At 39.5% G+C, this 57,671-nt stretch carries 61 protein-coding genes, 1 tRNA gene and 1 riboswitch (1 of these 63 running past the window's edge); of the genes, 23 read left to right on the top strand and 39 right to left on the bottom strand.

Annotation, left to right across the window (positions count from 1 at the left end):
* Positions 1-781: the 3' portion of a C39 family peptidase gene (locus PBF_RS06435; protein ID WP_035328553.1), read on the top strand. 2 nt of this gene lie to the left of the window's left edge; only the last 781 of its 783 coding nucleotides appear in the window; only part of the start codon is in view: it crosses the left edge, with 1 base visible at position 1; the stop codon is at positions 779-781.
* 45 nt (positions 782-826) lie between these two features.
* Here the strand turns inward: PBF_RS06435 and fadH are convergent, their stop codons facing one another.
* The gene (gene fadH, locus PBF_RS06430) at positions 827-1,591 is read right to left on the bottom strand and encodes a 2,4-dienoyl-CoA reductase (protein WP_035328551.1); all 765 of its coding nucleotides are present in this window, start codon (positions 1,589-1,591) and stop codon (positions 827-829) included.
* Between the two features lie 532 nt (positions 1,592-2,123).
* Here fadH and PBF_RS06420 point away from each other — a divergent pair.
* From PBF_RS06420 to PBF_RS06400, 5 genes are all read left to right on the top strand, one after another.
* Positions 2,124-2,999: a metallophosphoesterase gene (locus PBF_RS06420; protein WP_035328546.1), complete on the top strand. Its 876-nt coding sequence runs from the start codon at positions 2,124-2,126 to the stop codon at positions 2,997-2,999.
* A gap of 128 nt (positions 3,000-3,127) precedes the next feature.
* A complete protein-coding gene (locus PBF_RS06415) occupies positions 3,128-3,625 on the top strand; it encodes a L,D-transpeptidase family protein (protein WP_035329104.1) in 498 nt (165 codons plus the stop codon).
* 130 nt (positions 3,626-3,755) lie between these two features.
* A complete protein-coding gene (locus tag PBF_RS06410; protein WP_035328544.1) occupies positions 3,756-4,364 on the top strand; it encodes a PadR family transcriptional regulator in 609 nt (202 codons plus the stop codon).
* The gene (locus tag PBF_RS06405) at positions 4,361-5,641 is read left to right on the top strand and encodes an MFS transporter (RefSeq protein ID WP_035328542.1); all 1,281 of its coding nucleotides are present in this window, start codon (positions 4,361-4,363) and stop codon (positions 5,639-5,641) included. The genes PBF_RS06410 and PBF_RS06405 overlap by 4 nt, the downstream gene beginning before the upstream one ends.
* 96 nt (positions 5,642-5,737) lie before the next feature.
* Positions 5,738-6,205: a YkyB family protein gene (locus tag PBF_RS06400; protein ID WP_035328539.1), complete on the top strand. Its 468-nt coding sequence runs from the start codon at positions 5,738-5,740 to the stop codon at positions 6,203-6,205.
* 227 nt (positions 6,206-6,432) lie between these two features.
* On the opposite strand, the gene PBF_RS06395 is transcribed toward PBF_RS06400, so the two are convergent.
* The 4 genes from PBF_RS06395 to PBF_RS06375 all read right to left on the bottom strand — a co-directional run bounded on the left by PBF_RS06395 (position 6,433) and on the right by PBF_RS06375 (position 10,069).
* Positions 6,433-7,338, bottom strand: coding sequence for a chemotaxis protein (locus PBF_RS06395; RefSeq protein ID WP_035328536.1), 906 nt, complete (start codon positions 7,336-7,338; stop codon positions 6,433-6,435).
* A 261-nt stretch (positions 7,339-7,599) separates the two neighbouring features.
* Complete coding sequence (locus tag PBF_RS06385) at positions 7,600-8,919, bottom strand: MFS transporter (RefSeq protein ID WP_035328531.1); 1,320 nt, start codon at positions 8,917-8,919, stop codon at positions 7,600-7,602.
* 46 nt (positions 8,920-8,965) lie between these two features.
* Positions 8,966-9,430, bottom strand: coding sequence for a DinB family protein (locus PBF_RS06380; protein WP_035328529.1), 465 nt, complete (start codon positions 9,428-9,430; stop codon positions 8,966-8,968).
* 108 nt (positions 9,431-9,538) lie between these two features.
* Entirely contained in the window at positions 9,539-10,069 is a 531-nt protein-coding gene (locus PBF_RS06375; RefSeq protein WP_035328527.1) for an RDD family protein, read from the bottom strand.
* A 278-nt stretch (positions 10,070-10,347) separates the two neighbouring features.
* Between PBF_RS06375 and PBF_RS06370 the strand changes: the two genes are divergently transcribed.
* Together PBF_RS06370 and PBF_RS06365 are read left to right on the top strand one after the other, a co-directional pair.
* Entirely contained in the window at positions 10,348-10,551 is a 204-nt protein-coding gene (locus PBF_RS06370) for a hypothetical protein (protein ID WP_035328525.1), read from the top strand.
* 109 nt (positions 10,552-10,660) lie between these two features.
* Positions 10,661-11,812 carry an aminotransferase A gene (locus PBF_RS06365; protein ID WP_035328523.1) on the top strand — a complete coding sequence of 384 codons (1,152 nt, stop codon included), beginning with the start codon at positions 10,661-10,663 and terminating at the stop codon, positions 11,810-11,812.
* 114 nt (positions 11,813-11,926) lie between these two features.
* Here PBF_RS06365 and PBF_RS06360 read toward each other — a convergent pair whose 3' ends face one another.
* From PBF_RS06360 to PBF_RS06310, 11 genes are all read right to left on the bottom strand, one after another.
* Positions 11,927-12,106 (bottom strand): hypothetical protein, encoded by a 180-nt coding sequence (locus PBF_RS06360; protein WP_035328519.1) that lies wholly within the window; start codon positions 12,104-12,106, stop codon positions 11,927-11,929.
* A gap of 74 nt (positions 12,107-12,180) precedes the next feature.
* Entirely contained in the window at positions 12,181-13,059 is an 879-nt protein-coding gene (locus PBF_RS06355; protein ID WP_035328517.1) for an NAD(P)-dependent oxidoreductase, read from the bottom strand.
* 193 nt (positions 13,060-13,252) lie between these two features.
* Positions 13,253-13,714, bottom strand: a complete 462-nt coding sequence (locus PBF_RS06350; protein ID WP_035328515.1) for a hypothetical protein — start codon at positions 13,712-13,714, stop codon at positions 13,253-13,255.
* 499 nt (positions 13,715-14,213) lie between these two features.
* Positions 14,214-15,929, bottom strand: coding sequence for a phosphoenolpyruvate--protein phosphotransferase (ptsP, locus tag PBF_RS06345; protein ID WP_035328514.1), 1,716 nt, complete (start codon positions 15,927-15,929; stop codon positions 14,214-14,216).
* Positions 15,929-16,195, bottom strand: coding sequence for a phosphocarrier protein HPr (locus tag PBF_RS06340; RefSeq protein ID WP_035328512.1), 267 nt, complete (start codon positions 16,193-16,195; stop codon positions 15,929-15,931). Before PBF_RS06340 ends, ptsP begins: the two co-directional genes overlap by 1 nt.
* A 448-nt stretch (positions 16,196-16,643) precedes the next feature.
* Entirely contained in the window at positions 16,644-16,934 is a 291-nt protein-coding gene (locus tag PBF_RS06335; protein ID WP_035328510.1) for a hypothetical protein, read from the bottom strand.
* Between the two features lie 83 nt (positions 16,935-17,017).
* Positions 17,018-17,815: an ABC transporter permease gene (locus PBF_RS06330; RefSeq protein ID WP_035328508.1), complete on the bottom strand. Its 798-nt coding sequence runs from the start codon at positions 17,813-17,815 to the stop codon at positions 17,018-17,020.
* A gap of 37 nt (positions 17,816-17,852) precedes the next feature.
* Complete coding sequence (locus PBF_RS06325) at positions 17,853-18,500, bottom strand: ABC transporter ATP-binding protein (RefSeq protein ID WP_235192211.1); 648 nt, start codon at positions 18,498-18,500, stop codon at positions 17,853-17,855.
* Positions 18,501-18,846: 346 nt separating this feature from the next.
* Positions 18,847-19,218: a cbb3-type cytochrome c oxidase subunit I gene (locus PBF_RS06320; protein ID WP_035328506.1), complete on the bottom strand. Its 372-nt coding sequence runs from the start codon at positions 19,216-19,218 to the stop codon at positions 18,847-18,849.
* 264 nt (positions 19,219-19,482) lie between these two features.
* Positions 19,483-20,226, bottom strand: coding sequence for an SDR family NAD(P)-dependent oxidoreductase (locus PBF_RS06315; RefSeq protein WP_035328504.1), 744 nt, complete (start codon positions 20,224-20,226; stop codon positions 19,483-19,485).
* 147 nt (positions 20,227-20,373) lie between these two features.
* Positions 20,374-20,568, bottom strand: coding sequence for a hypothetical protein (locus PBF_RS06310; protein WP_035328503.1), 195 nt, complete (start codon positions 20,566-20,568; stop codon positions 20,374-20,376).
* Between the two features lie 274 nt (positions 20,569-20,842).
* Between PBF_RS06310 and PBF_RS06305 the strand changes: the two genes are divergently transcribed.
* Positions 20,843-21,031, top strand: a complete 189-nt coding sequence (locus PBF_RS06305) for a YkvS family protein (RefSeq protein WP_035328500.1) — start codon at positions 20,843-20,845, stop codon at positions 21,029-21,031.
* 160 nt (positions 21,032-21,191) lie between these two features.
* Here the strand turns inward: PBF_RS06305 and PBF_RS26725 are convergent, their stop codons facing one another.
* Positions 21,192-21,302, bottom strand: a complete 111-nt coding sequence (locus PBF_RS26725; protein WP_235192210.1) for a DUF6254 family protein — start codon at positions 21,300-21,302, stop codon at positions 21,192-21,194.
* Positions 21,303-21,658: 356 nt separating this feature from the next.
* Here PBF_RS26725 and PBF_RS06300 point away from each other — a divergent pair, with 356 nt between their 5' ends.
* Positions 21,659-22,270 carry a CPBP family intramembrane glutamic endopeptidase gene (locus tag PBF_RS06300; RefSeq protein ID WP_035328498.1) on the top strand — a complete coding sequence of 204 codons (612 nt, stop codon included), beginning with the start codon at positions 21,659-21,661 and terminating at the stop codon, positions 22,268-22,270.
* 193 nt (positions 22,271-22,463) lie between these two features.
* Positions 22,464-23,147, top strand: coding sequence for a hypothetical protein (locus PBF_RS06295; protein ID WP_035328496.1), 684 nt, complete (start codon positions 22,464-22,466; stop codon positions 23,145-23,147).
* Between the two features lie 49 nt (positions 23,148-23,196).
* Here the strand turns inward: PBF_RS06295 and PBF_RS06290 are convergent, their stop codons facing one another.
* Positions 23,197-24,255 (bottom strand): YkvI family membrane protein, encoded by a 1,059-nt coding sequence (locus tag PBF_RS06290; protein WP_035328494.1) that lies wholly within the window; start codon positions 24,253-24,255, stop codon positions 23,197-23,199.
* A 198-nt stretch (positions 24,256-24,453) separates the two neighbouring features.
* Between PBF_RS06290 and PBF_RS06285 the strand changes: the two genes are divergently transcribed.
* Positions 24,454-26,610: an ATP-dependent Clp protease ATP-binding subunit gene (locus PBF_RS06285; RefSeq protein WP_035328492.1), complete on the top strand. Its 2,157-nt coding sequence runs from the start codon at positions 24,454-24,456 to the stop codon at positions 26,608-26,610.
* A gap of 43 nt (positions 26,611-26,653) precedes the next feature.
* Here the strand turns inward: PBF_RS06285 and PBF_RS06280 are convergent, their stop codons facing one another.
* The 3 genes from PBF_RS06280 to PBF_RS06270 all read right to left on the bottom strand — a co-directional run bounded on the left by PBF_RS06280 (position 26,654) and on the right by PBF_RS06270 (position 30,682).
* Entirely contained in the window at positions 26,654-28,348 is a 1,695-nt protein-coding gene (locus tag PBF_RS06280; protein WP_035328490.1) for a M3 family oligoendopeptidase, read from the bottom strand.
* A gap of 193 nt (positions 28,349-28,541) precedes the next feature.
* Entirely contained in the window at positions 28,542-28,997 is a 456-nt protein-coding gene (locus PBF_RS06275) for a MarR family winged helix-turn-helix transcriptional regulator (RefSeq protein ID WP_035328488.1), read from the bottom strand.
* A gap of 101 nt (positions 28,998-29,098) precedes the next feature.
* The gene (locus tag PBF_RS06270; protein WP_035328485.1) at positions 29,099-30,682 is read right to left on the bottom strand and encodes a bifunctional metallophosphatase/5'-nucleotidase; all 1,584 of its coding nucleotides are present in this window, start codon (positions 30,680-30,682) and stop codon (positions 29,099-29,101) included.
* Between the two features lie 130 nt (positions 30,683-30,812).
* Here PBF_RS06270 and PBF_RS06265 point away from each other — a divergent pair, with 130 nt between their 5' ends.
* Positions 30,813-32,312 carry a PAS domain-containing sensor histidine kinase gene (locus PBF_RS06265; RefSeq protein ID WP_035328482.1) on the top strand — a complete coding sequence of 500 codons (1,500 nt, stop codon included), beginning with the start codon at positions 30,813-30,815 and terminating at the stop codon, positions 32,310-32,312.
* Between the two features lie 35 nt (positions 32,313-32,347).
* On the opposite strand, the gene PBF_RS06260 is transcribed toward PBF_RS06265, so the two are convergent.
* Positions 32,348-33,340: a phosphotransferase enzyme family protein gene (locus PBF_RS06260; RefSeq protein WP_035328481.1), complete on the bottom strand. Its 993-nt coding sequence runs from the start codon at positions 33,338-33,340 to the stop codon at positions 32,348-32,350.
* Between the two features lie 146 nt (positions 33,341-33,486).
* Here PBF_RS06260 and PBF_RS06255 point away from each other — a divergent pair, with 146 nt between their 5' ends.
* Positions 33,487-34,722 carry an MFS transporter gene (locus PBF_RS06255; protein ID WP_035328479.1) on the top strand — a complete coding sequence of 412 codons (1,236 nt, stop codon included), beginning with the start codon at positions 33,487-33,489 and terminating at the stop codon, positions 34,720-34,722.
* A 310-nt stretch (positions 34,723-35,032) separates the two neighbouring features.
* Here the strand turns inward: PBF_RS06255 and PBF_RS06250 are convergent, their stop codons facing one another.
* Positions 35,033-35,554, bottom strand: a complete 522-nt coding sequence (locus PBF_RS06250; protein WP_051488824.1) for a hemerythrin domain-containing protein — start codon at positions 35,552-35,554, stop codon at positions 35,033-35,035.
* A 204-nt stretch (positions 35,555-35,758) separates the two neighbouring features.
* On the opposite strand from PBF_RS06250, the gene PBF_RS06245 reads away from it, so the two are divergent.
* Complete coding sequence (locus tag PBF_RS06245; protein WP_035328477.1) at positions 35,759-36,079, top strand: hypothetical protein; 321 nt, start codon at positions 35,759-35,761, stop codon at positions 36,077-36,079.
* Between the two features lie 426 nt (positions 36,080-36,505).
* Here the strand turns inward: PBF_RS06245 and PBF_RS06240 are convergent, their stop codons facing one another.
* From PBF_RS06240 to PBF_RS06195, 10 genes are all read right to left on the bottom strand, one after another.
* Entirely contained in the window at positions 36,506-36,790 is a 285-nt protein-coding gene (locus PBF_RS06240) for a ferredoxin family protein (RefSeq protein ID WP_019381639.1), read from the bottom strand.
* The gene (locus PBF_RS06235) at positions 36,790-38,085 is read right to left on the bottom strand and encodes an FAD-dependent oxidoreductase (RefSeq protein WP_035328474.1); all 1,296 of its coding nucleotides are present in this window, start codon (positions 38,083-38,085) and stop codon (positions 36,790-36,792) included. The genes PBF_RS06240 and PBF_RS06235 overlap by 1 nt, the downstream gene beginning before the upstream one ends.
* Positions 38,078-39,103, bottom strand: a complete 1,026-nt coding sequence (locus tag PBF_RS06230) for an electron transfer flavoprotein subunit alpha/FixB family protein (protein ID WP_035328472.1) — start codon at positions 39,101-39,103, stop codon at positions 38,078-38,080. The genes PBF_RS06235 and PBF_RS06230 overlap by 8 nt, the downstream gene beginning before the upstream one ends.
* Positions 39,104-39,126: 23 nt before the next feature.
* Complete coding sequence (locus PBF_RS06225; protein WP_035328470.1) at positions 39,127-39,945, bottom strand: electron transfer flavoprotein subunit beta/FixA family protein; 819 nt, start codon at positions 39,943-39,945, stop codon at positions 39,127-39,129.
* A gap of 396 nt (positions 39,946-40,341) precedes the next feature.
* Positions 40,342-40,575 (bottom strand): aspartyl-phosphate phosphatase Spo0E family protein, encoded by a 234-nt coding sequence (locus PBF_RS06220; RefSeq protein WP_035328468.1) that lies wholly within the window; start codon positions 40,573-40,575, stop codon positions 40,342-40,344.
* 299 nt (positions 40,576-40,874) lie between these two features.
* A complete protein-coding gene (locus PBF_RS06215) occupies positions 40,875-41,408 on the bottom strand; it encodes a 1,2-dihydroxy-3-keto-5-methylthiopentene dioxygenase (protein WP_051488823.1) in 534 nt (177 codons plus the stop codon).
* 55 nt (positions 41,409-41,463) lie between these two features.
* Positions 41,464-42,099 (bottom strand): methylthioribulose 1-phosphate dehydratase, encoded by a 636-nt coding sequence (locus PBF_RS06210; RefSeq protein ID WP_035328467.1) that lies wholly within the window; start codon positions 42,097-42,099, stop codon positions 41,464-41,466.
* The gene (locus PBF_RS06205) at positions 42,096-42,758 is read right to left on the bottom strand and encodes a 2-hydroxy-3-keto-5-methylthiopentenyl-1-phosphate phosphatase (protein ID WP_035328465.1); all 663 of its coding nucleotides are present in this window, start codon (positions 42,756-42,758) and stop codon (positions 42,096-42,098) included. The genes PBF_RS06210 and PBF_RS06205 overlap by 4 nt, the downstream gene beginning before the upstream one ends.
* On the bottom strand, positions 42,751-43,983 hold the full coding sequence (locus tag PBF_RS06200; RefSeq protein WP_035328463.1) for a 2,3-diketo-5-methylthiopentyl-1-phosphate enolase: 1,233 nt from the start codon (positions 43,981-43,983) through the stop codon (positions 42,751-42,753). Before PBF_RS06200 ends, PBF_RS06205 begins: the two co-directional genes overlap by 8 nt.
* Before the next feature lie 85 nt (positions 43,984-44,068).
* A riboswitch (SAM riboswitch) is annotated at positions 44,069-44,172 on the bottom strand.
* An 87-nt stretch (positions 44,173-44,259) separates the two neighbouring features.
* On the bottom strand, positions 44,260-45,432 hold the full coding sequence (locus PBF_RS06195; protein ID WP_035328461.1) for a pyridoxal phosphate-dependent aminotransferase: 1,173 nt from the start codon (positions 45,430-45,432) through the stop codon (positions 44,260-44,262).
* 143 nt (positions 45,433-45,575) lie between these two features.
* Here PBF_RS06195 and PBF_RS06190 point away from each other — a divergent pair, with 143 nt between their 5' ends.
* The gene (locus tag PBF_RS06190; protein WP_035328459.1) at positions 45,576-46,361 is read left to right on the top strand and encodes a carbon-nitrogen family hydrolase; all 786 of its coding nucleotides are present in this window, start codon (positions 45,576-45,578) and stop codon (positions 46,359-46,361) included.
* 33 nt (positions 46,362-46,394) lie between these two features.
* Here the strand turns inward: PBF_RS06190 and PBF_RS06185 are convergent, their stop codons facing one another.
* From PBF_RS06185 to PBF_RS06170, 4 genes are all read right to left on the bottom strand, one after another.
* The gene (locus PBF_RS06185; protein WP_035328457.1) at positions 46,395-46,976 is read right to left on the bottom strand and encodes a metalloregulator ArsR/SmtB family transcription factor; all 582 of its coding nucleotides are present in this window, start codon (positions 46,974-46,976) and stop codon (positions 46,395-46,397) included.
* Between the two features lie 117 nt (positions 46,977-47,093).
* Positions 47,094-47,594, bottom strand: coding sequence for a methylated-DNA--[protein]-cysteine S-methyltransferase (locus PBF_RS06180; protein ID WP_035328455.1), 501 nt, complete (start codon positions 47,592-47,594; stop codon positions 47,094-47,096).
* Positions 47,595-47,608: 14 nt separating this feature from the next.
* Positions 47,609-49,438 (bottom strand): PAS domain-containing sensor histidine kinase, encoded by a 1,830-nt coding sequence (locus tag PBF_RS06175; RefSeq protein WP_035328453.1) that lies wholly within the window; start codon positions 49,436-49,438, stop codon positions 47,609-47,611.
* 157 nt (positions 49,439-49,595) lie between these two features.
* Positions 49,596-51,398: a methyl-accepting chemotaxis protein gene (locus PBF_RS06170; protein ID WP_035328451.1), complete on the bottom strand. Its 1,803-nt coding sequence runs from the start codon at positions 51,396-51,398 to the stop codon at positions 49,596-49,598.
* Positions 51,399-51,895: 497 nt separating this feature from the next.
* Here PBF_RS06170 and PBF_RS06165 point away from each other — a divergent pair, with 497 nt between their 5' ends.
* From PBF_RS06165 to PBF_RS06135, 7 genes are all read left to right on the top strand, one after another.
* Positions 51,896-52,936, top strand: coding sequence for an acyltransferase family protein (locus PBF_RS06165; protein ID WP_035328449.1), 1,041 nt, complete (start codon positions 51,896-51,898; stop codon positions 52,934-52,936).
* A gap of 270 nt (positions 52,937-53,206) precedes the next feature.
* A tRNA-Arg gene (locus PBF_RS06160) sits at positions 53,207-53,280 on the top strand.
* A 302-nt stretch (positions 53,281-53,582) separates the two neighbouring features.
* On the top strand, positions 53,583-53,846 hold the full coding sequence (locus PBF_RS06155; protein ID WP_035328446.1) for a hypothetical protein: 264 nt from the start codon (positions 53,583-53,585) through the stop codon (positions 53,844-53,846).
* A 106-nt stretch (positions 53,847-53,952) separates the two neighbouring features.
* Positions 53,953-54,777: a HipA family kinase gene (locus PBF_RS24880; RefSeq protein WP_152539668.1), complete on the top strand. Its 825-nt coding sequence runs from the start codon at positions 53,953-53,955 to the stop codon at positions 54,775-54,777.
* Positions 54,767-55,579, top strand: coding sequence for a DUF3037 domain-containing protein (locus PBF_RS06145; RefSeq protein WP_035328444.1), 813 nt, complete (start codon positions 54,767-54,769; stop codon positions 55,577-55,579). Before PBF_RS24880 ends, PBF_RS06145 begins: the two co-directional genes overlap by 11 nt.
* Positions 55,580-55,685: 106 nt before the next feature.
* The gene (locus PBF_RS06140; RefSeq protein ID WP_035328441.1) at positions 55,686-55,904 is read left to right on the top strand and encodes a hypothetical protein; all 219 of its coding nucleotides are present in this window, start codon (positions 55,686-55,688) and stop codon (positions 55,902-55,904) included.
* Complete coding sequence (locus tag PBF_RS06135; RefSeq protein ID WP_035328439.1) at positions 55,905-56,297, top strand: hypothetical protein; 393 nt, start codon at positions 55,905-55,907, stop codon at positions 56,295-56,297. It abuts the gene before it with no gap.
* A 28-nt stretch (positions 56,298-56,325) separates the two neighbouring features.
* On the opposite strand, the gene PBF_RS24875 is transcribed toward PBF_RS06135, so the two are convergent.
* Complete coding sequence (locus PBF_RS24875) at positions 56,326-57,105, bottom strand: N-acetylmuramoyl-L-alanine amidase (protein ID WP_081757235.1); 780 nt, start codon at positions 57,103-57,105, stop codon at positions 56,326-56,328.
* 37 nt (positions 57,106-57,142) lie between these two features.
* Positions 57,143-57,559 (bottom strand): phage holin family protein, encoded by a 417-nt coding sequence (locus PBF_RS06125; RefSeq protein WP_035328437.1) that lies wholly within the window; start codon positions 57,557-57,559, stop codon positions 57,143-57,145.
* Between the last annotated feature and the right edge of the window lie 112 nt (positions 57,560-57,671).

Here is a 57,671-nt window from a genome sequence, read left to right as displayed (position 1 = left end):
GAGGAAGCTCCTATTTATATCCCTTCTTATTCCTTTGCTTGGCTGCGGACATTCAGAACCGGCCAGTCCTGTACAAGAGACTGACATGAATTCAAAAGAGCTGACTGCCCAAATACCAGTCAAAGCAAAGAAGGATCAGCAGAAAGTAACAGCCCGACATACGGAAGACGCTGAGGCTGTTAAAAAAACATCTGTCATCATTGATGTTCCACTAATCAGACAAAATCCTGAATTGAAGTATGGATGTGAAGTAACCAGCCTGACAATGGTTCTGCAGCATGCAGGTGTCCAAGTCGGGAAAATGGAATTGTACAATGAAGTAAAAAAAGATAATGATCCGCTGATACTCTCAAAAGGTGATATTTTAAAATGGGGTAATCCTGAAGAAGGATTTGTGGGAGATATGACAGGGAGAAATGCCGGATACGCAGTTTTTGATAAGCCAATTGAAGAATTGGTGAATAAATACCTGCCTGGAAGAGCCGTTAATTTAACCGGCCGGGATTTTAATGAAGTTCTCATGCATGTTTCCAAAGGATATCCTGCTGTCGTCTGGACCACAGGAGATTACAGGCTTCCTGACCGCTGGGAATCCTGGACTCACTCCGGCAAAACCATTAAAACTCCATTGGATCTTCATGCAGTCGTATTGGCAGGGTATGATGATCAGTTTGTTTTTCTTAACGACCCACTATCAGGGAAAAAAAAGGTGAAGGTTTCAAAAGAACGATTTATCTCATCATGGAAAGCTTTGCAGTCGAGAGCTGTAAGCTATCAATAGTCTATGTCAGCCGGCTGAAAACCATTCAGCCGGCTTTTTCATGCATTAAAACGGAAACTGGTTCAGCCACTGGCCGCCATCCATTGTGATGCACTCCCCATTAATATAACCTGCATGCTCTGAGAAAAGAAAGAAGGCTAATTCAGCAATTTCCTCAGGCTTTCCGAGCCTGCCAAGCGGTACACTTTGAAGAGTCCTTTTTGCAGCTTCCTCCGATTCCCAAAGCCTGTCAGCCCCTCCTGTCCTTTCAATCGGGCCTGGAGCTATAGCATTTACCCTTATGCCGTATTTTCTTCCCCATTCGACAGCCAATGTTCTTGTCATGGATAATACCCCTGCTTTTGCGGCAGCCGAGTGTATGACTCCCGCTCCGGCGTCCCATGCATATGTAGCCACCATATTGATTATGCTTCCCTTAATCCCCTTTTCAATCCAGTATTTACCTACTTCGCTCGAACAATAAAAGGTTCCATTCAGGACAATATTAATAACAGAATTCCATCCATTTGCACTCAAGTGCTCTGCAGGACATATAAAATTACCTGCAGCATTATTAACAAGGAAATCAACCTGCCCAAATGTACTCAGTGTTTCATTAAGCATATGTTTAACATGTTCAATCTCACGGACATCCATTTGAATGGTCAAAACTTGTCCTTTAGATGTTTCAATTTCAGCTTTGGCTGTCTCGAGGCGTTCCGGGTTTCTTCCTGTTATCACCACATTGGCACCAGCTTCAGCAAACCGCTTTGCCATATACTTCCCCATGCCGCTGGAACCGCCAGTAACAATGACTGTTTTATTCTTCATCCTAATTCCCCTCTCAAAAATGAATAGTCATTCATTTACATTTTACCATTAAATATAGAATTTTCGAATTATTATTTATAAATAAATTAATTTGGCTTTTTTCGTATATATTATTGGTTTCCATCTTTCAATGCTGTCCGTGGATTTCCACTCCAGGGTGCTCGCTTTCCGCGGGGCAGGCGGTGAGCATCCCCGACGCTCCGCGTCTGCGGGGTCTCACCTGTCCCGCTACTCCCGCAGTACTTGAATAAGTATCCTCGAATAAACACCGCACGAAGGAAATGCGGCAGCATTTTCGAGGATCTCTCACCTTCCGTTCCAATCAACTCAGTAAATAAGATACTAAAAAGCAGCAAGCCTTGCGAAAACAGCCATTTCTTTAAAGGAAAATGAAGGATAAAAAACAAGCATAGTTAATTCTTCTTTTTAATAGGATAGTTTGATAGTATTAAAGATACTGTAATGAGAAGGCTATTATCTCTCTTCTCATGCGGACCCAGAAAAAATTTTTAAAGATAGGTTGGTATGCCCAATGCCGGAAAAAGTGTCCAGAAGATCTTTTTTAAAAAGAACTCTCGGCTTTTTTGCTGCTGTGTTTGGTATTAGTGCAGGCGGCTATTATTATGCACGGGATATAGAGCCTAGGCTCCTGGAAATCACAAACTTCAAAATATCTGACAGCGCAATTCCCCTAGCGTTCAATAATAAAAAAATAATCCAATTCAGCGACACCCATTTAGGATTTCATTATGACCTGAAACAGCTGGAAGAATTGATTGAAAAGATAAACAGCCAGAAGCCTGACATTGTTTTCTTTACAGGTGACCTGATGGATGAACCTAATAAATTTCAGGAAGCAGACCAAATTGCACCGCTCCTGAAAAGAATTCAGGCACCGCTCGGAAGATTTGCTATTTATGGGAATCATGATCACGGGGGCTATGGTTCAGATATCTATAAATCTATTATGGAAGATTCAGGCTTTACTCTTTTGCTGAATGAAAATCGAAAACTCGAACTATCCGGAAGCAGCATCGGGATTATCGGCATTGACGATGCCATGCTCGGAAGGCCGGACATAAAGCTGGCCAGCGAAAACATGGACGGGGCATCATATAACATTTTATTGTCCCACGCACCGGATTTAGCAGATGCAGCCTCAGCCTTCAGCATAAATCTGCAGTTGAGCGGCCATAGTCATGGCGGCCAAATAAAAATCCCGTTCTTTGGAGCCTTAGTTAAACCTCCACATGCTGAAAGATACCATGAAGGCTTCTATGAAATTGGCAGTCAAAATCCTTTAACTCTTTATGTAAACAGAGGGCTTGGTACAACCCGGCTGCCCTTCCGCTTTTTATCCAGACCTGAACTCACGGTGTTTACCCTGCAATCAGACAGCGGCAAGTAAAGGGAAAGCAAATCATTGCAGAATTCACTTTTTTTTGCAGCTTTCAGGACATAATTTAAGCAATGAGTTACAAGATAATTTTCTCAGGCATATATTTGAATATACCTTTTCAGAAAGAGGTGGCTGCTATTTACCATACAGTAAAGCCTGGAGAAACAATGTCTGTTATCTCGCAAAATTACCGGCGGCCTTTAAACGAGCTTCTGGAGGCAAATCCAGCCATAGTAAATCCAGGACTGATTTATCCCGGCCAGCGAATAGTCATACCAGGACTTCCCGAACCGGATTCGATTCCATATACAATCATAGTTTCAAGAGGCAAAAAAACCTTAACTCTTTTATCTAACGGTGCCGTACAAAGAGTCTACCCCATTGCGGTCGGAAAATTGCTGACGCAGACGCCAATTGGAGAGTTTGTAATTGTGAACAGAGAACCTAATCCCGGCGGTCCATATGGGGTTATGTGGCTTTCCCTGTCAAAGTACGGCTACGGAATTCACGGAACCAACAACCCTTCCTCAATTGGCCAATCTGTTTCCAAAGGCTGTATACGAATGTATAACCAGGATGTCCTCAAATTGGCACGCATAGTACCAAATGGAACAAGGGTAATAATACAGCCATAGAGAATATCGTCCCTTAACAAACTTTCGCTAAAAAAATAGCGAAAGTTTTTTATTTTTTTGTTGATTTATTTGTTCATACAACATATCATATTGATATATCATCATGATACATTGAAAGGAGTGATATTATTTGTCAATAGAACATACCATCCTAGCTGTACTAAGCTTCTGGCCCAGCACGGGATATAATATCAAATCTGAATTTGAACACAAAGCTGCTGGCCTATATTGGGGAATGAGCTATGGGAGCATATACCCGAAATTAAAAAAGCTTGAGGCAGAAGGATTTATCTATGCAATCGAACAGGAAGATGATGGAAGAAGAAAAAAAATGTATGAGCTTACTGCTAAAGGCTGGAAAGAGTTTGAAAATTGGCTGAAGACACCTCCTTCTTTCCCCGTTATTAAAGATGAACTGCTTATGAAAATGTCAACCTGGCATGAAGATATGGATAATGAAGTGTTAATCAGCCATTTATTAAAAAGAAAAGAAGAAGCTTCTGATATTCTTAAATTCGTAAAAGAGTGGCCGAGAAATGGATATTCATATGTCAGCAAGCTTGGCACCCTCTCGATCCGTTATGCAGAAATGAAGCTGGAAACAGAAATTAAATGGATCGATGAATCAATCGAAGCGCTGCAAAAAGATAATTTGCCAGTCGGCCAGGATCCTCATGGCAATACCGAAAAGCTGCTGAACAGGCGAAGGATGGCCATTGGAAAGGATGAAGGGAATTGACAGCGAAACCAGGGATTTTTAAACCGCTCAAGCTAAAATCATTTCGCGCACTTTTTGGCGCCCAGTTATTTTCCGACTTGGGGAACTGGCTTGATCTTATTGCATTGCAGGTTATTGTCGTTTATCACTGGGGTCTGGATGAAACGGCAATTGCCTCTGTCATTATAGTTCTCGGTCTTCCCTGGGTCATCATTGGCCCATTTGCAAGTGTGTTTGTGGACAGATTGCCCAAGAAAGCAGTTATGATCGTTTGCCTCCTTTTAAAAATGGTCTTTGTAGCAGGCTTATTTTACGCTCCTAACTTATACATTCTGCTATTATTTGTGTTTTTAAAAGGAACCGTATCGGCACTATATGATCCGGCAAGGCAGAGTACCATCCGGTTGATTGTACCTGAAAGCATGCTGCCTGAAGCAGTAACTTTAAGCCAGCTTTCAGTCAACACGATGAAAATTGCCGGGCCGGCATTAGGAGGAGGAATTATAGCTGTTTTTGGACCTAAGACCCCATTTCTGTTTGAAGCAGCAGGATTCTTTATAGCTCTTATTTTCCTGCTGTATCTTCCCAGCTTAAAGTCCTTTGAAGAGTCAGATAAAATAATGGCTGACGGCCAAGCAGTCAAAAGGGATTTTTGGAAAGATTTTTCTGATGGCATCAACCATATTTTTCATACTCCCCTGTTAAAGATCTCGATTATTCTTTCTTCTGCAGCGTTTTTCATTATCTTCCTTTATGATGGGTTATTTGTTTTTATTGCAAAGCAGATTGGATTTAATGAGGGGAATTTTGGACTGCTGATCAGTGCAGTGGGAGCAGGCAGTGTTGCGGGTTCACTTTTGCTGGGCCAATGGACAGGATGGAACCGAAAACCCATCCATTTTATGAGTTCGTCAGCCATATTAAGCGGCATTTTTATTGCAGCTGTTGGGCTAGGAGGCTTAGGTTTTCTAAATTTACCACAATTGGCCTGGATAATCGGTGCATGTCTTTTAGGCATCTTAGGGGCGGGAGAATCTGTTCCTTACGGCTATGTTCTTCAATCTGAAACACCAAAGCAAATGATGGGCAGAGTTTCTGCTGCCGCCATGTCCCTGCAGACTTTTTCTATGCTTATAGCACCTGCAGCTGGAGCTCTTCTTGCAAAACAGCTGGGTGCCTCTTTTGTTATGATTGGCGCAGGTATAGCAACAACATTATTAGGTTCAACAATGCTGATGGTTATATGGAAAAAATCAAGATCCTTCCAACCTATAAGCAGAAAGCAGCTGGATGGATAAGTCTTTGTAATAAAAGCCCTATCCTAAGTTGGTTTTATTGACTAAAAAGGGTATAATATGTTTATACCCCTTTATAATTTGAAAGGAGATTGGAAATTGAATTCTGATAAGAAACAATATCCCCATCTGCAGCCAACGGTTGAAAACCTCTCTCAAGCCATCTTCACCGTTAACCGCCATGCAAAGACAGCACCAAGCCCTAAATTTTTGTATAAATTGAAGCACGATGCCCTTCAAAAGTTAATTAAAGAAGGAAAAGCCCAGAAAGCAGGCCTTCACTATTCCGGCAATCCAAAAAACAGCCAGCAGCAGTCAGATGTTCTTGTAAAGTGCGGGAAATATTCTTTCCATCTCCCGCCCTCTAAAGAGGATTTTTCTGAGCTTCCCCATTTAGGCAAGCTGGATTCCTTCGTCAGAAATCCTAAGTCCTCCTTATCACTTAATGCAGCGAAAAAATTGCTAATGTCATATACAGGACTAAAAGAGCTTAATAGCCCGCCGGAAGAAAAAAAACAGCGTTATCAAAAGCCTGTATTTAAGAAATTAGGAGAAAGTTACTTTTAATCCAGGAAAAGTGCATGTGCCTGCTTACCCTTGACAAGCTTAAAACGTGACTCACAGAAAGGCGTCCTTATCCTTTTTTGAAGGACTGCCCAGGAGCGGAAACCAGACAAGCTTGTGACCTCTAAGCGGCAGGCGCATGAGCTGGCAAGTTATCAATGTTTAAAGTTATACTTTCACTCTTAATACCAAAAAGCTGGAATGAAAATTCCAGCTTTTTTGGTTATGCCCTATAACGCATGCTGATCAATTAATAGCACTAATTCTGCAATTTCAGGCTTGCTCACCTGCGCATCTGCTCCAACCATCTGTCCTTTATGGCGAAGATCTTCGGTAATCAATGAAGAAAAAATGATTACCGGGATTTCTGCAAGCATCGGATGATCTTTCACCTTTTTTGTGAGATGGTGCCCGTCCATTTGCGGCATTTCGATATCAGTGATCATGAGTTGCACTTCATCAGTGACATTCCCTCCGGACTCTGCTAAAGAGTGCAGATATTCATAAGCCTCATATCCGTTCTCAAAAAATTCAATCCGGGAAAAGCCAGCTTCATTCAATGTATCGTTCAAAAGCTTTCTTAATAAAGGAGAATCCTCTGCAATAATCAGCTTCTTATCAGATCTTTCACGCTTTCCAAGTTTTTTCACCTTCTGGATGCTGATTCCTGAATCAGGATTAATTTCAGTGACCATTTTTTCAAAATCAAGGAGGAGTACCATTTCTTCACCAAGCTTAATGATTCCGATAATCTGGCTTTCCTGTCCCTGGTACATTTCAGATGGTTTTTCAATTTGGTTCCAGGAAATACGGTGGATTTTCGAAACATTATGAACATGAAAAACAATTTTCTGCTGATTAAACTCTGTCACAATAAACTTATCCTGCTGGGGGGTTTCTGATGGAGCCATATTCAATGAAGAAGCTACATCAACTACAGGAAGCACTTCACCCCTCAGTTCGATGATTCCTTCAATATTTCTATGAGAATGAGGGATAGGAGTGACCTGTACAGGGTTTATAATTTCCTTCACTTTAATCACATTAATCCCGAATTTATTCCTGCCTATCGAAAATTCAACAATTTCAAGTTCATTTGTTCCGCTTTCAAGTAAAATGCCTTTTTTCTGATCCACTTTTTTTCGCCCTTCCTTTTTCATCTGCCTATAACTAAATTCTATTTCTAAATTTGGTGCTTCAAATTATGACTCTTCCAGAAGAGTACATGTCATCTGATTCTTTTTCTCTATTAATATACCATGAATGGGTAAAATTTCTTATGAAAAATGAATATTTTATGTAAAAAGCCCCCACTTCTGCAACAGCAGCAATTAATGCTAGTACAATAAAAAGCAGGCCGATAGCGGCCTGCTTCTGGTTGCTATACAAATGTACGGTTATTCAGGAATGCTGTCTTCTTTAATTTTTGAATGAACGAGCAGTCCGATTACAGTCAAAATCATTAATGAGCCTAAAGCCAGTCTGCTGGCCAGGTTTCCGTAGCTTGCAAAAATCAGGGTAATACTTCCGTAAATGAGCGGACCAATAATGGAAGATACTTTTCCTGAAAATGCAAACAAACCAAAAAACTGTCCTCTTTTATTTTCTGGAGTCAATTCCACAATATACGTCCTTGTGGTTACCCACATGGAACCCAGGGCAACGCCAAACATGCTGCCTGCAATCCAGAACATGGCTTCATTGACAGCGCCAACTGCAATTGCCAATGCAACAAGAAGAAGGATACCAACATACTTAACCGCTTTGTTGGCCCCTTTAGCCTTGGTTACATAGCCAAATACAAAAGACCCGATTATACTGGAAACCGTGGAAACCAGATATAACAAAATGAATTTGCCAGTTGTAAAACCGACAATCGTTTTTGCATACACGGCCATCATCGCAATCGTGGTGGCTATTGCATCATTTAAGAAAAAATAAGCAATCATGAAAGTGAAAATTGATTTGTAATGTTTCATTTCTTTAAAAGTCTGCCAAACTTCCTTATAGCCTGATAAAAATGTCTGTTTTTCTTTTGCCTGGCAGGGCTTATCTTTTACAAAAATAAACAGTGGCAATGAAAACACCAGAAATAAAATAGCAGTTGGTATGAAAGATTCGTGAAAGCCGTCATCACCTACAAATATATAAACAGTCAGGCCTACAAGGGTTCCAATATAGCCCACAGCTACTCCAAAACCCGATATCAGCGGAATATCCTGCTTTGTTCCCAAGTCTGAAATCATTGCATCGTAAAACACCAGACTGGAATGGAAAAAAAACTTTGCAATTATAAAACAAATAATAACAAGTGCAAGGTAAACAGGCAGCCCCAATATTTTCCCGCTAATCTGGCTGGATGCAAAAACTCCCATTAATATCGTTGCCATGACAGTAATAAGCGTGAAGATTACTATATATTTCTTTTTTCTTCCTGTCCTGTCTATCATAACCCCGAATAATGGTGAAAAAAGGACAAGGAAAAAGCTTGCCAATGCATTAGAATAAGATATAAAAGTACTTGCAATCTGATTTAACACTTCATTCTCCCCTATTACTTCCTGCAGGTAAAAAGGAAAGAATATCGTATTAATATTGGATGAAAAAATGGTATTCGCAAAATCATAAAGTGCCCATGATACGATCGGCAGGGTCATATACAGGCGCAGGGAATTGAATTTCCCCGGTTTCTTGAGCTCCGTTTTTTCTATTTCCATGCCATCAGCTCCTTCATGTAAAAAACAGTGAGACTGTCACCGCATATTAAACCCTGATGCCGGCAGCCTGGATAATTTGCTTTTTATGGTGAATGTCATGTTCAATAAAATCAGCAAAATAATCACGCACAGTTAAGGCAGTACTTCCAATTGTAAAAGCTGTATCCAGGTTTTCTTCTGTCATCCCTTCTAGTATATGAATGAACTGTTTTCTCACTGTTAATAGTTCTTCAATAATTTCTATTTGTGCATGCTTTTGAGCATATTCTGCTGCAGCATCATTCACATATTGAAAATCAGGATAGCTCTCAAGTTCTGCGCCCTCTTTAAAAAATGGAAAACGCTTCTCAAGAGAATACCTATCCCAAAATAACAGATGGGCAACTACTGCGGCAACCGGCCATTTTCCGTCTTTAACAGGCTTTAGCCAGATTTCCTGGTCAAGCTCATTTATAGACTCAAGCCACACTGAAAAAGATTCATAGTGAGTAATAATATCTTTCTTTTGCATTTTCATCCTCCCTTTCTAAAATATATTCTGCATGCAATCGATAAATCCTTTTTAGTGCTGATCCTCAAAAAACTGTATAGCAGCTAGGCCATACAGCTTTTATTTTAGTTATTTTTTTACTACAACTGTGCTTGCTATTAAATCGTGCAGTGCCTGTTTTTTCTCTGTAAATGCAGCAATGATATAGCCGATAAGGAAAATTCCTGACAGGATGGCCATGGCCAAATATCTCCCAAGCGCTCTCCAGAAGGAAATTCGATTACCATTTAAGTCAGTCACTTTTAATCCCAGCAGTTTTTTGCCCACAGTACCCTGCCATGCGGATGCATGCAAGCCGGCAAAATAAGCAACCGCAATGACAAGATTGACAAGAACGGTTACTCCAACTGCGGCAAAATAAGATCCCATGAATGCAAGAGCTTCTGCATCAGTCATTTCTGCTTCCATATAAGATGGGTCGCTTATCATCATGTTAAAAGCGTCAGAAGTGCCAAAGAAAATCATAAATATTACGATGCTTAGAATGGTAAGCGGGATTCCAACAATAATAGAATCAATTAAATAGGCCGCAAACCTGAGCCAGAATCCGCCATATTCCTTTGCGCTTTCATAAGGCTGCTTCTCTAAAGATGTCTCCACTTAAAAACCTCCTTAAAATAATTAAGCAGGAAACTTACAAACTAAAAGTATAGTTTCCACTATCTACTAATGTTAATCTCTAAATGAATTATATTCAACTATTTGTAAAATCTTACAAAGATTTATTTTTATTAAATATATGTTAAAAACGTTTTCATCTTGACTATTCTGTGAACACTCTTCTAACACTGTAGACACTCCTTTTTACAAGGCATAAAATAAGTCTGTAAAGCAGAAAGTAAGGTTTTACATAAATAAAAAAAGAGGTGCAATCAGGTATGAAAGGTACAGCAATCCTTTACCATGATGAAAATAAAGTTACGATTCTGGAAAATGTGGAACATTCTGTCTTTGAGGAAATGAAAGATCAATGCGGCGATAAACATTGCCATTGTCATATAGAAAATAAAGTAATCGACTTTGGTGCTGTATCCCCGGTTTTATGGCATGAAGATGAAGTTGATTGGGATTACGGATACTAATTTTATTTTTGCAGGCTCTGAATAGAACTCAGTGCCTGTTTTATTTTTTACTGTTTGCCGCTGTTCCAAAGTGTTAAAATAAACAGTATGATGATGCGAGGTGAATACATTGGAACATTTAATCAACCAAAGAGTAAAGGACATAGAAATTTCCGGAATCAGAAAGTTTTTCAATATGGTTGCCGGCACCAAAGATATGATTTCTCTTACAATTGGACAGCCTGACTTCCCTACGCCGCTGCATATTAAAGAAGCAGCCAAACAGGCAATCGACGAAAACTTTACTTCCTATACACACAATGCGGGCGATATTCGATTACGTGAAGCTGCAGCTTCCTTTGTAAAAACAAAATATAACCTTACATATAACCCTGAATCTGAAGTCATTGTGACATCAGGAGCAAGTGAAGCAATTGATATTGCCTTCAGAACAATTCTGGACGAAGGATCGGAAGTAGTCCTTCCTGGTCCTGTTTATCCCGGATATGAGCCAATCATAAAGCTTTGCGGTGCAGTTCCGGTACATACTGATATCTCGAAAAACAAGTTCAGATTTACTGCTGATATAATCGCGGAACATATGAGTGAAAAAACAAGGTGCATTGTTCTTCCATACCCATCGAATCCGACTGGTGTCAGCCTGACTTTAGAGGAACTTGAGCAAATTGCAGCTCTTGTTAAAGGTAAAGATATTTTTATCCTGGCTGATGAAATTTACAGCGAACTGATCTATGATCAAACCCATCACTCAATCGCCTCCCTATTACGGGAGCAAACAGTCGTAATTAACGGCTTATCAAAATCCCATTCAATGACAGGCTGGCGCATTGGGCTTTTATTCGCTCCGGAAAATCTGACAAAGCATATCTTGAAGGTTCATCAGTATAATGTGACATGTGCAGCTTCTGTCTCCCAAATGGCTGCCCTTGAAGCGCTGACAGCCGGAATCGACGATGCCCTGCCAATGAGAAAGGAATATGCCAAGCGCCGTGACTATGTTTATGAGCGATTAGTACAAATGAATCTGGATGTAGTCAAACCTGATGGCGCTTTTTATTTTTTTATTAAAATCCCTTCTGGTTCAATGAACTCCTTTGAATTTGCCCTTTCACTTGTTGAAAAAGCAGGGGTTGCAGTAGTTCCGGGCAGTGCATTTTCCTCATATGGAGAAGGCTATTTCCGCGTTTCTTTTGCCTATTCCATGGACACATTAAAGGAAGGAATGGATCGGATCGAAAGGTATCTGAAAGTCATTAAGTGAAGCTAAATATAAATCGCTAAAGCGCCCATCCATTTTTTCCAGGATAGGCGCTTTTGTTGTATAATCAATTTCACAAATAGCAAAAAGGCAAGCTCCAGCCTGCCTTTTTTACTATTATTGCCCCTGATATTCCCCGTTGTTTTTTGACGCTTTTTCCTTTTTGGCTTTATCCTTCTGAATTTTATTCGTATCAGCACTTCCAAATTCATGAGAGAATTCAGAATCGATGACCGCAGAATCGAAGCCTTTTTTGTTCTTCTGCTGAGGATCATTTTTCTTGTTTCTTTTAGCCACCTGTCTAACCCCCTTTTTACTTTCTTTATTAGTTTGAAGTGAAAAAAGAGGGTTTATTCATAAAAAGGGGCATATCACCCTTCCCAATATTTATATAATGCCTGGGTACCGCTGTTTTCTTCTCCTTTATCAGCAAGCTCAGCATACATTTTCTTTGCGAGCGAGAGTCCCGGTGTCATCATCCCCATTGCAGCTGCTTCATCTAAGGCAATATTCATGTCTTTAATGAAATGTTTAATATAAAAGCCCGGGTCAAAGTTTCCATCAATCATTCTAGGTGCCAGATTGGATAAAGACCAGCTGCCTGCTGCTCCAGCTGATATGCTTTGAAGCACTGTTTTCGGGTCCAAACCTGCTTTTTCAGCATAAACAACCGCTTCACACACCCCAATCATATTCGATGCAATCGCAATTTGATTGCACATCTTTGTATGCTGTCCGGCTCCTGCATTTCCTTGATAAACGATATTCTTTCCGAGGAGATTGAAAATAGGTTCTACAGCCAGAAATGCGTCCCTGTCTCCTCCTGCCATTATTGAAAGCTTTGCATCCCTAGCGCCGATATCTCCGCCTGAAACAGGGGCATCGATTGCATACATGCCTATTTTGCGTGCTTCTTCATATATCCTTTTGGCCAATGTAGGTGTCGAGGTAGTCATGTCAACTAGATACGTATTTTCCCTGCCATTTGTGATAATGCCATTCTCTCCGAGATACACTTCCTCTACATCTGCCGGATAACCAACAATGGTAATAATAACATTTGCTTTATTTGCAACGGCTGAAGGAGTCGCAGCCCACTCTGCCCCATTCTCTATCAGTTCAGAGGCTTTTTCTTTGGTTCTTGTATACACGACTAATGGATAACCGGCTTTTAAGAGGTGTCCCGCCATGCTCTTGCCCATAACCCCTGTTCCTACAAACCCGATAACTGTATTTTCAGGTGAAATCATGCTACCCTCTCCCTTGAAATATCTGAATTTTTTATATTAATTCTACCATTACTTTTGTTTGAATAAAAATATTAGAATTTCCAAAAACGACAAAAGACCAGGCAAATACCTGGTCCATCCCCAATTTTATGCGCGTATTTTATACTACCCAAATCAGGTAAAAACAAAACACCTTTCATTCCATATGAATTTTTTAAAGCTGAGATGAAAAATTGTTTAAGAATGCTCTCGCTATCACTTCATCTTCATTTAAGATTTCCACGGAAACTGCATCTTCATTCACAATCATTTTTTCTATTTCGAAAACATGCAGGTCCTGTGTAAGAGGAATGGGATTCATAAAAATATAGTTCCCCTTTTCATTATTGACTTCTATATATTCCCCATCAATAATAGTGTCCTCTCCATATACAAACTCATCAGTACCGAGAGCAGCAGCCAGTTTTTCATTATGTATGGAAACTTTTACTTTGTATAATTCTTCTTCTGAAAGAATTTTACCATTGATTTTAAACCGGAACTGAAGCTCATTGTTTTTAGTCAGCAAGGCTTCAGCATGACTATTGACGATTGAATCCTGTGTATCCTGCATGCAGCCTGACAAAAACAATGCCAATATGGCGGTGAGCATTAGGCTAATGATTTTTTTATTCATGAAGAATTCCTCCTTTTTCTTTACCTTTTCCTTTACCGCCTGACAATAAACCCCAATTGTAAAACTTAATCCTGATCCTTGGAAATAACAGAAATAAACATGAAATAAAAGAAGCCCTTCTCAGGCTTCTTTAGTGCAGGACACGGCTTATAAAGGAACTTTGTTTCTCATATAAGTCGTTCAGCTGTTTTTCTTTAATACATCTATATCGATCATGAAAAAGAAAGCTGATTATAATGGCAACCATTTTCCATCTCTCCTTTTTATTGTGTAGCTTAATTATAGGAGAGTTTCTGATTTCGGATAACAATCATAAGATGTGATTTCAGTCATCCTTAAGACCGAGAACCGGTTTAAAGCAAAAAATAAACCGGCCATTATAGGCCGGTTTAAAAGGGGGGAAAATGAGAATGATCAGCTTAATTAAGTCTGACCTAAGTGCTTACTTCTAATTTACCCGGGAGATTATATTTAAAACTCGCAAAATATTACAGTTTGATTACAGATCAGCTATTTCTTTTACAGCTTGGACTACTTCTTCAGCTGTATTCATATGAAGCGCTTTTTCAGCCAGCGCTTCCATGTCCTTTTTGTTCAGGCGGCTGATTTGAGAACGAGCTTTAAGGATTGAAGTAGCGCTCATTGAGAACTCGTCAAGTCCTAATCCCAGCAGCAATGGAATTGCTGTTTCGTCTCCAGCCATTTCTCCGCACATGCCTGCCCACTTTCCTTCTTTATGCGCTGCGTCAATTACCATTTTAACTAAACGCAGAATAGCAGGATTATACGGCTGGTAAAGGTAAGAAACTCGCTCATTCATGCGGTCTGCAGCCATTGTGTACTGAATTAGATCATTAGTGCCAACACTGAAGAAATCGACTTCTTTAGCAAACTGCTCTGCCATAACTGCAGTTGAAGGAATTTCCACCATAATTCCAATTTCAATGTTGTCTGCAACCACTAAGCCTTCGCTCACAAGCTTTTGTTTTTCTTCTTCAAGGATTGCTTTGCCCTGACGGAATTCATTAAGAGTGGCAATCATAGGAAACATGATTTTCAGGTTTCCATAGGTGCTTGCTCTTAATAAAGCTCTTAATTGCGTCCTGAACATATCCTGTTCTTCCAGACATAGACGAATCGCCCGGAAGCCAAGAAATGGGTTCATTTCCTTTGGAAGATTCAGATATGGAAGTTCTTTATCTCCGCCGATATCCAGTGTGCGGACTACAACCGGTTTTCCGCTCATCCCTTCAAGTACAGCTTTGTAAGATTCAAACTGTTCCTCTTCGGTTGGAAGCTGATCTCTTCCCATATATAAAAATTCCGTACGGTAAAGGCCAACGCCTTCTCCGCCATTTTCAACTACACCCTTCAAATCCTTCGGAGTACCGATATTGGCAGCCAATTCAACATGATGGCCATCAGCAGTAACTGATTTCTCATTGACAAGCTTAGCCCACTCAGCTTTTTGCTCTTCGAATTTACGGTGCTCTTCCTCGTATTCGGCGATAGCCTCCGGAGTCGGATTAATATGTACCAGACCTTTTAACCCATCCACGATAACCAGGTCGCCATTTTTAATTTGCTTCGTGGATTCCTTTGTTCCCACAACTGCCGGAATTTCCATGGAACGGGCCATAATGGCAGAGTGTGAGGTTCTGCCCCCGATGTCAGTTGTAAATCCTTTTACAAACTGGCGATTCAGCTGAGCAGTATCGGATGGTGTCAAATCTTCAGCGATAATGATGACTTCTTCTGCTATCATGCTGGGGTTCGCAATTTGCACTCCAAGCAAATGAGAAAGTACGCGTTTCGTAACATCACGGATATCTGCTGCACGCTCTTTCATGTAATCATTGTCCATTTGTTCGAACATTGTTATGAACATATCCGCTGTCTCTTTTAAAGCAGATTCAGCGTTTACTTTGTCTGTTGTAATTTTATCTTCAATCGGCGAAATTAATTCCGGATCACTTAATACTAAAAGATGAGCATCAAAAATAGCAGCTTTATCCGCACCAAGATCTTTATGGGCATTATCGCGGATGACTTCCAATTCACCTTTAGATTCAGCTAATGCTGCCTGAAAGCGCTCCACTTCCTGTTCAGCATGTTCTACTGTCTTTTTTTCAAAAGAGAGATCCGGCTCAACCAAACGGTAAGCCTTAGCAATAGCAATACCGCTTGACGCCGCAATACCATTTAAAAAGCTCATTATTCAGCCAATCCTTCTTTTTTCAATGTTTCTTCAAGACTGTTAAGAGCATCCTGTTCATCGCTGCCTTCAGCAATAATTGTAATATCAGCACCTTGTCCAACACCTAAAGACATAACGCCCATGATTGATTTTAGGTTTACTTTCTTTTCCTTGTACTCAAGGTGAATTTCTGAGTCAAATTTGCTGGCAGCTTGTACAAGCATTGTAGCTGGACGAGCGTGAATTCCTGTTTCTGCAGTTACTTTAAATTGTTTTTGTACCATATGGGATCAATCTCCTTCGTATTATTGAAATATGAATTAAGATGTGCAAGGCGTTGCCTCACGAACTTAATGACGGGAACTGGAATTTTCAGCAAAACCAGCAGCAGGAAGAAACCGTTATATTCCGTCCTATATGCTGTTTTATTTTTTCCAATGCCCTATTATTCATGTATATAGTTGTTCAAAAAGACTGAGAAAAATTAGATGCATTCACTTCATCCCAAAGCTCCTCTGCTTTTCGAACACTTCCATAGAATCAGGTAAGATTACCGGGCTGTAATTAAGTCATCGGACAACTTACATCTCAGACAAAAGAATAGCATTTCACATTCATTTAGACAATGAAAAACCCTTAATTTTTAACGTTTGTTCACATTTTTTTAAGTAAAACGCTTTCATTTGCCAAGGATTTCTACTTATCATATTAGTTATATTTTTTCTTTAATATCTATGGCATTGGATGATACTTATCCTGTTTTCTAACCAGCTTTGAAGTTTCTTTGTATTGAAGTACGTTATAGCCTATTCTCATTTTTGAAATAGTCCCCTTTAGAGCGGTTTCATGATCGCCTTCCCGGTCGGTATACAATGTAACAAGATCCGCGACTGATCTGGCCAGCATTTCTATGACATGTTTCAAGTCTTCAGAATAATAACTAGTGTTGTCTTCCATTAGGTGCTCAAGAATATCCTGAGATAAGCTTTTCACTCTGTATGCTTTTTCGATTTCAAGTTTCATTTGTTCATCCCGCCTTTTTTGATTATTTCTCAATTATATGCGGGCCATAAGAGTGAAATGCTGTTAGCTTAGCCAATTAAGTACTAGCTTTTTCCTTCGGGAGAAAATTGGGCATCCTGATTGAAAAAGTTCTTATAGGCGAGAAGGATAAATATAATTACAGATAAACCTACACTACCCAAAATCCCCAGCAGGATGACAATCTGATATTCAATCGCAAGCAATGGACTTACTCCCGATAAAATCTGCCCTGTCATCATCCCAGGCAAAAATATGATGCCCATTCCCAGCATATTGTTTATAGTCGGCATAACAGCGGAATCAAAAGCATGATTAACATATGGCTTAACTGCTGCTTTTGGTTCAGCACCAAGCATTAGGGCACCCTCGATCATATCTCTTTGGGAGGTAAAGGAATTCAGAAGCACCTTTACACTCAACGTGATGCCTGTCATGGAGTTGCCAATTATCATGCCTGCAATTGGAATAAAGTAGCGGGGATCATACCAGGGCTCAAAATGAATAACCACAAAATTAAAAAATATAAGACAAAATACTGTACCTGTTATCATGGAAATCGCAATTGTTTTTTTGAGGCTTACTGAAAGTCTGGTTCCAGCCTGTTTGTAGATTGTGTAAATTGCAAAACCTTCCATAATAAAAATCACACCTAACGTTAAATACGGATTGGAAAGTTCAAATAGATAGGTTAATACATAGCCTGCAATCACAAGCTGAAGTGTCATTCTGAAAGCAGCCATTACCAGCATTTTTTGACGTGCGATGCCTCTCACTTTGAAGATAAAGATTAAAAGCAGCACAAATAAGTAAGCCGATATTAGTCTCCAAAGTTCAATATCAATAATTGAGCTGTTTTCCATTAAACTCCCCCTAAGGTATATTCTCCACCTCCCCCAGTTAAGACCGGGATAAATATATTCTTTCTTCTGCGAATTGTTCATTGACTTTATTGGAGTGGGTTATCATGAGTAATGAAGCATGCTTCTTTTTGATTTCACGGATAAAGTGATCCAAAACCATCATCTCAGTGTCTTCGTCAAGTGCAGAAGTCGGCTCATCCAGCAGATAAACATCTGCTTCAAGAAGCAGAATTCTTGCCAATGCCAAACGCTGTTTCTCCCCGCCTGAAAGAGTTCCTGCATCTTCATGAAGCTCCTTAGTCATCTGCATATTATGTATAGCCTGTTTAAGTATTTCATCATCACCCGGTTTCATTCCGTTAAGCTTATAACCCATAATCAGGTTATCCTTTATTGTGCCCGGAAAAATTAATGGAACCTGCGAAAGCATGATTACTTTTCTCCTGTGCTGGACAGAATCGATCTCTTTTAGCGGAGTGCCTTTATAAAAAATTTCACCTGAATCAGGGGTAATCATTTTGTTCAGGGTTTTCATAAGAGTTGATTTTCCAGCACCGCTCTCTCCGGTGATGCAGGTTACTTTATCTTTTTTTATGTCAAGATGATTCACATTTAAAATGTTATTAACTCTTAATTCTCTAATGGTGAATAGCAAATCTGTTGTCATATGCAGCTCCTTTTTCATTTTCCGTATACCCTCTAGCTTATCCCCTTAATCACAAAAGCTTGTCATGGTTTTAAAAATAGTATCTATTTAAAAATAGGCTCATTTCGTATAAATTGTTGTTTTCCCCTAACAATGTTGTCCGTTGATTTTCGCTCCAGGCTGCTCGCTTTCCGCGGGGCAGGCGGTAAGCCTCCTCGACGCTCCGCGGAAAGCGGGATCTCACCTGTCCTGCTACTCCCGCTGGAGTCTCGCACCTTCCGCTACAATCAACTCAGTAAATCATATACAAAAAGCAACAAACCTTGCGAAAACAGCCCAAAAATAAAAACGCACAGATAAAAAATCCATGCGTTGAATACAGTGGCTATTGTGCCTTTAAGTTTTTCAGTATGTTCCACACGAAAATTAAGATGCCGGCAGCCGTAATAGTGGCTCCAACAGCAGTACCGGGAAGAAAAGCATTATTCTCTGTAACCAAGACTAGTGACAGTGAAAGCATCATGATTGGCAGGCCGATATTATGAAGCCAAAAATGCCATTTCCCGGCTTTCCCTTCTGAAAGAGCAGGAAACAGGTAATATAAAATTCCTGCCAGGGTCAAGGATGTCCATCCTAGTAAATTAATGTGGACATGAACAGGCCCTAATAGATAAGAATGAGTACTCGACATATAATACCCCAGCAGAATGCCCACAGCAAAGTATACGGAAGAAATCTTAATCATAGTAATGCCCATTGAACCCCTCCCTTAAATCATTCTAAAGCATTAATAAAATATGAGCCTATAGAACCATTTAGAACAAGGGACTTGATCATGTTTCTAACTTATTTATCATCCTTTCACAGTAAATTTACAAAGGGTTTATTTCTATTTAACAGGGCTGTTTTACACTGTCTTTAAGACAGGAGGAGAGAATGGTGATTAACATCCTGCTATGCCTTATTTTCATAGTTGCTGTTTTTGTGTTTAATATTATTTTGTTAAGAAAATAGAGACTTATTATTCTTCATAAATCATTTTCCTTGTCATACCTCCATCTACTGTTATATTTTCACCTGTTATAAAGTCATTTTCCGGATGGGCTAAAAATAGGCAGGTCCTCGCAATGTCGCCGGGCTTGCCAACTCTGTTAGAGAAATGCTGTCTATGGTCAATTTCCCTAAGACTTTCATAATCGCCTGTTTCTATCCAGCCTGGGCTTATGCTATTAACCCTGATTCCCTTTTCAGCGAGTGTACTGGCCATGGCGTGAGTAATTGCCGCAATTCCCCCTTTGGATGCTGAGTAAGCCTCTGTTCCGCTTTCCGACATTACTGCTCTCGTAGAAGAAAGATTGATAATACAGGAACCTTGTTTCATCAATTTGGCAGCCTCCCTGCTGCACAGGAACACACTCCGGAGATTCGTATTGATCACTTCATCCCACATATCCACACTCAAATCAAAAAATGAATGAAACTTTGAAATGCCTGCATTATTTATCAGAATATCTATGGCACCAAATGACCCAAGTGATTTTGTGATCAGTTCCTTAATTTCAGTTTCATTCTTAACATCTGTTCTAATGAACAGACTGTTCAGGCCCGTTTGCTTCAAATGTTCTTCTAATTGTTTTCCCTTCGTCTCATTAATATCGGCAATAACAACATTGGCCTCTTTCCTTGCGAATGACTCGGCAATACTCTTGCCTATTCCGCTGGCTCCTCCTGTAACAATGACTGTTTTTCCTTTAAAATCCTTCATACTTGCTCATCCTTTCAAAATTGTCATATTGCTTATATACCCATTTTTCTTTGCCTTCTATTCAATTAAATGGGATGGAGAAAGCAAAGACACCTGTTATGATCAGGTGTCTTTGCAATGTGCTATTTTTTCAGCTTCATTCCTTTATTAGCTTCGGGGTGAATCTAAGTATTGATAAAGAACATGTCCGCCTCTCTGGGCGATTCCGCGAAAATGCTTGAAGTCCTCCCTCTTTACGATGACACTGCGAAAAGGAAGAAAGTCTTCTTTTGATACATGATATTCAGATATGATTCCATTTTTTAATTGTTCGAGCACTTCCTGAATTTGTTCATGATTCATTAGCCAGAACTCCTTTTACTTCATTCTTTCTTAATCATAAATAAAGTGCTCCCAATTTTGAAGCACCAAATATTATTTTTGCACATCGTTCTTTTTTTCTGAATATTAAATATTTTCTAATGTACAAAAGTACTTTTTCTGGTATAATATTACCAACCTAGCGGATGTAATGATTACCTTAGCAACAGTAAATTGCAAAATTCTTTACGCATTTCAAAATATAGTGCAAACTGTTACTACCAGCGAAAGAAATGGACAAAAGGAGAGATGCTTTTTGAAGAAAGCAGAGGTTGGCAATATTATTGAGTTTCGTAATGGACTACAGGGAATTGTAGAAAAAGTAAATGAGAATTCTGTTATTGTAGATTTAACGTACATGGATAACTACCGTGATCTCGAATTAGATCAGAGAACAGTTGTCAATCATAAGAATTATAAGGTTGTCAGAGAATCAGCAGTATAAAAGAAGAAAAATTGAAAGCGTATTCTTTCGTCATTTTTGAAAAGCAGCTCTCTTTGCTGCTTTTTGTTTTTGCCTTTTGTCTGATCTGAACCACCGGCCTCTTATAGTGACACGCTATTAACCTCCACAGTTATGGCCCCCTGTTTAGGGGGCCGTAATTTTATTCTTTCTCCGCTGACAGCTCTTTTAAGGATTTTACTTTTCCATGAGGATGCTGATCCTGCTTTCTAACTGTCCAGGCTCGCTCTTTTTCTCTTTTTGATTTCGTCATTATCTCAACCTCCCTTCATATGGGATTATGATTAGCATTTTTGTATGATTTTATCGCAGTCTAACTGGCAGTAAGACCCCACTTCAAGACTCAGAGGAATTAAAGGAGGATAAGTGGGAGTCAGACTGCCCGTAAAGGCCCGGTTGGTGAGATACAGTGAAACTTGCCGAAGCGCTAGCGGAGATCTTAGCGACACTAGAACTGGACTAACAATCAGCGGGGAGAAAAGCACTACCCACTGATTGAAGTTTCACTTTATATTAGCGTTTCAAAAGAAATCTTTTCCTTACTTTTTATGTTTGTTTTTTGTTAGAATAGTGTTTGGTTATTTTTTTGCTTGAAAGGAGTTAAATAAATTGAAAAATATTGCTGCAGATGTCCGTTTTATTGGCGGGCTGGTACTCGCTCATCTGCTTATGTATTTTACATTTCAGGATAAAGTAATTTTTTGGTACATCTTTTCTGCCTCTCTACTGCTTCTAATCAGCTACTCCATCATAATGGAGGAAGTGGAAGACAAGGCTTCTTTTGGAACATACATTTCTTTCGGAACCCTTTCAGGTTTTCTGTTGTACGGACTATTTTGGACTGGATACAGTTTATTTGATTTACTCAACCTCCCATTTGTTAATCAGGTTGAACAATTATACGGGCGATTTTCCCCTACGTTTGTCTGGCACTATATTGTGCTGATTTTAATTATAGTTCCAGGTGAAGAGGTGTTTTGGAGAGGGTTCGTTCAAAAAAGATTAATGAAACATACGTCAGTTAAGGTAAGCATCATTATATCGTCTCTCCTCTATACTTTTGTCCATTTTTATTCAGGATACTGGATGCTCGCTTTTGCAGCATTAATCGCAGGTCTCTTCTGGGGATGGCTATATGCCTGGAAAAGAAGCATTCCCTTAGTAATCGTATCCCATCTGATTTTTGACTTGTTATTATTCGTTTTGCTCCCATTTAATTAGATGTACTTCCATAGACTGCAGTGGTGATTAGACAATTCTTCATGGATTGTCTTTTTAAGTTTTTGTTGTGTCTTGTCGATGTTTTACATAAATGGTAATGTACAAATTAATAGGAATTTATATGTAACCCTTTTATATCAATTACGTCTAATTATGCAAAAGCGCTGGCAGACAACGGGAGGATGGAACAATAATGAAAAATTTGGCGAAATTTATGTTAATGATTGGAGTTATAGCTGCTGTCCTGGCAGGATGCGGCACAGCTCAGGATGATCCTGGCAATGGTGCAGAACCTGGGCAAAATGAAGAAGAAACAGCTTCGGAAGAACAGGGTGGACAAGAACAAAGTGAAGAAGAAGAAGAATCCGAAGATAGCACTGATGGTGAAGGAAACAGTGAAATAAGAATCCTTGAGCAGAATATGACTTATTCAGTTAAGGGTGAAATGAAGGAAGACACTGCCTTCCTGAAACATAGTGATAATCAAAATTATTCGATGTACGTTCTGCCGGCATATGAGCTAACTGCAGAGGAACCAAATAAGGATGTACTATATCTCACGGAAAATGATCAGGTATTCATGCGGATTGAACTTCTTCCGGATGATGCAGATTGGGACATGATTGAAGAAAACACTAAAGCACAGCTTGAAGCTGTCAGCGAAAACGTGCAGACATCAAAAGCTCCTTCAGATGATTTTTACAAAGATGCTGCTGTAATGAGAGCAGAAGGAAATGGGGAGAAGGTTTCAGCCTACCTTGTGAAAAATGACAATCTTTCACTGAAGCTAACCCTTTTCAATAAAGAAGACGCTGACCATGAAGATCCTTTCCTTCAGATGGCGAAAACCATTATGAAAGAGAATACCCAAGAATAACAGGAGTTTGAAAGAGATCCATATAAAACGGATCTCTTTTCTGGTTTTATCACACTTTCTTCCCCTTACTTCCATCCTCAAACGGCTTCATCCACAAAAGAATAATAAAGGTCAAACTTACATATCCAAAAATCGGATATAAATAAGATAGCAATGTTCCATAATTGATTAAACTGATAAAGTAACAAACTACAAAGATAAAGCCCACAATTAAAATACTCGGCACGGAAAAGTGTTTTTTCACCTGTCTCTCAATGCCAAACACATTCCCAATAACAGATGTGAAAATCTCTCCATAGATGACAAACACAAAAATCCAATAAAACGATGATGCCAATGTCTTTACAATGGCGGCCATCGGGATATCATATGCTTCCAGATTCGGCAGCATCATAAGTGTTAAATGGCTGGAAAGCAAAATGAGTGTCAATGCGGCTCCACCAAGGTATCCGCCCCATTTGATTGTCCGGTCATCATTTATTTCAGAAGCCACAGGCACCAAGACTGCCTGCGCCAATGTTAAATTCAGAGCAGTATAAGAAAACGGTGCCACAACCGCCTTCCATCCATCTTCAGCATATGGAATAAATAGAACTTGTTCTGCAAAATTAGGAAGCTTCATGCTTATAAACAATAAAATAAAGCTAAATGCAATCATCATCGGAACAACAAAGGTATTAACAGCAAATAATCCGCGAATACCCACTATCATTGTAATAATCGTTAACCCTATCGTTACGAGCAATCCTGCAGTCTTGCTGATGCCAATCTGTTCCTCAAACACTGCTCCTGCACCTGACAGCATAACTGCACATACGCCAAGCAGCATAAACAGCATTAATATATTAATGGCAGAACCAAAAAATCTTCCAAATAAATATTCATTTAATTCCTGGTAGGATGCTGCCTTTATCTGTGCAGAGATTCTCATTAATTTGGAACCGAGAAAAATAAATATATAACCGCTCATCAGTATCCCAATTAAACCGATAAAACCAAATCGGGAAAAAAACTCTACAATCTCCCTGCCAGTGGCAAAGCCCGCTCCCACCACGGTTCCCACATAAACGGCAGCGATCTGGAAAGCTGCCCCCCAATTCGTCTTCACTTAATCTCCTCCTTCCTTTCCAATATATGTAGGCTGGTACAAACAAAGACGAGCTTTTTTGCTTTAAAGATAAACTTCAGATTGGGTAGAAATTCCATAAACAAATCACTTGAAAGTCAAAGAAGGTCAAATTATAATATTGATATAAGGTCAAATATAGTCAAAGTCAGACCATTTTTTTTAATGGAGGTATGCAGAATGCTTTGTCAAAAATGTCAATTAAAAGAAGCAAATGTACAATTAAGACTGAATGTGAATGGAAATGAACGAAACCTTAACCTTTGCCATAGCTGTTATCAAACTGAAAAGCAAAAAAGCCTTACTTCCTTTGGACCTGCTTTGAGCGGCTTTTCAGGTTTTGGCCAAATGCCTTTAGAGGATTTCTTTAAAAAGATGGCATCCTCTCAAGGAAATGAAAACTACCAGCCTTTAAAAGAAGCGCCGGGACACAATCAGGACAACGGCGGTTTTATCGATCAATTTGGACGAAATCTTACACAGCTTGCAAAAGCTGGTTTAATTGATCCGGTCATCGGACGGGACGAAGAAATAAATCGTGTGACTGAAATATTAAATAGAAGAAGCAAAAATAATCCGGTCTTAATAGGCGAGCCGGGAGTAGGCAAAACTGCTATTGCTGAAGGGCTGGCGATTAATATTGCCGAGGGACGGGCCCCAAAGAAACTTCTAAATAAAGAAGTCTATTTGCTTGATGTGGCATCCCTGGTTGCCAATACCGGCATTCGCGGCCAATTCGAGGAACGCATGAAGCAGCTGATTTCAGAGCTTCAAACTAGGAAGAATATTATTCTATTTATAGATGAAATCCATTTACTTGTCGGAGCAGGATCAGCTGAAGGGTCGATGGATGCCGGCAATATACTAAAGCCTGCCCTTGCACGGGGTGAGCTGCAACTAGTCGGAGCCACTACTTTGAAAGAATATCGCCAGATTGAAAAGGATCCGGCTCTCGAACGCAGATTCCAGCCTGTACAAGTAAATGAGCCGACTGCGGATGAGGCATTTGACATCTTAATGGGCCTGAAACAAAAATATGAAGATTATCATGATGTTTCTTTCACAGAAGATGCCATAAGAGCGTGTGTACAGCTGTCAAGCCGATATATTCAGGACAGGTTCCTTCCTGACAAAGCCATTGATCTAATGGATGAAGCAGGTTCGAAAATGAACCTTCAGTCAGGATATATACCGGCAGAAGATATTGAAAAAAAGCTGAAAGAAATCAGCAGGCAGAAAGAAGATGTCTTAAAAGAAGAAAAATATGAAGAGGCTGCAAAACTCCGTGAAGAGGAAATAAAACTCCAGCAGGCATTAAACGGAGAAAATAAGGCTGAAAGGCCGGTTATCGAAACAAGTCTTATTCAGGAGATTATTGAGAAGAAAACAGGGATTCCTGTCGGCAAATTAGCTGAAAATGAACAGGAAAAAATGCAAAACCTTGAGGAAAATCTCGCACAAAAAGTAATTGGACAGCGGGAAGCCGTACAAAAAGTTGCAAAGGCAATCCGCAGGAGCCGTGCAGGACTTAAATCCAAGCACCGCCCAATTGGATCTTTCCTATTTGTCGGGCCAACAGGTGTCGGGAAGACTGAATTAACAAAAACACTTGCAGAGGAGCTGTTCGGCTCAAAAGACAGCATGATCAGGCTTGATATGAGTGAATATATGGAAAAGCACAGTGTGTCTAAAATTATCGGTTCCCCTCCTGGATATGTAGGTCATGAAGAAGCAGGACAACTTACTGAAAAGGTGCGCAGAAATCCGTACAGCATTATCCTGCTTGATGAGATAGAAAAAGCACATCCGGATGTACAGCACATGTTCCTTCAAATACTGGAAGATGGACGCCTTACAGATAGCCAGGGCCGCACTGTCAGCTTTAAAGATACAGTCATTATCATGACAAGCAACGCAGGAGTCGGGCAAAAAGAAGTCCATGTAGGATTTGGTGCAGCTGATGCCGTCAAAGACTCAAATATTCTGGACTCGCTCGGAACCTTCTTTAAGCCGGAATTCCTGAACCGTTTTGATGGCATTATCGAATTTAAAGCATTGAAAAAAGAGCACTTATTGAGAATTGTCGACATAATGCTCAATGAGCTGCAGGAAACATTAAATGATCAGGAGCTTGAATTGACTGTCACCCAGGAAGTTAAGGAGAAATTAGCAGAAGACGGATACCACCCTGCTTTTGGCGCAAGGCCATTAAGAAGAATTATCCAGGATGAGCTTGAAGACAAAATTGCAGATTTCATCATTGACCATGGCGGTAATAACCATTTACAGGCCGAGCTGGAAAACGACTTCATTGTCATTAAACCAATGCAGCAATAAGATGGATAAGAGCCGGAATTCATAACCGGCTCTCTTTTTTATTTTATAAACCTTTATCATTCACTGAATTCAGCCAATTTTCAATTTCCCCGATAACTGACTCGACACACCCCTCTTCAAAAGGAGAAATCAATCCAGCTTCTTTAACAAGTCCAGTGAAAGGCTTGCTGCCTCCAAGCTGGCATAGTTTTAAATAATCTTTCCAAGCCTCTTCCTGGTTCTCCCTGGACCTTTTCCAAAACTGGAATGCACAGATTTGGGCCAATGTATAATCAATATAATAGAATGGAGAATTGTAGATATGGCCCTGCCGCTGCCAGAATCCGCCGTTCTCTAAATACTCGTTGCCATCATAATCTTTATGCGGCAAGTATTTCTTCTCAATCTCTCTCCATGCCTGTTTTCTTTCCTGCGGTGTTGCTTCCGGGTTTTCATATACCCAATGCTGGAATTCATCAACTGATACGCCATAAGGCAGGAAGAGGAGTCCTCCGCTCAAGTGTGAAAACTTGTATTTCTCCGTATCCTCTCTAAAGAAACCTTCCATCCAAGGCCATGTGAAAAATTCCATGCTCATGGAGTGAATTTCAGCTGCTTCATAGGTTGGCCAGTTATATTCAGGTATTTCAAAATGACTGCTTGAATAGACCTGGAATGCATGGCCTGCTTCATGGGTAAGAACATCAATATCTCCTGAGGTCCCATTGAAATTAGAGAAAATGAATGGGGATTTATAGTTTTCAATGTAAGTGCAATAGCCGCCCCCTGCTTTTCCCTTTTTGGCTACCAGGTCCATAAGATTATTTTCTCTCATGTATGAGAAAAATTCGCTTGTTTTCCCGGATAACTCATCATACATTTTTTGTCCGTTTTTAATTATCCAGTGAGGGTCACCTTTTGGTACGGCATTACCCGTTTTAAATTCAAATCCTTCATCGTAAAATTTCAGCTTATCAACGCCAATTCGCTCTCTTTGCCTTTCCTTAAGCCTTGTGGCGATCGGAACGATGAAATCCTTCACCTGCTTACGGAAGTTTGCAACCATTTCCGCGTTATAATCTGTCCGGTACATGCGGAAGTACGCCAGTTCAACAAAATTCTTGTACCCAAGCTTATGGGCGATCTCTGTTCTAACCCTGACAAGCTCATCATATATACGGTCCAGTTCATTTTCATTTTCAGCCAGAAAACCAAAGCGGGCCTCACTTGCTTTTTTGCGCATTTCACGATCTGTAGATTGAGTAAATGGCTCCAATTGGGCAAGGGTGCGTTCTTCACCTTCAAAATCAATCTTGGCTGAAGCAATTAATTTCGTATATTCTGAAGAAAGCTTATTTTCTTTTTGCAAAAGCGGAACAATCTCTGGCGAGAACACTTTCAATTGTGCTTCTGCAAGCGCAAACAGCTGATTTCCCCAGCGTTCTTCAAGCTCTGCCCTGAACCTGGAATTAACCAAAGCCTGATAATACTTTGTAACAAACCCTTCTACTTCAGGCTGAATCTCATCCATATAATCCTGCTCTGCTTTGTAATATTCATCATTCGTATCTACTGAATGTCTGATATAGCATAGGTTGAACATGGTACCGACATCATTGCGAATATCATTAATTTCTTTCATAGCCTGATTTTGCTGTTCTGCAGAAGCTGCATCTTCGAACTTTTGAAGCGCTGCTTCAAATTGCCCCTTTATTTTCTCAAGATCCGGACGAACATATGTATAGTCTTCAAATCTCACATTACTGCCCCCTCGTGTATATGTATATCGATTTATAAACAAACCACTAAACTAATTCGACAATATTTAGATGATTCCTCCCCTAAACATATCTTATCGGGCACAAAATAAAAAAAACAGCCGGTCAAGGCTGTTTTAATTAATGGCTCTTTTTTCTAAGATTGCTGTATTTTTGTCTATGAATTCAGCCTGATTAATTTCCCCCATTTTTGTCATGGGAGATTGACAGTCCCAGCTTCTTTAATAGCTCAATGGCTGTACCTTTTTCTTCTGAAGTCAGCTCGTTCATAAGTGAATGTATATGTTTTTCATGGTCAGGAAAAATATTTTCGATAAATACTTTTCCCTCATCTGTTATTTGCGCAAAGGTTACTCTTCTGTCAGTAGGGCATGCGACCCTTTTTAACAGGCCTTTCTGCTCCAGCTTGTCCACTACATATGTGATGCTTCCGCTTGCCAATAGTATTTTCCCGCCGATTTGCTGCAGAGGCTGGTCACCTTTATGGTACAGCAGCTCCAAAACTGCAAATTCAGTTGGATTTACTCCGTAAGTTTGTATTCGTTTATTTACATTTTCATTAATAGCCCGGTATGCCCTGGACAGGACAATAAACAATTTCAACGATTGGTCAATTTGTTCAGACCCCATTTTATCCAATCCCTTTACCTTTTAATGAGTAGCGTTTACATCAATCAATTCTCAATCATTATAGAAAACGGGAAGAAAGCTGTCAATTTAACAGATTAGAATCATTTGCCGGCTACAACCTCCCAATTGCAGTTCAGAGTCGGGATTATCTTTCCCTTTTCAGAAAAATAGTCGGCAATCAATTCAGTCATATCGGTTAATATCTCTTTTTCCATCGGTTTGTCCTTGAACATATAATATCCTCCGCCGCCTGCAGCCCGGTAATTGTTCATTACTGCGCGGTACTCGCCATCCTCCCTGATAGGATGTCCCTTATAAAGAAGCTTTGTAATCCGGCTGCCCTTTTGGCGGGAAACATCGATTTTATATTCAATTCCTTCCCACATATCGTAATTATAATGCTGTGGCTTTGGATATGAAAATTCAGGATTCACTATAATTTCCCCGTCACTGCTCAATTCAAAATAAGATGCTGACCGCTCTAAAGCATCCTTAATGTCCTTTCCGGAAATTCTCAGGACACATAGCGAATTCGGATAAATATAATTAGAAACTATTTCTCTCATCGTTACTTTAGATTTGAAACCCGGTGCTCCCTCATGAAACAGCGCAGTACAGGAAATATCAGCACCAGCTGCTTCCATCTGCACTTTATTAATGAATTCAATCAGCGGATGCTCCTTGAGGCGGGCTTCTAAAATATCTTCAATCACCATGTCTCCTTCGATCTCACCTATTACCATATCAAGCCAATTCTGGGTTTTCGATTCATAATACCCGGCAAGCTGAAGGACCTCATGATCAGGCATGATTCCATTGAGATAAATTAAGGCAGAGTGTTTTTCATCAATCAGCCAATCATTGTGTTTTTTTCTGAATTTTACTGTTACCTTTGCAAGCGCCTGGCCATTAAATCCCGGCTGGACAATAGATACACCATTCACTTGTTCCCCTTCAATAAAACGATGCTGATGCCCGGTTATCAGAACATCAATACCTGGAACATCTGTGCAGATTCTGTAGGCTTCATTTTCTCCTGTTTGTTCTTCAGTCAGTTCACCTGTTCTGATATCCTTTTCAAAGCCCCCATGATAAGAGACGATAATCAAGTCCGGCTTTTCTTCCTCCTGAATATAGGAAACCCACCTTTTCAAGCTAACTACCGCAGATTCGAATGAAAGCTGCTCAATATGCTGCTTTTTCTCCCAATTTGGAATATACTGGGTTGTGACACCTATTACCGCTGTTTTCAAACCATTTGCAAAGGTTTTTATCTTATAAGGAAGCCCGAAATAAGTTTCCTTTGTTGAATTGAATAAGATATTAGCTGAAAGCCAAGGGAAATTGGATTCACTTACCGCTCTTGCAAGAGTGTTCTTTCCATAGTTAAATTCGTGATTCCCGATGACAGCTGCATCATATTCAAGCATATTTAATATTTGTATCATGGGATTTTTTTGGTTTTTCAGGAATCTGGAATAATAATAAGTCAGAGGAGTTCCCTGGATCAAATCACCATTATCAATAAGAATGGAGATCTCAGATTGTTCCTTTTCTCTTTTTATTAACGCTGCAAGTTTGCCCAGACCATGCTCAGCGTTTTCATCCGTTCCATAAAAATATGGATAAACATGACCATGGACATCACTAGTAGCTAAAATGGTGAGTAAAGCTTCCGATTTCATCAAACCCCTCCTTACATATAAAATAACATTCCTTTGAAAGAAATAAACCTCTTTTAACACAAAATGGTATAATATTGATAATGTCAGTTAGCTAAGGACAAATTAACCTAATTAATCTGGAGTTAACCTCATGAATAATCGAAACAGAAATTTCCTGCTTTATTTATTCGCAGTAATTATTCCCACTTTAGCCGGCAGCATCCTTTTGTTTATGGATTCTGTTAAACAAAACGATATGGAAAGACTGGAAGAAGCAAAATGGATTGGCTCCATACATCAAAGAAGCTGGGACCAGTTTATTTCTGAAACTGTGACCACACTTGAGATGCTTTCACTGACTGCGGGAAGTGCGGACACGCCTTCTGATAAGCTTGAGCCTCTGCTCCAAAAAGCCAATCAAATGGATCCCCGTTATGGAGGAATTTACCTTCTTGATCCCAGCGGAATGGTTCTCACAGGATCAAATCAATTTTTAGCGAACTCCGATTTATCTGAGAAGAAATATCTAAAAGAGGTTTTGCTCACGAAAGATATTGTTATTTCCAATACTCCTGAAACATTGACAAATGGGCAAACAGTCGTTGGGATAGGTAAGCCGGTATTGAATGACGATGGAAATGTAATCTCTATTATTGTGGCACATATGAGGGTGGATTACGTACAAAATATTATGAGGCTTCTTACTCCTGATGCACGGCTTTCCGTTCTTAATTCTAAAAGGAAAACGATTATGGACATCAATATGAATGGAGACTCATCCTTTTCAAGTCAAAATAGCATTACAATCCCGATTGACAGGCTGCCCTGGAGTGTAAAAGTGGAATTTCCGCCAAGAGACATGCTGAAAATTATTAAGGATGCTTTCCGGTCAATCCTTGTATTAATAATAATAATCCATATTCTTTTTCTCTTCATAAAATATTTAAGGCTTAAAAAACAGACTGAAAAGGAAAAAAAGGAAAATGAACTGCAAAAGCTGGAATTGGTAGGTACTCTGGCTGCCAGCACAGCCCATGAAATCAGAAACCCTTTGACAGGAATAAAAGGCCTTATTCAGCTTTTGAGTGAAAAATATACGAACACACACGACCAGTATTATTTTTCGGTCATAAATGATGAGATAAGCAGAATTAATGAGATTGTCAGTGAATTTTTAATTCTGGGTAAACCTACTGCTCAAAAAACAGAAGCAATGGATTTGAGAAGTATTATAAAGGAACTAGAACCTTTAATACTCTCTGAAGCTAATTTACACAATGTCACTTTTGAATCTGTTTTTTCAGATGAACCCGTCGTGGTCGATTGTACGAAAGATCAGATGAAACAGGTTATCCTGAATTTGACGAAAAATGCTTTTGAATCAATGGAGGGCGGCGGAAAGCTTACAATAAAGCTGAATAAAATGCAATCCAGGTGTCAGCTAAAAATCGCAGATACAGGCTCCGGTATTCCAGAAGGTGAAATAGAAAAAATATTTCATCCATTTTACACTTCGAAGGAAATGGGTACAGGTCTTGGTCTTGTGGTCTGCAGGCGCATTGTGCATTCTTTCGGCGGTGAAATATTTATTACAAGCGAAGAAACGAAGGGTACTCATGTAGATATTTTTCTGCCGGTCAAAAACCCATAAAAAGGGAAGGTGCATGATTCCAGGCACCTTCCTTTTTAGCATAAATACATTGGAGCGTTTCTCTCGATTCGATCCTTTATCGCCTTCATCATTACTAATAGCTGAGGATCCCTGTTCTCAGGTGCGATTTTTTTATGGAGAACGGAATACAATGTGATATCCCTAAGCCTCAGGAATAAAGGCAGCTGTTTTTCCAAGTCACCGGGGATTTCATTTTCCAGCCGATAGCCATCCAAAAAGGAGTTGAGGAATATCTTGCCAAAGATATTTACTTCTGCCGGATCCGCCTCTTTGAACTTATATAAAAGTGAATAATACAGTGGAATGGCGATATCAGATGCAAACCAATGATAACAGCAGTCATCAAAATCAAATACATGTATATCTTTTCCGTCATAGAAAAAGTTTCCGGAATGAATATCCGTATGAATAAGGCCATAATTATTTTTATGCTTTGGCAAATGTTGAAGCTGATTCAATAAATCCTTAGTATTCTTAACGATTAATTGATCTTCTTCGGGTATATATTTTTCAACTGTCAGCAGTTCTTCTTCATCCCATTGCATGCGCGGGACAATGTCAGCAGAAGGAACATAGGACTTTGTGGCTGCATGCATTTTCCCCACTGCTCTTCCCCACGCATGAAATAACTCCTTATTGAATTCCGGTGCACGAACACTGATTGGTTTTCCCTCTGCTTTTGAAAACAGGCCAGCATAAAAGACAGATCCATCACCAGCTTCCAAGGATTCAACCATATTCCCACTTTTTGAAGGAACAACCTTTGGAACCTTCACACCTTCTTTTCTTAAATAACTCATCCAGTCAACTTCTGAAAAAAGCTCCTCCAGCTTGCGATGTGTCGAATGGGTAATTCTCAAAATAAGCTCTTCCCCATCTTTTGAAGCTTGATAGACATAGTTTTCAAAGTCACCCAGCTTTTTATAATTCACTGTATTCAAAGAAAAGATACTTAAGAAATGATGGAGGATTTCTTCCGTCATTAAAGCATCAACTGCTTTTTCCATAAGCTCCCCTGCTCTCATCTTTATTCTGAATAATGTAAATTATATAATATATAACAGATTTTCAAAATAGCTATTTTGATAGACTCGCGAATAAGGTACACTATATTTAGCTTCACGAAATGTTCAGAAAGAAGGAGACTTACATTATGAGTGCTACCGCTGCTACAATCAATCCAAACTCTGATCCGCAGCAGAAAACAGCCTATCGGATATTATTCATCATTGGGCTTTGCCACCTATTGAATGATTCCATCCAATCCGTTATCCCAGCTATGTTTCCGATTTTGGAAAAATCTATGGGACTGACCTACTCACAGCTGGGAATGATTGCTTTTTCGTTAAATATGGTTTCTTCCATCATGCAGCCTGTCATTGGGATGGCCACTGATAAAAAACCCTTCCCTTTTGCATTGCCAATCGGCCTCACCTCAACTTTATTTGGTGTATTAGGCCTGGCATTTGCTCCCGATTATAAATGGATCATTCTTTCAGTTCTCTTCATTGGTTTGGGTTCGGCTGTGTTCCATCCTGAAGGTTCCAGGGTAGCATATATGGCAGCTGGACAGCGCAGAGGACTTGCTCAATCAATTTATCAAGTTGGGGGAAATACCGGACAGGCACTGGCTCCCATCATCACAGCCCTCATACTCGTTCCTCTTGGCCAAATAGGGGCTGCCTGGTTTACTGGAGTTGCGGCAATTGCAGTTGGCCTGCTGGTTTATATTGCATTTTGGTATACAGGACGTCTTCAGCAGGAACTGACCGCCTCTGCACCGCGGAAAGGTTCAGGTGCCCGTCAAAACAAAAGAATTTCTAAAAAGGTGTGGGGAGCCCTCCTTCTGGTTCTTTTTTTGATATTCGCGCGTTCATGGTATATTTCCGGGATGACAAATTTCTATGCTTTTTATGCAATAGAAAAATATTCTTTCTCCATAAGTCAGGCACAGCTCTTCTTATTTGCATTTTTAGTATCAGGTGCGCTGGGTACGTTTTTTGGCGGACCGCTCGCAGATCGGTTTGGAAAGAAACAGATTATTTTTCTTTCAATGATCCTGACTGTTCCACTTTCCATCCTGATTCCATTCGTGCCTTCCGCTATTGCATTTATCATGCTGGTGGCGGGTGGATTTATACTTATGTCAAGTTTTTCTGTGACAGTTGTATACGCCCAGGAACTCGTTCCCGGCAAAATCGGCACCATGGCTGGACTGACAGTAGGGCTGGCATTTGGCATGGGCGCAATAGGCTCCGTTGCTTTGGGCTATTTAGCCGACACTCTTGGTCTGGCTAATATGATTATATTAACAGGGTTTCTTCCCGTTTTAGGATTACTGACATTATTGCTTCCCCCGGATGAAAGGATTTCCGAATGGAATAAATAAGAAAAGCGTAAGTGCCTTGTCCTCTAAGAAACGCAGACTAAGAACGCCACGTCCTCCTAAAAGCTGCCGCTTTTGGTCGTGAGATGATTATGCTGACGAAGCCTTCCTTGTCCTGCGGGCCTCAGGCATATGACAGTTCCTGTTAGAAGGCGTTCTTCCTTCTAGAAAGGAAATCTTATGACTCCGAGTCCCTAGGAGCCGCAACCAGACAGGCTTGTGACCTCGAGGGGGTAGGCGCTGAAGCTAGACATTTCTCGAAGTTTAATTGATACTTTCTAATTTTTTTATAAGAGGAGGCGCTGCCTCCTCTTTATATTTGCTGAATTTTAATATAAAGCTCATCTTTTTCGTGTTCATTAAGAAGGTTTTCTGCCATAGGAAAAAGAACGTTTTCTTCTTTAGAAAAATGCTGTGTCAGAGTGTAGTATGCCTTTTTTATTAACCCGGAGTGTTCGGCCATTTCTTTTTCAGACAAATGCTCTATTCCTTCCGCTGCTCTTAAGAAGGCTTTAATACAGCTTTTAGCCTGATCATGCTCATACTCCATAACAGCGATAGGTCCTGTTCCTTTTCCCAGGTATTGTTCCATCATGCGGAAAAGCACGCCTTCCTCCCTTTCTGAATGGGGATCAAGCATACTGCAGAAATTTTGCACTTGTTCAGTTAACTTTTCGAAAAGAGCTCTGTCTGGAGATTCCTCCATTTTAATTGTGATATAAAGAACCTCTTCAAGCATTGCCAAAAGAGGAGGATGCTCCTCTTTCAGCTGTTTCAGTCCTTTGCTAAGAATGATTGGACCATTTCCCATCATGGAACTCATACAGCCTTCCATCCCTAAACCCCTCCTATCTATTATAGGTTCAGTATAAGAAATGGCAGGAAGGATTGTTGTGATGCCCATCACTTTCTGTATCTCAAAAAATTTTCTAAAAATTTAAATAATTTTGTGCAATCTTCTCGTTTTTTACCATATAATAAAGGTAAGTTATCTTTATATCGGAGCAGCTAAACCGTAAATTGTTAGGAGGGATAAAAAATGCACATGCCAACCTATTATGAATTTTATCAAAAATGCCTTATTCCGGCCAATTCAGCTGACTCATTCCTTTCCACCGGGAAAACCCATTGGCTCATCGCTCTGGAAGGACAGCTTAAAGAACAGGAAAAAGAGTATTATTGCTGGAAAGTAACCATTTATCCATCAGATTCAGAAGGAAGTTTTTCATGGAATGAAGTACTCTATTCGTCATCCCTACATGAATGCATCCATAAAGCTTTTGAACACGCCAGAGAAATTGAAGCCAATGTCCAAGGCTGCAAGTTCAGTTTTTTAAATAGACAAGAAAAAATCAGCTAGCCTCAAGAAAACATTTCTCCTTCGCTCCATCTTTTTTTACCCTCGCATGTGAAATAACATACATATAGGTAAATTCTACTTCTAATCTCGTCCAATAAAAATTCAACTCTTAATACAATAAAAAAAGAGCCTAGACAAACTAAGCTCTCCAGATTATAGGGGGTCAACTATAAAAGTTCGACCACATTCAGTTTAACAAATTCTGCATAAAAAATTAAGTTACTAAAGCACTATCACTCAAAAGCATTAACGCGTCAGCTTAGAAAATCATTCTAGAATTCACAGTTTATATATATCTTGTTAACAGTTTTTTAATATTTCAAGCTTATAATGTACATGTACCGAAAGATAGAGCCTTTTTCATACCCCCCTTTTCAAAACCGGCCAATTCGATGGCCGGTTTTTGTATGATCCTGAAGGGCTGATTTATGCAAGCCTGAATACTATTCCATGGCCGCCTTTCGGATATTCCCATTTAATATTCTGATACGGGCATCCTATCCTGCAGCTGCCGCACTCGTGACAACCTTCGTAACCGACCTGCATTCTCAGCCCTTCCCACTTATAGACCTCAGCCGGGCAGAAAATGGTGCATATTTTATCGGGGCATTTTGTCATACAGATATCATGATCCAATACGGTAAGATGTGATTTTGTATCTGCCTTAAAACGAACTAAATATTGCTTTTCTTCGATCGTTTTCGTTGACATTATTTCACCGCCTTCCATGCCCTGTACATGTCTTGAAGCACACGAATAGTCCCGCGTTCACTGGTGAAGCTCTTCATAATTTCCTTCTGCTTATCTTTCTTCGGAGTCCCATCAACAGTAAAGAATTTGTTCGCTGCCCTGTTCAGCATCGGAACATATTCCTTAAAATACTGCGGGTAGTGTTCAAACGTGTGAGCCGCATCTTTATATTTTTCCAGATCCTTAATAATAAAGCTTTGATACAATTTTTCCCTGTATTGATTCAAGCTGGTTTCGCTATAATCACCCCGCTCTTTGGCGGCAATGATGGTTTCTGCAGCCAATGTTCCGGAAGCCATGGCCATATTGGAGCCTTCGCGGTGAATGGCATTAACAAGCTGTGCCGCATCACCTGCAAGAAGAACACCATTTCCGGCCACTTTCGGCACCGAATGGTAGCCTCCTTCAGGAATCAAATGGGCCAGATATTCAGCGGACTCTCCCCCTTCAATTAAGGGTCTTACCATAGGGTGTGTTTTTAAATAGTCCAGCAGGTCATATGGCTTAAGCTTTGCCTTGATCATGCTTGACAGCGTTGTTCCCACACCAATATTGACACTATCTTTATTGGTGTAAATGAAAGCTGTTCCGAGATTGCCTTTTGTGGAGTCCCCGAAAATTTCAATCGTACAGCCCTGGTTGTCTTCCAGGTTAAACCGGTCATTAATTTTGTCTTTAGAAAGATTAATGACTTCCATTACTGTCAGCGCCACTTCATCAGGGCGAAATTCTTTATGGTAGCCAAGCTGCTTTGCCAGCAGCGAGTTCACACCATCTGCTAAAACCACTACATCTGCATATATCTCTCCATCAGGACGGTCAGTTCTTACACCAACCACTTTTCCATTTTCAGTCAGACACTCAAGTACGACCGTCTCATTTATTAATAAAACGCCCTGCTCAACCCCTTTCTTTGCAAACCATTGGTCAAATGGCGCCCGGAGCACTGTAAAATTATTATATGGTTCCTTTCCCCACTCAAGACCTTTATAGCCAAAACTCACAGCCGATTCTTTATCCATCATCCAGAAACGCTGTTCTATGACAGGCCGTTCGAGTGGTGCTTCCTTCCAAAACTCCGGGATGATGTCTTCCATTTGCTTACGATACAACACTCCGCCCATTACATTTTTGCTGCCCGGATATTCTCCTCTTTCGATTTGCAGGACTTTTAGGCCGTTTTTAGCGCAGGTGTAAGCACAGGAAGTTCCTGCAGGCCCAGCCCCGACCACAATGACATCAAACTTTTCAGACATAGCTCATTTCACCCCCTCTTTCTCTCGCTTCCTTGAACTCTTTAATCAGCTTCGGAACAATTTCAAGTGCATCACCAACAATACCGTAAGTTGCTACATCGAATATAGGGGCTTGTGGATCCTTGTTAATCGCAATAATAAACTCTGAATTCTTCATGCCTACAACATGCTGAATTGCCCCTGAAATCCCAATAGCAAAATAGATCTTTGGTGTAATGGTTTCTCCTGTCTGCCCCACCTGCTGTTCATGCGGAAGCCATCCTGCCTCCACTACATCCCTTGTACCACCTACGGTCGCTCCAATGGTGTCAGCCAGCTCATGGATCAGCTGGAAGTTTTGAAGATCACCCATCCCTTTTCCGCCTGCAACGACAACATGGGCTTCAGCTAAATTCACTTTTTTTGTGACATCTTTCACAATTTTAATCACCTTTGTGCGCATATCATCTTCTTTCAGCGTAATCGGTTCCTCTATAACCTCACCATGCCTATCAGGATCCGGCTCCATTGCCTTCATAACCTTAGGGCGGACAGTAGCCATCTGCGGCCGGTGTTTTTTGCAGAGGATAGTTGCCATTATATTTCCTCCAAATGCCGGACGGCTTGCTTCAAGCAGCCTCTTTTCCACTTCTACATCAAGCATGGTTGTATCCGCTGTCAATCCAGTACTGAGATCTGTGGCCACTGCGCTGGCTAAATCTTTACCATTGGAGGTAGCCCCATAGAGAAATATTTCAGGTTTATACTTTTCTGCAAGATTGATAACTGCCTTCATATAAGATTCTGTCCTGTAATCCTTCATTACTTCGTGGTCGATTACATAAACCTGATCAGCACCATATGAGATGACCTCCCGGCTTAAAGACTTTATTTCATATCCAAGCAATACGCCGGAAAGAGGCACTACAAGCTTATCTGCCAGCCTTCTGCCTGCACCTAGCAATTCAAGGGAAACCCCTTCAATTCTCCCATCATTTTGTTCTATGAATACCCATACTCCCCTGTATTCATCCATCATGCAAATCCCCCCATTTATTACTGTTATTTGCCTGCAAACAGCTCTTTTTTATCATTAAGAAGCTCCATCAGCTGCTGAATCTGTTCGTCTGCATTCCCTTCCAGCCTTTTTCCGCCTTCCGGCTTTGGCGGGGTAAACATTTTACCCACTATCGTAGGAGATCCCTTCAATCCAAGCTGTGTCCGATCCACTTCTTCAAGATCATTAACAGACCAGATAACCGGCTCATATCTGGCAGCTTTTATCATATTAGGCATAGGGGAATATTCTATGCTATTAATCTCTTTTTCAACGGTCAGAAGACAAGGGATTTGAGCTTGAATTAATTCATATCCGTTCGTGATTTTCCTTTTGATAACAATCGTCTTTTCACTTTCATTAACTTCGGCTACCTCGATCACATTGGTGACAGGCGGAATATCCAGCCGCCTTGCGATGCCTGGCCCAACCTGACCGGTATCTCCATCAATGGCATGCTTTCCGCATAGAATTAAATCCACAGGCATATCTTTTGAAATACGTTCTAATGCTTTAGACAAGGCATAGCTTGTTGCCAATGTGTCGGCACCGGCAAATGCACGGTCCGAAATTAAAAAACCGCGGTCTGCTCCAATTTCAATGCTTTTCTTAATAACAGCAACAGCCTGTGGAGGCCCCATGGATAAAACCGATATAGTGCCTTTTCCTAAGGTCTTTGTTATTTTCACTGCTTCCTGCACTGCATGGGCGTCATAAGGGTTTAAAATGGCAGGAGCACTGCGCCGGTCAAGAGTATTGGTCTTCGGATTAATTTTAATAATTTTTGTATCTGGGACTTGCTTGACACACACAACTATGTGCATTTTTTAAATTCCCTCCTCTTAACTTAAAGCTTGTATGAGTATTGATTACTTTAAGTGATAAAAAAAGCTTTGTATTACGATATATGATTCTCTAAACAGGCATAGTACTTCTTTAATGAATTAATATGTTTATTGCTAGAATAGCGGCGAACTGTAAGAAAAGCGCAAGCGCCTTGCCCACCCCGACAAGCACAAGACGAGCCTCCCGGAAAGGCGTTCTTTGCCTTTTTGGGAGGATTGGCTTGTGACCTCGAGGGGGTAGGCGCTGGAGCTAGACAGTTATCGACGTTCAAAATTTTATACTTTCTTACCTTTCAAAAAAAAAAAAGAACCCTCCACGGATCCTTTTTGACTTTCTTGTTATATATGATCAATAAATATGCTCAGTTATTTAAATTATACAACTGCTTTCTTCCAGGATAGAATCATTTGCCTGAATGAAACTCTCATTCTTTTCTTTTGTTCCTTCTCCCGTTTAATGACGCATTGATATTCAAAAATCAATTGATCGAGTTCCTGGCTGCAGCGAATCGTTTCCTGGCTCGCCATTCCGTTTTTTCTGGACGTTTCTATCATTTTTTCTCTTTTTTGCTGAATTTCAGTCAGCAGCTGTATTCTTTTATTGCGCAACTTTCTTCCTCCTAATCCTATCCCTTTTATCCGATATAAATGTGTCTACTTGAAGCATTATTACAAGAATTTCTATAAATGTAAATAGATTCGCAATATTAGACAATCTTTTTCCAAATTTATTTTAATCGACACTAATTTCACTTTACCCTCACGCTGTTTCGACACCTTCTGCTAATAAAAAACTAGTGAAATCAGCAGTATTTGATAAAAATTTTCAAGACCTGGTCGTGTAAAAAATATCCAAGTGCTATAGCAAGAAAATAAAAAACCCAAAGCCGCAGCAATGGGTCAAATAATTATTGATGAACTTCCTCTTCTTCATATATTGGCACCCATCCTTCTGCAGATACAAAAATCCGGATGGCAACTACCTTTCTATCATCCTGCAGAGTAAAATAATGACGGATATTTTCAGGGACGGATATTAAATCGCCAGGATTCAGGAACACTTCAAAGAATTCCCCATCTTTTCCTTGTATAATAAAAACCCCATGGCCGCTGACAATAAATCTCACCTCATCGTCTGTATGATGGTGTTCCTGCTGGAAACTTTGAAGAAGCTGTTCCAAATTAGGCGTATTCTCTGAAAGGGAGATCACATCTTGAGCCTTGTATCCTCTTCTTTCAGAAATATCCTTAATTTCTGCTGCAAAAGTATCGAGTATCTCTTGCTTTTCATCATCGGAAAGCAAGTATCTCTCCTGGAGATTTTCAGGCAATTTATCTATTGGCCACTGCTCATAGATAACCTCCTGTTCTTCCAGAAAAGAAGCAACCTCCTCCTGGTTCCTGATTTCTTTTTTTGAATTTTTCAGTATGATATATGCCAAATTAATCAACCCTCTCTATTAAAATCATTTTCCGAATTGTTTAAGAGCTTGTGAATTACACTACTTTTGATAGCTGACTGACTCTATGTTCCAAAAGCCTTAGCTGATAGCGAAACAGAAATTCTGAAGCCTCAAGAATCTTTTTAGCCTCAAAGGAAGATTTGCCCCATACTGTAATTCCGTGATTCCTTATTAAAATTGCACCTGAATCTTCATGTATATGGGAAGAAAAACATTTTGCCAGAGCAGGAATGTGTGCATAATTAGGAATAATCGGAATCCTTAAAACAGCATCTTCCTCCCACTTATCAAATGCTTTTATGAGCTCTTGTCCTTTAAATGTTACTGCCTCTTGATCACCATAAATTTCTGAGATGACATTATTATCAATTGTATGTACATGAAGACTGCATTCAGCTTTTGTTCTTTTGTATATTTCAGTATGCAGAAGTGTTTCAGCGGATGGCTTAAGATGGGTGGATCCCACCGGCCGGCCAAATTCATCCACAAGGAGAAAGTCTTCATCAGTGCGTTTCCGTTTATCCTTCCCGCTTGCTGTTACAAGGAATTGAAGCGGATCTGCGCTCACCTTAATCGCGAGATTTCCGCTCGTTCCCATGAACCAGTCCCTTTCAGCGAGCTCGTCTTTAATATCTCCAAGCTCATTCCATCTTTCCTCAAGTCTGCTCATACCCTCACCTCATTTAATTTTTTTAAGACCTCAATGCAATCATAGAATGTTTCAAAGGAGTTATGATTAAGGTTCAACTCTTTGCTTTTTTTCAGAAGCAGGTCTCTTGCTATAACAAAATCTGCCTGTTTTGCAGCCTCAAGGTCGGTTATTGAATCACCGATTACCACTTTCAATGTGTCCTCAGCCTCTAATTTCCTCATAATGGAAGGCTTGCAGCAGCCGCAATTATTATCGCATTTTTCATCACAGCTATGGGGCCACAAGATTTTTATTGTATCGCCGCTAAAATCAGAACTATTGCAGAACACTGCTTCAAAGGGTCCATATTTATCCAGAACGGGAGCCACAAAAAAATCTATTCCCCCGCTTACTATATAAAGAGGTATATCTTCTTCTGCCAGATAATCGGCAAATGGCTGAAACCCCTCTCTTATTCTTGCATTTTCTAAGACGAAATCAGTGAGATCACCTTTCAGATTGCTTGGGAGAAGGGAAAACATCTTTCCTACTCCCTCCTTAATAGAAATTTCCTGCTGCAGAACTTGATTTTTTATCCCTTCCCATTGGGAGGGAGCAAAATGCTTCATAATATTGATGATGTTATCTTTTTCGGTAATAGTTCCATCAAAGTCGCAAAAAACTGCTATTTTAGCCATTCTTTACAGCCACCTCTTTGTACCCCCATAAATCAATCGCTCTTTTCAATTCAGAAAAGTCTGATGGAGCATCACCCAAAGAAGCTCCCTTTAAAGTCAAATCAATCGCCTGGCGGAATGCCAGACCGCCTCCTCTTGCCCCTTCCGGATGCCCGTGTACGCCCCCTCCGGCATTGATTACACTGTCTATTCCAAAGTCTTCGAATAGCAAAGGTACTAAACCCGGATGGATGCCGGCTGAGGGAACCGGAAAAGTTCTTTTGCAGAAATCATCCGCTTTCAGGCTATCCGCAATGGATAGTGCCTGAGTTTTTTCGAGGGCAACTGACCCATAAGGTGATGGGAAAAGAGACAAGTCAGCTCCTGCATACCTGAGCAGTTTGCCTAAAAGCAAAGGATAAGAGATTCCATAAATACTTGAAGCCGAAAGGGCTCCGCTAACTGCAGGATGCGCCATGATAGGCAGTCCAATCTCATTATCTTCTCTTAAAGACTGCAATACATCGAGCCCATAAGAGAATACATTGAAGAGTAGAAGATCCGCCCCAAGACTGGATGCCTTTCTTGCCTTATCTTTTAATTCAAACGATCTGCCTGTTAAATTAACAGCATATAACGTCCGATGGCCCGTTTCCTCATAAACCTGTCTTAACACCTTTTTTCCTTCTTTTATCCGAGCTTCTAACGGAGTGAGGCTGTTTTCAAATAAAATTTCATCGTCTTTTACAAGGTCTATGCCGCCCATGGCCTGTTCACGCAGCTGTGAAGTCAAATAATCCATATCTTTGCCGAGCACTCCTTTGAAGATGCTCATCAGAAGAGGCCTGTCATATACATTCAGTTTTCCCCTCAGCCCTTCAATCCCAAATCGAGGTCCGGGGAAAAAACTTTTTAATTCATTGGAAAACTGTAAATCCAGCAGTTTAATCTTTCCGTCCAGTGACAGTTTCCCAAAGACTGTTGTTAAGATTGCCGGTAAATCCGGACTAAAATTAACAGCAGGATAGGCGATTTTAATGATCGCAGCTGTTTCCTTGCTTTCTGCATCTTTTGTAAAGGTTTCAACAGAAACGACCCTGCCTTTATGCTTCTCCAGCTGCTGCTTTTCAAGCTCGGGCAGATGGGTCCATGATCCCACCGTTAAACCTAAAGCGATCTCCTCCGCTTTTTTCTCAGGATTATGTTTTTCATCATGTATGAGGTACGCTGCAATAATTTCACTCATGAATTTTCTTCCTTTCAATATCAAAGAATAAGAAAAATAAAAAACCTCTTCAAATAAGAAGAGGTTAGCATAGCAATCTAACATCTTCTTATCTTTCAGCTATAAGCTGCAAGATTTAGCACCGTGCTTAAGTATAAGTCGGTTGCCGGGCTTCATAGGGCTAGTCCCTCCGCCTGCTCTTAATAAGAAAACGAAATCTATTATTCAGTTAATTTAGAAATTTAATTAGAATTATGACAGTGCTAAATACTTTTGTCAATTGAATTATTGAAAAAATTAAAATAGGTTTAATTTTTGTATTCTCCCCACCGCTTCTTTAAGTCTTTCTTCAGATGTCAGCAAACCGGCTCTCACAAATCCTTCTCCAAACTGGCCGAATCCGTTGCCGGGTGCAACTGCAATATGCGCTTTCTCCAGGAGATACTCAGAAAACTCTTCAGATGTAAATGATTCCGGGACCTTGAGCCATGCAAAAAAGGAGCCTTGAGGAGCTTGTACATCCCACCCAATTTCCCTGAGACCGGAAATGAATGTATTTCGTCTGGATTCGTAGATCGAATTCAGCTCTTTTACACAATCCTGGGAGCCTGACAGAGCTGCTGCTGCAGCTTCCTGAACAGCTCCAAACAAGCTGACGTAAAGGTGGTCCTGCATCAGGTTCAGTGCTGCAATAACGCTTGCATTTCCTGCGGCAAACCCTACTCTCCAGCCAGCCATATTAAAGGTCTTTGAAAGAGTATAAATTTCAATTCCGACCTCTTTTGCGCCTTCTGCCTGAAGAAAACTTACAGGTCTTTTTCCGTCAAATCCGATTCCGCCATATGCAAAATCATGAACGATGCCAATGCCATGGCTTCGGCTCAATTCAACTGTTTCCTGAAAAAACTCTTTGTTTGCCACTGCTCCAGTAGGGTTATTTGGATAATTAAGAAACATCAATTTGGCTGAATTAAGCTCCTCAGCTGACAAATCACTGTATACAGGCAAAAAGTTATTTTCTTCTCTCAGGGGCATTGTCACCATTTTTGCTTTAGCCAGTGCAACTCCTGACCAATAATCAGGATATCCCGGGTCCGGAACCAATACGCTGTCCCCGGGATTTAAAAGGCATTGAGGGATTTCAACAAGTCCTGCTTTGCCTCCAAAAAGGATAGCTATTTCAGTATCCGGGTCCAATTCCACATCATATTCCCTTTTATAAAAGTCAGCTGCTGCCTTTTTTAAATACGGGTAACCCTGAAAAGGAGAGTACTTATGGTTTTGAGGGTTTTCGGCTGCACTTTGAAGCCGCTTGACAATATGCTCAGGGGTAGGAAGATCAGGATTTCCCTGTCCCAGATTAATGACATCATGACCCTGTTCAAGCTTTTTCCCCACCTTAGCTGTCAAAGAGGCAAAAAACTGTTTTGGCAGACTTTTTAATAGTTCTGATTGCGGATAATTAATCAAATTGTTCACCTGCTTAAAAAAATGATTGAAAATATAGTCACAAATGATATAACGTAAATGGTAAGTTGTAAAGTAATATTTAGAAGATTTCTATCTATCGGATTAATCATAACATATAGAAAAGATGATTGCGGGGGAGTTAAATGAAATTAAAGATTGCCTGTTTGCAAATGGACATAGCCTTTGGAAAACCTGAGAAGAATTTTATAGCGGCCGAAGCCATGATTAATAAAGCGCTTAAGTCTAATCCGGACGTTTTGGTTCTTCCGGAGCTTTGGACGACAGGCTATGATTTGACCAGATTAGAAGAAATAGCTGATCAGGATGCTGCCTTTGCACTGGCTTTTTTGAAAGAGATCGCTCAAAAAAACAAGGTCCATCTGATTGGCGGTTCTGTTGCAAAGAAAACACCTGAGGGCATTTACAATACTTTGCTGATTCTAGACCGTAATGGTGACCTTTTACAAGAATACAGCAAGCTGCACTTATTCAAGCTTATGAATGAGCATCTCTATTTGAAAGGAGGGTCAGCCAAGGGAGGGTTTTCTCTGGACAATAGGAAGTTTGCAGGCATGATTTGTTATGATATCCGTTTTCCTGAGTGGGTGCGGACCCATACAGCGGAAGGGGCAGAAGCTTTATTTGTAGTAGCACAATGGCCATTGGCCCGGCTTTCTCATTGGCGTGCGCTTTTGATTGCACGTGCCATTGAAAACCAGTGCTACGTTATTGCATGCAACCGTTCCGGCTCTGATCCTGATAATGTCTTTGCTGGCCATTCGATGATTATAGACCCTTGGGGGGATGTGGTTGCTGAAGGCTCTGAAACTGAAGAAATCCTGCATGCAGAAATTGACCTGGATAAAGTGAAGGAAGTCCGCAGCTTAATTCCGATTTTTGAGGACCGCAAACCGGATTTTTACCGCTGATGACTTTGCAGGGGACCTTATCAGGGCCCCTGCTTACCCTTCTATTTTCGCCCACATTTCTTGAGGGTTTAATTCGTAAATGCCATTTTCGCGGTACATATAATGGTTAATTATGAATTCTCTGCGTATAGTGGCATAGTCTTCATGATATTGTTTGATGTATTCGTTAAGCTCTTTTTCTTCATATTTTTTTCCCATTTTCAAGCCTTTAATTAAATGTTCAAAAACCATGAGTTTCTTCTTTCTCTGGGCTGGAATATTCTTCAGCTTTCCATCTCTGGTAAAGAAATTTTCAATAACCTTCTGGTTTTCTGAATTTTGTTCCTCCATTTTTTTAACCTCCTCTTTGTCTGCCAATTTTGCAAGTACTCCTGACTGGTGTTTCAGGACGGATTCATTCAGATAAAAATAAACAGTATTTTTATCTCTCCTTTGATAAACAAGGTTTATTTCCCGCAGTTTATTTAGGTGATGCGTAATAGTAGGCGGGGTTAATCCAAGCTTTCCGGCAATCGCCTGGCCATGCAGCGGCCCTTTAGCAAGGAGAAAAACAATCCGGATTCTGGTAGGGTCTCCCATTGTCTTATAAAAAGCTACTAAACGATTTAATTGCATAAATGCGCGCCTCATTTCGATTAATATCTAATTAGATATTAATCGAATGTAATTCATTTCGTCAACAGAATTTGAAAAATCCCAAAAAAAAATCACCTTAAAAGGGTGATTTAATAACTATTTAGCATAATTGGCCCCTTCAAGGGATAATAATATTTCTTTAATTTCTGTCCTGCTGCCTGCATACCCGGTTAAAGATTTATTCTTGCCGATAACACGATGACAAGGAATAATGATTGGAAGGCAATTGGCCTTATTTGCCTGTCCAATAGCCCGAACAGCTTTATCTTTCCCTATTTTAACAGCAATGTCCTGATAGCTTCTTGTCTGGCCAAAGGGGATGAGACAAAGCTCTTTCCATACTGCTTTTTGAAATTCAGTTCCATTGGGCTCTATTGGAATATCAAACTCCTTCCTATGTCCTCCGAAGTATTCTTCAAGCTGGAGAGTACACTTTTTGATCACAGAGTCAGAGGGATCAAATTGCAGGGATAAGACCTCTTCCCCTTCCAGAAAATCAGCTTCCCCCATGTATAAAGCCAAAAGGATTCCATTTTCTGCTACGATGTAAATGTCGCCAGCCGGTGTCATTTTTTTAGAATAAACTCTGCCTGTCATTTTCATTACCGCCTTTATAATACGGGTAAATAGATGTGGAAAACAGTTCCTTCACCCAATTTGCTTTCCACTTCAATTGTTCCCTTATGTTCTTCAATAATTTTATATGTAACCATTAAACCAAGTCCAGTGCCTCTTTCCTTTGTAGTATAGAAAGGCTCACCAAGCTTTTTTATTTTATGGGCAGGAATTCCTGTTCCTTCATCCCTTATGGATATGTGAACTTTATGATCACATTCTTTTCGAATGGATACTGTAATATATCCGCCTTTAGGCATGACTTCAATTGCATTTTTTATAATATTGATAAAGACCTTTTTCATTTGATTGGATTCACAGAAAACCATGGGCATATTCTGTTCATAATAAGTTCTGAATTGAACATTGTGCAGCACAGCCTGGGCACTAAGGAGATCGACTGTTTCTTTCATGATTTGTGATATGTCCTTTTCTACAAATTTGACAGCTTGAGGCTTAGCGAGAATAAGAAATTCATTAATAATTGAATCAATCCTGCTGAGCTCAGTAGTGATCACATTGAAATACATCGTATGATCTTCTTTTACACTGCCTTCCAAAAGCTGTATAAAGCCTTTAAGAGCCGTCATCGGATTTCTGATCTCATGTGCAATCCCTGCTGCCAATTCTCCAATGACATTCAATGTATCTGATTTCCGAAGCTGTTCTTCCATTTCCAGCTTCTCAGTTATATCTTTAAAAGTCGTCATACTGATATTAGAAAAAATATTCAGCTTGTTGGAAAACTCGAAAAATTTCTTTCTGCCTGTTTTTAAAGTAATAGAAAGGTTTCCGTCTGATTGCCCCTCAGAGTGTATGTTTCTTATCTGCTCTATTAATTCATCATCTGTTATATTGCAGTCATTCAAAATACTATGCAGTGACGCTCCGATAAGATCCTCCTTTGTCATCTGCAGCATTCTCTGGCCCGATTGATTAATATCGACTATTTGAAACTGATCGTTCCAGAGGATAATACCTTCAAGAGCCCCTTCAAATATCATGCGAAATTTTTGTTCGCTTTCCCTTAGGCTTTTTTCCATGGCATGACGCTCACTGACATTTCTGAAGATTGTCATATGGTAGCCTTCAACAGAGTTCAATTTCACAGTAAACTCCAACGATTTGAACTGGCCATTTGGCATAAGAAAAACAAGCTCATCCCTTATTGAGCCCTTTATGAACATCTCTTTAACAATGTTTCTGTACCTTTCCGATTTTTCATAAACAAAATCTTTTACCTTTTTTTTGATTAGTTCATCATGTGTACATTCAAAAATTCGGCAAGCAGCCTCATTAGCATCAATGATTTCACCATTCCCGCACCAAAAAATGATTCCATCCAGGGCTTCTATAAATAGGTCAGCATACAGCTCTTCATTCTTTTTTACTTTCCGTTCAAGGAGCCGCTTATTTGTGACATCTCTTAATATACACATATAAAGACCGCTCTCATTAAGGGTGCTGGTAGTAAAATCAAACTCTATAATACTTCTGCTGCCGTTATATACTGGAAGTATGCCCCTGACACTTTTACTTCTTTTCAACAGTTCCTTTTGCTTTTCAAGCTTGAAATGCTTATTTTCCGGCACGATTTCACACAGGTTCCTGCCTATCAGCTGCTGTTTATCCATCTTTATGCTTTCAGCAAATGATGGATTGACATCAACTATTTTCTCCTCGCTGTCAAAAATTAAAATTCCATCTTTTGAGTGAGAGAATAGGTTATATCCAGGCGAATTGCCGTTAGCCAATATGTTATTTTCCTTTTCCAAAGTCTCAATCCTGGCATAGAGTCTCCTGATTTCCTGATTCATAATGACCACTCTATTTCCTCCTATTGGGATTTGCAATTAATTAAATATTTCTACAAAATTAGAGTAAAACCTTTAAATCTCAGGGAAAACTGTCTTAAATAATTTTTTATATTAAGGCTTTGGATAGAAAGGAAGAGGCATACCCTATCACGAGTATGCCTGGATTTTACAGTTTAAATTTTGCAATCATCTCATCTAATTGTTCTGCCAATTCAGACAGAGACTGTGCATTATCTGAGATTTCCTCCATTGAATGGTTAGTCTGAGCCATTGATGCACTCGTTTGTTCGATGCCTGCAGCAGATTCCTCAGATACTGCGGCAATATTGCCAATGGACTGATTCATATGTGAAGAATTAATTGAAACTTGCTCGAGGCTGCGGGAAATGTCACTGACATTGGTGGACATTGAGTTAACTGCCTCATAAATTTTCTGGAATGTTTGTCCTGTCAGTTGAATTTGCTCTGTTCCTTTTTCAACCTGAACATAGCCTGTTTGAAGTGACATAGCTACACTGTTCGACTCTGCTTGAATACCTCCGACAATCTTGGTGATATCTGATACCGAAAAGGATACCTGCTCAGCCAGTTTCCTGACCTCATCTGCCACGACTGCAAAACCTCTTCCGTGCTCACCTGCTCTGGCAGCTTCAATTGCTGCGTTTAATGCGAGCAGGTTGGTCTGGTCGGCAATTTCCTTTATAACCTTAACTAACTTTGAAATTTGTTTGGTCTGATCATCCAGTCCATTAACCTTGTCCACAGACGACTTCATAATCTGATTAATTAGTCCCATTTGTTGCTGGGATTCTTTCATAAGCTTGTTTCCATCCTCTGTAAGAGATAACACCTCTGTGGAAGCACTCTTGATTTCATTCCCGCTGAATGCTGCTTCTTTCACATTTTCCAGGTACTCGTCCATCAATAAAGACAAACGTGTTGCAGAGCCAGCCTGATCCTCAGCTCCTCCTGAAAGCTCCTGCATGGTTGAAGCAACCTGCTGACTGGCTGCTTTCACTTCATTTGCAGCAATATTCAGTTCTCCGCTTCTTTCTGTAACATATCCAGAAACAGAATTAATTTCCTGAATCATAGTCTGCAGTTTTACTTTCATGGAATTCATGGCTCTGCTAAGCTGTGCTACTTCATCATTACCTTCATATTCCATTGAATCCGCATTGAGGTTTCCTTTTGCTATTTCATTTGAAAACTGTACGATCGAAGTTAATTTTTTTGAAATCATACGTCCTACAAAAACAATACTTGCGATTCCAAGGAAAGCAGAAACGATGATTGAAATGCCAAGTACTATCAAAGTTAGAATAAGACTGGATTTTGCAGAAGATACAGCCTTTTGCTGGTCCTCTTTCATCATGCTGCTAAGGGTATTCAATTTTTCAACCGTTTCAGAAATTATATTATCTGCCTGCAATTTCCCAAGCCTATATTCTCTTTCATGCTGAAGTTTGACTTTTGGCTCAATGACGTCATGGAATAAACTCGTGATTTTTTGATCATTTTCATCAATTTGCTTAAAAATGTCTTTTGATTTCGCATTGTTGAGATCCGGAGAAATTTCCTTCTTTAATTTATTAAATTCCTCTGTCAGCTGGTCAAATGTCTTTAAATGTTTAGGATTGGAGTCAATGATAAAGTTTCCAATCGTGCTCCCTTTATGGTGAAATGTTGCCGCTGATTCACTAATTTTAATGGCTTTTTCTCCAGAACCCTTAACAGTATCCAGTTTTGAGCTGGCAATTGTAAGCAGAAAAAAAGTGAGGACTGTTGAAACTATGAAAAGACCAATGGTCACAAAAAGCGCAACTCCATATTTCTGGCCAAGCTTCAGGTTCTTCCACCAGCTTGTGCCGGCCATTTTATTAAAAATCTTGCCTATATCAGGCTTTTTAGACTTGAATGATGCTTTTCGTTCCTTCTTTCCTGATTTGAATTTCCTAACCCCTTTCAAATTACTTCCCCCTTTGTGATTTAACCGGATGCGAACAATTGAACTAGTTTATTTCTGATTCTTTTTTACTATTCTTTCAATTCATTATAATAGAACAAAAATGACATTTGAAGATTATTTTCCCAATTTATTTTTAATCTGGCAGTTCTCCGGGCTTTTCCCTTTATGATTTCTTTCCTGGGAGCGCAGCTTTTTAAAGCTTGGCAGACTATACGAACTGCTACCATTTATCTGAAACAAAAATGACAATCTGCTCAAAAATTTTGAAACAGGCTTGCAAAAAGTTCTCTCATCCTTATAATATATGAGTTGGTTTACCGTTTTTTTTATACAACAGAGTTTTAATAATTATATTACAGTCATTTCAGAACTTTTTAAATTTACTTTTTCTGTAAATAAAACCTCCTATTTACACGAGAAATGAAGTTTGCTTCATGTTAAAGTGGGTAAAGACAGAGAGAGTATATTTTTTGGGGGTCTTTAATAGAGGAGGACATATGAAACAACGTGACTTTTACTTCGACAATGCTAAGTTTATCTTGATCTTCTTTGTCGTTTTCGGGCATTTGCTCCGCTCTTTTATTGAAGATAATGAGACAATTTATACAGTATATAAAGTGATTTATACGTTCCATATGCCGGCATTTATATTGGTATCCGGTTTTTTTGCAAAAGGCTTTTATAAAAAAGGCTATATAAAGAAAATTGCCAAAAAGCTTATACTGCCATATTTCATTTTCCAGGTTATTTATTCCGTTTTTTATTACTTTTTATATAATAAAGGCACCTTTGAGCTGGATCCTTTTAACCCGCATTGGTCATTATGGTTCCTGATCAGCATGTTCTGCTGGAATATCATGCTTTTATTCTTTGCAAAGTATAAAGCGGTTTACTCCCTGGCAGCAGCTTTTATCATAGGGCTTGCTGTCGGATATGCTGATTGGATCTCAAACTATTTAAGTTTATCAAGGACGTTTGTCTTCTTCCCTTTATTTTTATTGGGATATTATTTAAAGAAAGAGCATTTATATGCTCTATTCCAGCCGAAGTTCAGAATTAGTGCATTTATTATTTTTGCTGTAGTCTTTATCGGCTTTTATCTTTACCCTGAAGTGGATTATAAATGGCTGCTTGGCTCGAAGCCATACACTGAAATGGGGGCAGCTTCCATTGGGGCAGTCTTTACGAGATTGGGCTTTTATATCCTAAGCTTAATTATGGTATTTAGCTTCTTCGCTTTTGTGCCGCGTAAACAATATTTCTTTACTAATTTAGGAAAAAACACACTTTACGTATATCTGCTCCACGGGTTCTTTGTTCGGGTATTCAGAGAAAGTGAGGTACAGGGCTTTTTCACTAAACCGGAAAACTTCCTGCTGCTTGCCGGTATATCGCTGCTGCTGACCTTGCTTCTCTCAAGCAAATTGATTACTTCATTTGCACAGCCTATCATTGAACTGAAGACATCACAGCTTAAAAAGCTGAAAGATAGATCAAGGGCATATGCCAGATTTTATCGTAAAAAACTTACAAGTTAGCTCAGAAACCGGCCATGTATTATTGGCCGGTTTAACTTTATGCATAATTATTGACCAATTTTGATGAAGGGGCTATAATAAGTAACTGTGTTACCAATATCAATATTTGTAGTGCCACCATGTCCCAGTAGCTCAGCTAAGCGTAAGCTTCACTGAAAAACATCCCTGTAGCTTTGTTTCGACGCATTTGCTCCTTGTTTAGGCCTGCAGAGGAAGAAACAGGATATGCCAATCTTATTTGTATTGCAAACAATTTAATTATGCCACCATGTCCCAGTAGCTCAGCTGGATAGAGCGACAGCCTCCTAAGCTGTAGGTCGTGAGTTCGAATCTCGCCTGGGACGTCAAAATTATAAGAGCTAAAAACCCTTTGTTCTCAAGGTTTTTAGCTCTTTTTTTATTTCCTGCCTGCTCATGTTTATTTGCTCATATTAGCTCTGAAGGGGTCGGTTTGGGGTCGGAAAGAATTATTTGAGTATTTATTAATTTATTGAGGTGATTTATTTGAATCAAGAATGGCAAAAACTTATAGAGGACCTAAAAGCAAAAGGGAAGACACCTGAAGACGTCCGTATGATCGTATATTTTTATGATCAAATTATAGATATGCATAAAATTCTAATAGAATATACTCAGGGTGAGAAGAATGAACGTGGTAATTCAAACAATACTGAACATTGAAGGGAACAGGGGTTTAAGGGCTGCGGAATTTATTGTCCGCGATAGTGAATTCAAAAAGGACCCCGATTTTGCAGTTGCAGTGGTCGCTTATGAATGGATCCAGCAACAATGGAGGGAAACAGGCTGTAGGAAAATGATTATTGAGAAGGTTACCTGGAATGAGAAAAATGAAATCACAGAAGATGTGAATCTAATCAAACCTATTGAGAAAGATGATTTACCTTTTTAATAACAAATAATTGAACATTTCTTATCCTGTTTTGTCACAAAATGTATATATTGTGATAATATTTCACTAGATGTTTACAAATGGACAGGACACTGCAGGTGATTATTTGAACCACTATACAATGCCTTCATATAATATGATTAAGTATGAACGTGAAATGGGTAATGGAATAACAAATCCTCTATTAATGAAAACTACTGACGGATATTATGTAGTTAAAGTAATAGGGAATGAACATGGATCAAAAATCTTGATAAATGAGATGGTCTGTTTCAAACTGGCTAAATTATTTGATATACCTATACCAGATGCCTCACTAATTAGGATTGACAGTGATACCTTATCCTTAAATCCCGATTTACAAAAATTAGGTGTGGAACCCGGGTTGCATTTTGGTAGTAAATTAGTTTCCAGGGGACAAACTTCTATCCAAGCTCCCTTACTAAATTTAGTAAAAAACAAGGAAGATATACCTTCAATTATCCTTTTTGACCAAATTATTTATAATAACGACCGTGTAATGAATCCAGGAAATCTAATAATTGATATTAAAGAAAAAAAATTATTAGCTATTGACCATAGCCATACATTTAAGTTGGGCGCCTTGTGGAATGAAATAGAATTTAAAAAAATCCATGAAGAAGATCTCTGTTTGGTAAGAGATTTCCATGGACTCAACTACAAACTTTTATTAAAATACGTAAATGGCTACAATCCATTTAATAAGATTTTACAAAAAATACAACAGATTAGTCAAGAAGACATAAAATCGTGCTTTGATCAAATCCCCATTGAATGGGAACTTAAAAAATGCGAAATGGATGCATTAAACCACTTTATTTGGTATAGAATTGAGAATATAAACCGTTTTTTAGATTTACTTAAAGAACAATGTCATGATTGGAAAGGAGGAGATTACTTTGAATTCTAGAACAATTTTTTACTCTATTTGTAAATATGTTCCCGATATTATCAGAGGAGAGTTCATAAATGTTGGAATACTAACTTATATTCCTGAACTGGGCTTAAGCAAGTTTCAAAAGACAAGGAATTTAGCCAGGGTTACCGCTTTTGATGATGAGCTTGAATTAGATATTCTTAAAGCCCTTTTAGAGTCACTAGAGGTTCAATTTAATAATTCTTCCCTTCCAGTTAACAAAGAAAATCCAACGCCAGACTATATTCAAAACGAACTAGTCTATTTTGTAAATCAACTTCAATTTACTGATGTTAAGATGCTTAATAGCACTAATATTGAAGAAGATACCAAGGATTTGTATGACATGTACCTTTATTATGATCAAAAAAAATCAGACCGAATTAGCGCGGAAAGAGTTAAGCGATTAGTGTCCAAGCTCTTCACGGCAAATGAGTTCAAAAATGTAAATAGAAAGCCCTCTGAACAGAATATTTTCAGACAACGTCCTTTTGATTTTTCTTTAACACTGGATGGGGAAAGTGCACTTATAAAGGCTTTAACGTTTGATTATAAAAACCAAAATAAATTATATAATGAAATAAAATCATTTTTATTTGATCTAAACTATTTTAAAGAAATGGGCATAGATAACATCAAAGTAGTTATAAATAATACAGATATGGATAATGACTTTGAAAAATTAGCCTACAAATTACTAAGCAAAGAAGTCGAAGTACTTACTGTACAACAATTTGCAGAATATCTTAACGGTGCTGAAAAACAACATCTAGAACAACTTAGCCTTTTTAATTAAGATCTAAGCCCCTCTCAATTGAGAAGGGCTTTTTACTTTTGTTCACAAATTAGACACAAGGACTTCCTCATGCATTTAGCCAATTATTGTATGGGGAGGGATATAAATGAACAGTTCAAAAAACATAAATCCTCATTGTCATATATGTAAGGAACAATTAAAGTTAGATGAGGTTGTTGTATTAGACGGTACCTTGAAAGGAATCATTCATGCTGAATGCAACAATCTACCACAGGAAGAAATTGAAGATCGAGGAAGTTTTCAAGAAGTTATCTCAAGAAATCAATTATGGTTGAAGCAATTCAATCATATGATATTACATTAAATGAATACTGAATTGTTAAGAGAAATAAAGCGCCTTTATTACAATGAAAAATTGTCTACTCGGCAGGTAGCATCTATAGTTGGTATCCAAGCTAGCTCTGTTGGAGATTATCTAAATAAATATGCTGAGGGTACCAGAGATCGCAAGATGGCATGTAAGTTAAGAACAAATGATGAATACAGAGAAAAAATTAAATTTACCCAGCTTGGAGAAAAGAATAGTGTTGCTAAATTAACAGAGGAAAAAGTGCTTAAAATTAGACAGATATATGAGGATTTGCTATCAGAGGGACATGGAAAGACTCAGGCTCAGTACTATCTTGCTAAGAAGTATGGCGTGAAAAGACCAACCGTTTCGGATATTGTACGAAGAAGGACCTGGAAACATATTTAAGCCCCTCTCGAGTGAGAAGGGCTTTTAATTAAAGTTTCTTTAATGCCTCCATCTTTGCTTTGGATGGAGTCTCATATTTAACATAGCCCTCCATATTGGTAACCCAATATCCTCCGCCTACAGCATACTGGCCACCATGCTTTTCATCATATCCATAAACACGATAGTTTTCGCATGGCTGCAGTACCCGATGGTATATTATTTCATCTCGGCTATTTCGCTTCCACAGATTGATTGGCTTTAAAATGCTTAGACGGCCAATTTGTCCTTTTCGCATGGGAGATCCGTCCCAATACACTTGTGCTGGCTTACCGTAGTTTCGAACCTGTTCCATGAATTCATCTTTTTCAATACCAGTGCCAGGGCATGACTTCCAAGGAGCATTCTCCCTGTGGAATCGAATATACTTGTTCTGATCATTAAAGAACTTGGCAACCTTTAATATGGCATCAAGCTGCTTACCTTCAAGTTTGTCCTCTCCGATATCAAAATCCCCGACCATCTCACATGCAAAGGGAATCCGATTGCCCCCGCCGTTATAACCCTTAATGCTGACCGGCTGTTTTCCAAAGTTACGGCCTGTTAAAAAAGTCCCATCAGGAAACAAGGTAACATGCTGGGCAATATCATCCCATTTGTTTGTAAGTACATGATAATCACGCATTCCCTTCTGGACCCTTTCGTGGTTTTTCCCGTTGAAGTTATCGTGATTAGGCTTCCAGGTGTGATGAACGTGCAGTTCAGTGTGATTGTATTGTTTTAGGATTAATATTAATTCATCGGCATTTAATTTTACGAAAGGCATCATTTTTCCTCCTCAATAAAAAGCCGTCCGTGAGGACAGCTTATTTTACAAACTTATCGTGATCATCTTTTAATTGAATGAATTTATCAGATAGGAATTTTGGTAGTTTTACATCAAGTCGGCCAAGATTCTCAATCAAACTAATACCTTCAGTACCTATTAAGAACATCAGCATGGCATAACGGATAAATTGCCCTTCATTGCCCAGAATTATATCCATCTGTGTCGCGACAATAACCAGAGAAAACATTGCACCTTTTTTCATAAGACCTTTAAACGCTGATTTTGACGAAACCTTTTTATCATAAATAGCAGCAGCTACACCTGTTAAATAATCCAATACCATAAGAATGACAAATGCAATTAGTAGCTTATCTATTCCTCCAAGTAAATAGGCGATGGAAGAAATTCCACCGCCCGTGATCGATACCCAAAGTGTATCCGTATTGTGCTTCATCCTAAAACCCTCCTAAATTTATCATAAAAAATGCACCTTATTGGTGCTGTTCACTGCTGAACTTCATCTCCCCCCTTGAAGGCAAAATAAAAGAGCAACCAATAATTTCGGT

The sequence above is a fragment of the Cytobacillus firmus DS1 genome, assembly GCF_000565285.1.
GTDB lineage: Bacteria > Bacillota > Bacilli > Bacillales > Cytobacillaceae > Cytobacillus > Cytobacillus firmus_A.
This window is presented reverse-complemented; position numbering and strand designations above follow the sequence as displayed.

Coding starts and splice junctions, on each gene's coding strand:
- PBF_RS06210 (WP_035328467.1), bottom strand. CDS start 42,099: ATGAGCAGACTTGAGGAAAGATGGAATGAGCTTGGAGATATTAAAGAC.
- PBF_RS06285 (WP_035328492.1), top strand. CDS start 24,454: ATGCTTTGTCAAAAATGTCAATTAAAAGAAGCAAATGTACAATTAAGA.
- PBF_RS06125 (WP_035328437.1), bottom strand. CDS start 57,559: ATGAAGCACAATACGGATACACTTTGGGTATCGATCACGGGCGGTGGA.
- PBF_RS26725 (WP_235192210.1), bottom strand. CDS start 21,302: ATGACGAAATCAAAAAGAGAAAAAGAGCGAGCCTGGACAGTTAGAAAG.
- PBF_RS06295 (WP_035328496.1), top strand. CDS start 22,464: ATGAAAAATTTGGCGAAATTTATGTTAATGATTGGAGTTATAGCTGCT.
- PBF_RS06250 (WP_051488824.1), bottom strand. CDS start 35,554: ATGGAAGGCTGTATGAGTTCCATGATGGGAAATGGTCCAATCATTCTT.
- PBF_RS06205 (WP_035328465.1), bottom strand. CDS start 42,758: ATGGCTAAAATAGCAGTTTTTTGCGACTTTGATGGAACTATTACCGAA.
- PBF_RS06225 (WP_035328470.1), bottom strand. CDS start 39,945: ATGCACATAGTTGTGTGTGTCAAGCAAGTCCCAGATACAAAAATTATT.
- PBF_RS06310 (WP_035328503.1), bottom strand. CDS start 20,568: ATGAATCATGAACAAATTCAGGAAGTGCTCGAACAATTAAAAAATGGA.
- PBF_RS06190 (WP_035328459.1), top strand. CDS start 45,576: ATGAAATTAAAGATTGCCTGTTTGCAAATGGACATAGCCTTTGGAAAA.
- PBF_RS06380 (WP_035328529.1), bottom strand. CDS start 9,430: ATGCAAAAGAAAGATATTATTACTCACTATGAATCTTTTTCAGTGTGG.
- PBF_RS06385 (WP_035328531.1), bottom strand. CDS start 8,919: ATGGAAATAGAAAAAACGGAGCTCAAGAAACCGGGGAAATTCAATTCC.
- ptsP (WP_035328514.1), bottom strand. CDS start 15,929: ATGAGCTTTTTAAATGGTATTGCGGCGTCAAGCGGTATTGCTATTGCT.
- PBF_RS06155 (WP_035328446.1), top strand. CDS start 53,583: ATGAACGTGGTAATTCAAACAATACTGAACATTGAAGGGAACAGGGGT.
- PBF_RS06200 (WP_035328463.1), bottom strand. CDS start 43,983: ATGAGTGAAATTATTGCAGCGTACCTCATACATGATGAAAAACATAAT.
- PBF_RS06230 (WP_035328472.1), bottom strand. CDS start 39,103: ATGATGGATGAATACAGGGGAGTATGGGTATTCATAGAACAAAATGAT.
- PBF_RS06185 (WP_035328457.1), bottom strand. CDS start 46,976: ATGCAATTAAATCGTTTAGTAGCTTTTTATAAGACAATGGGAGACCCT.
- PBF_RS06180 (WP_035328455.1), bottom strand. CDS start 47,594: ATGACAGGCAGAGTTTATTCTAAAAAAATGACACCGGCTGGCGACATT.
- PBF_RS06265 (WP_035328482.1), top strand. CDS start 30,813: ATGAATAATCGAAACAGAAATTTCCTGCTTTATTTATTCGCAGTAATT.
- PBF_RS06340 (WP_035328512.1), bottom strand. CDS start 16,195: ATGGTACAAAAACAATTTAAAGTAACTGCAGAAACAGGAATTCACGCT.
- fadH (WP_035328551.1), bottom strand. CDS start 1,591: ATGAAGAATAAAACAGTCATTGTTACTGGCGGTTCCAGCGGCATGGGG.
- PBF_RS06165 (WP_035328449.1), top strand. CDS start 51,896: ATGAAACAACGTGACTTTTACTTCGACAATGCTAAGTTTATCTTGATC.
- PBF_RS06325 (WP_235192211.1), bottom strand. CDS start 18,500: ATGAAAAAGGAGCTGCATATGACAACAGATTTGCTATTCACCATTAGA.
- PBF_RS06245 (WP_035328477.1), top strand. CDS start 35,759: ATGCACATGCCAACCTATTATGAATTTTATCAAAAATGCCTTATTCCG.
- PBF_RS24875 (WP_081757235.1), bottom strand. CDS start 57,105: ATGATGCCTTTCGTAAAATTAAATGCCGATGAATTAATATTAATCCTA.
- PBF_RS06355 (WP_035328517.1), bottom strand. CDS start 13,059: ATGATTTCACCTGAAAATACAGTTATCGGGTTTGTAGGAACAGGGGTT.
- PBF_RS06330 (WP_035328508.1), bottom strand. CDS start 17,815: ATGGAAAACAGCTCAATTATTGATATTGAACTTTGGAGACTAATATCG.
- PBF_RS06240 (WP_019381639.1), bottom strand. CDS start 36,790: ATGTCAACGAAAACGATCGAAGAAAAGCAATATTTAGTTCGTTTTAAG.
- PBF_RS06255 (WP_035328479.1), top strand. CDS start 33,487: ATGAGTGCTACCGCTGCTACAATCAATCCAAACTCTGATCCGCAGCAG.
- PBF_RS06260 (WP_035328481.1), bottom strand. CDS start 33,340: ATGGAAAAAGCAGTTGATGCTTTAATGACGGAAGAAATCCTCCATCAT.
- PBF_RS06350 (WP_035328515.1), bottom strand. CDS start 13,714: ATGAATAAAAAAATCATTAGCCTAATGCTCACCGCCATATTGGCATTG.
- PBF_RS06235 (WP_035328474.1), bottom strand. CDS start 38,085: ATGTCTGAAAAGTTTGATGTCATTGTGGTCGGGGCTGGGCCTGCAGGA.
- PBF_RS06315 (WP_035328504.1), bottom strand. CDS start 20,226: ATGAAGGATTTTAAAGGAAAAACAGTCATTGTTACAGGAGGAGCCAGC.
- PBF_RS06370 (WP_035328525.1), top strand. CDS start 10,348: ATGAAAGGTACAGCAATCCTTTACCATGATGAAAATAAAGTTACGATT.
- PBF_RS06270 (WP_035328485.1), bottom strand. CDS start 30,682: ATGAAATCGGAAGCTTTACTCACCATTTTAGCTACTAGTGATGTCCAT.
- PBF_RS06420 (WP_035328546.1), top strand. CDS start 2,124: ATGCCGGAAAAAGTGTCCAGAAGATCTTTTTTAAAAAGAACTCTCGGC.
- PBF_RS06135 (WP_035328439.1), top strand. CDS start 55,905: ATGAATACTGAATTGTTAAGAGAAATAAAGCGCCTTTATTACAATGAA.
- PBF_RS06320 (WP_035328506.1), bottom strand. CDS start 19,218: ATGGGCATTACTATGATTAAGATTTCTTCCGTATACTTTGCTGTGGGC.
- PBF_RS06275 (WP_035328488.1), bottom strand. CDS start 28,997: ATGGGGTCTGAACAAATTGACCAATCGTTGAAATTGTTTATTGTCCTG.
- PBF_RS06335 (WP_035328510.1), bottom strand. CDS start 16,934: ATGAAACTTGAAATCGAAAAAGCATACAGAGTGAAAAGCTTATCTCAG.
- PBF_RS06140 (WP_035328441.1), top strand. CDS start 55,686: ATGAACAGTTCAAAAAACATAAATCCTCATTGTCATATATGTAAGGAA.